Source organism: Paenibacillus sabuli, from assembly GCF_014705605.1.
GTDB lineage: Bacteria > Bacillota > Bacilli > Paenibacillales > Paenibacillaceae > Paenibacillus_D > Paenibacillus_D sabuli.
The window spans coordinates 53,643-111,313 of the sequence record NZ_JACXIZ010000013.1 but is presented as its reverse complement, the minus strand read 5'-3'; the positions used below and the strand labels follow the sequence as shown (position 1 = coordinate 111,313).

The 57,671-nt window shown below is 61.7% G+C and carries 49 protein-coding genes and 2 pseudogenes (2 of these 51 cut by a window edge); 40 read left to right on the top strand and 11 right to left on the bottom strand.

Translation table 11 applies throughout. The features are described 5' to 3' along the window. The 6 genes from IDH44_RS07335 to IDH44_RS07310 form a co-directional block, all read left to right on the top strand. Positions 1-760: the 3' end of a gluconokinase gene (locus IDH44_RS07335; protein ID WP_190916171.1), read on the top strand. It extends 800 nt beyond the left edge of the window; the window shows 760 of its 1,560 coding nt (coding positions 801-1,560); its start codon lies off the left edge, out of view; its stop codon occupies positions 758-760. A gap of 17 nt (positions 761-777) precedes the next feature. Further along, positions 778-1,593, top strand: coding sequence for an ATP-dependent sacrificial sulfur transferase LarE (gene larE, locus IDH44_RS07330; protein ID WP_190916169.1), 816 nt, complete (start codon positions 778-780; stop codon positions 1,591-1,593). Continuing rightward, positions 1,590-2,267, top strand: a complete 678-nt coding sequence (gene larB / locus IDH44_RS07325; RefSeq protein ID WP_190916168.1) for a nickel pincer cofactor biosynthesis protein LarB — start codon at positions 1,590-1,592, stop codon at positions 2,265-2,267. The genes larE and larB overlap by 4 nt, the downstream gene beginning before the upstream one ends. Further along, complete coding sequence (larC, locus tag IDH44_RS07320) at positions 2,267-3,892, top strand: nickel pincer cofactor biosynthesis protein LarC (protein ID WP_190916166.1); 1,626 nt, start codon at positions 2,267-2,269, stop codon at positions 3,890-3,892. The genes larB and larC overlap by 1 nt, the downstream gene beginning before the upstream one ends. A 49-nt stretch (positions 3,893-3,941) precedes the next feature. Next, on the top strand, positions 3,942-4,760 hold the full coding sequence (locus IDH44_RS07315; RefSeq protein WP_190916164.1) for an amidohydrolase family protein: 819 nt from the start codon (positions 3,942-3,944) through the stop codon (positions 4,758-4,760). A 277-nt stretch (positions 4,761-5,037) separates the two neighbouring features. After that, positions 5,038-5,292, top strand: coding sequence for a hypothetical protein (locus IDH44_RS07310; protein WP_190916163.1), 255 nt, complete (start codon positions 5,038-5,040; stop codon positions 5,290-5,292). Between the two features lie 136 nt (positions 5,293-5,428). Here IDH44_RS07310 and IDH44_RS07305 read toward each other — a convergent pair whose 3' ends face one another. Further along, entirely contained in the window at positions 5,429-5,629 is a 201-nt protein-coding gene (locus tag IDH44_RS07305) for a hypothetical protein (RefSeq protein WP_190916161.1), read from the bottom strand. 490 nt (positions 5,630-6,119) lie between these two features. Between IDH44_RS07305 and IDH44_RS26430 the strand changes: the two are divergent. The 4 genes and pseudogenes from IDH44_RS26430 to IDH44_RS07290 all read left to right on the top strand — a co-directional run. After that, positions 6,120-6,257 (top strand): annotated as a pseudogene (locus tag IDH44_RS26430) (hypothetical protein); the annotation flags it as partial. Positions 6,258-6,299: 42 nt separating this feature from the next. After that, positions 6,300-6,698 (top strand): annotated as a pseudogene (locus IDH44_RS07300) (IS3 family transposase); the annotation flags it as partial. Between the two features lie 261 nt (positions 6,699-6,959). Next, positions 6,960-7,919 (top strand): 2-hydroxyacid dehydrogenase, encoded by a 960-nt coding sequence (locus IDH44_RS07295; protein ID WP_190916158.1) that lies wholly within the window; start codon positions 6,960-6,962, stop codon positions 7,917-7,919. Between the two features lie 159 nt (positions 7,920-8,078). Then, on the top strand, positions 8,079-8,915 hold the full coding sequence (locus IDH44_RS07290) for a sugar phosphate isomerase/epimerase family protein (protein WP_190916157.1): 837 nt from the start codon (positions 8,079-8,081) through the stop codon (positions 8,913-8,915). A gap of 201 nt (positions 8,916-9,116) precedes the next feature. Here the strand turns inward: IDH44_RS07290 and IDH44_RS07285 are convergent, their stop codons facing one another. Continuing rightward, on the bottom strand, positions 9,117-10,022 hold the full coding sequence (locus IDH44_RS07285) for an aldo/keto reductase (protein ID WP_190916155.1): 906 nt from the start codon (positions 10,020-10,022) through the stop codon (positions 9,117-9,119). A 189-nt stretch (positions 10,023-10,211) separates the two neighbouring features. Between IDH44_RS07285 and IDH44_RS07280 the strand changes: the two genes are divergently transcribed. Both IDH44_RS07280 and IDH44_RS07275 read left to right on the top strand, forming a co-directional pair. Next, positions 10,212-10,757 carry a GNAT family N-acetyltransferase gene (locus IDH44_RS07280; RefSeq protein WP_190916154.1) on the top strand — a complete coding sequence of 182 codons (546 nt, stop codon included), beginning with the start codon at positions 10,212-10,214 and terminating at the stop codon, positions 10,755-10,757. A gap of 155 nt (positions 10,758-10,912) precedes the next feature. Beyond that, positions 10,913-11,149, top strand: coding sequence for a hypothetical protein (locus tag IDH44_RS07275; protein ID WP_190916152.1), 237 nt, complete (start codon positions 10,913-10,915; stop codon positions 11,147-11,149). A 134-nt stretch (positions 11,150-11,283) separates the two neighbouring features. On the opposite strand, the gene IDH44_RS07270 is transcribed toward IDH44_RS07275, so the two are convergent. The 6 genes from IDH44_RS07270 to IDH44_RS07245 form a co-directional block, all read right to left on the bottom strand. Then, positions 11,284-12,381 (bottom strand): GerAB/ArcD/ProY family transporter, encoded by a 1,098-nt coding sequence (locus IDH44_RS07270; protein ID WP_190916150.1) that lies wholly within the window; start codon positions 12,379-12,381, stop codon positions 11,284-11,286. Between the two features lie 12 nt (positions 12,382-12,393). Continuing rightward, positions 12,394-12,642: a hypothetical protein gene (locus IDH44_RS07265; protein ID WP_190916148.1), complete on the bottom strand. Its 249-nt coding sequence runs from the start codon at positions 12,640-12,642 to the stop codon at positions 12,394-12,396. Positions 12,643-12,655: 13 nt separating this feature from the next. Beyond that, positions 12,656-13,810: a Ger(x)C family spore germination protein gene (locus tag IDH44_RS07260; protein WP_190916147.1), complete on the bottom strand. Its 1,155-nt coding sequence runs from the start codon at positions 13,808-13,810 to the stop codon at positions 12,656-12,658. After that, entirely contained in the window at positions 13,807-15,300 is a 1,494-nt protein-coding gene (locus IDH44_RS07255) for a spore germination protein (protein ID WP_190916145.1), read from the bottom strand. The genes IDH44_RS07260 and IDH44_RS07255 overlap by 4 nt, the downstream gene beginning before the upstream one ends. A 228-nt stretch (positions 15,301-15,528) precedes the next feature. After that, on the bottom strand, positions 15,529-17,940 hold the full coding sequence (locus IDH44_RS07250; protein WP_190916143.1) for a beta-propeller domain-containing protein: 2,412 nt from the start codon (positions 17,938-17,940) through the stop codon (positions 15,529-15,531). Positions 17,941-18,160: 220 nt separating this feature from the next. Then, on the bottom strand, positions 18,161-18,769 hold the full coding sequence (locus IDH44_RS07245; protein WP_190916142.1) for an SRPBCC domain-containing protein: 609 nt from the start codon (positions 18,767-18,769) through the stop codon (positions 18,161-18,163). A 383-nt stretch (positions 18,770-19,152) separates the two neighbouring features. Here IDH44_RS07245 and IDH44_RS07240 point away from each other — a divergent pair, with 383 nt between their 5' ends. The 7 genes from IDH44_RS07240 to IDH44_RS07210 all read left to right on the top strand — a co-directional run bounded on the left by IDH44_RS07240 (position 19,153) and on the right by IDH44_RS07210 (position 25,965). Further along, positions 19,153-20,367: an MFS transporter gene (locus IDH44_RS07240; RefSeq protein WP_190916140.1), complete on the top strand. Its 1,215-nt coding sequence runs from the start codon at positions 19,153-19,155 to the stop codon at positions 20,365-20,367. Between the two features lie 317 nt (positions 20,368-20,684). Next, positions 20,685-22,040, top strand: coding sequence for an RCC1 domain-containing protein (locus IDH44_RS07235; protein ID WP_190916138.1), 1,356 nt, complete (start codon positions 20,685-20,687; stop codon positions 22,038-22,040). After that, positions 22,037-22,180 carry an RCC1-like domain-containing protein gene (locus IDH44_RS27350; protein ID WP_190916136.1) on the top strand — a complete coding sequence of 48 codons (144 nt, stop codon included), beginning with the start codon at positions 22,037-22,039 and terminating at the stop codon, positions 22,178-22,180. Before IDH44_RS07235 ends, IDH44_RS27350 begins: the two co-directional genes overlap by 4 nt. A 192-nt stretch (positions 22,181-22,372) precedes the next feature. Next, positions 22,373-22,669, top strand: coding sequence for a polymorphic toxin type 35 domain-containing protein (locus tag IDH44_RS27345; protein WP_223869465.1), 297 nt, complete (start codon positions 22,373-22,375; stop codon positions 22,667-22,669). After that, the gene (locus IDH44_RS07220; RefSeq protein ID WP_190916132.1) at positions 22,666-23,103 is read left to right on the top strand and encodes a hypothetical protein; all 438 of its coding nucleotides are present in this window, start codon (positions 22,666-22,668) and stop codon (positions 23,101-23,103) included. The genes IDH44_RS27345 and IDH44_RS07220 overlap by 4 nt, the downstream gene beginning before the upstream one ends. A 958-nt stretch (positions 23,104-24,061) precedes the next feature. Continuing rightward, positions 24,062-24,550: a DUF6323 family protein gene (locus IDH44_RS07215; protein WP_190916130.1), complete on the top strand. Its 489-nt coding sequence runs from the start codon at positions 24,062-24,064 to the stop codon at positions 24,548-24,550. Further along, complete coding sequence (locus IDH44_RS07210; protein WP_190916128.1) at positions 24,532-25,965, top strand: DUF6179 domain-containing protein; 1,434 nt, start codon at positions 24,532-24,534, stop codon at positions 25,963-25,965. Before IDH44_RS07215 ends, IDH44_RS07210 begins: the two co-directional genes overlap by 19 nt. 962 nt (positions 25,966-26,927) lie before the next feature. On the opposite strand, the gene IDH44_RS07205 is transcribed toward IDH44_RS07210, so the two are convergent. Next, positions 26,928-27,140 carry a helix-turn-helix domain-containing protein gene (locus tag IDH44_RS07205; RefSeq protein ID WP_127588942.1) on the bottom strand — a complete coding sequence of 71 codons (213 nt, stop codon included), beginning with the start codon at positions 27,138-27,140 and terminating at the stop codon, positions 26,928-26,930. Between the two features lie 164 nt (positions 27,141-27,304). On the opposite strand from IDH44_RS07205, the gene IDH44_RS07200 reads away from it, so the two are divergent. The 19 genes from IDH44_RS07200 (at position 27,305) to IDH44_RS07110 (ending at position 53,976) form a co-directional block, all read left to right on the top strand. After that, positions 27,305-27,484 carry an aspartyl-phosphate phosphatase Spo0E family protein gene (locus IDH44_RS07200; RefSeq protein WP_190916126.1) on the top strand — a complete coding sequence of 60 codons (180 nt, stop codon included), beginning with the start codon at positions 27,305-27,307 and terminating at the stop codon, positions 27,482-27,484. A 132-nt stretch (positions 27,485-27,616) separates the two neighbouring features. Then, a complete protein-coding gene (locus IDH44_RS07195) occupies positions 27,617-27,958 on the top strand; it encodes a DUF6075 family protein (protein ID WP_190916125.1) in 342 nt (113 codons plus the stop codon). Between the two features lie 37 nt (positions 27,959-27,995). Beyond that, entirely contained in the window at positions 27,996-28,181 is a 186-nt protein-coding gene (locus IDH44_RS07190) for a hypothetical protein (RefSeq protein ID WP_190916123.1), read from the top strand. Between the two features lie 119 nt (positions 28,182-28,300). Continuing rightward, a complete protein-coding gene (locus IDH44_RS07185) occupies positions 28,301-29,974 on the top strand; it encodes a recombinase family protein (RefSeq protein ID WP_190916121.1) in 1,674 nt (557 codons plus the stop codon). 24 nt (positions 29,975-29,998) lie between these two features. Then, complete coding sequence (locus IDH44_RS07180; protein ID WP_190916119.1) at positions 29,999-30,559, top strand: hypothetical protein; 561 nt, start codon at positions 29,999-30,001, stop codon at positions 30,557-30,559. Between the two features lie 105 nt (positions 30,560-30,664). Beyond that, the gene (locus IDH44_RS07175) at positions 30,665-31,924 is read left to right on the top strand and encodes a Mu transposase C-terminal domain-containing protein (RefSeq protein WP_190916117.1); all 1,260 of its coding nucleotides are present in this window, start codon (positions 30,665-30,667) and stop codon (positions 31,922-31,924) included. Beyond that, a complete protein-coding gene (locus IDH44_RS07170; RefSeq protein WP_190916115.1) occupies positions 31,917-32,717 on the top strand; it encodes an ExeA family protein in 801 nt (266 codons plus the stop codon). Before IDH44_RS07175 ends, IDH44_RS07170 begins: the two co-directional genes overlap by 8 nt. Before the next feature lie 9 nt (positions 32,718-32,726). Continuing rightward, complete coding sequence (locus IDH44_RS07165) at positions 32,727-32,963, top strand: DUF5348 domain-containing protein (RefSeq protein ID WP_190916114.1); 237 nt, start codon at positions 32,727-32,729, stop codon at positions 32,961-32,963. A 558-nt stretch (positions 32,964-33,521) separates the two neighbouring features. Beyond that, complete coding sequence (locus tag IDH44_RS07160; RefSeq protein WP_190916112.1) at positions 33,522-42,317, top strand: GH36-type glycosyl hydrolase domain-containing protein; 8,796 nt, start codon at positions 33,522-33,524, stop codon at positions 42,315-42,317. Positions 42,318-42,986: 669 nt separating this feature from the next. Beyond that, entirely contained in the window at positions 42,987-44,543 is a 1,557-nt protein-coding gene (gene pruA / locus IDH44_RS07155; RefSeq protein ID WP_190916110.1) for an L-glutamate gamma-semialdehyde dehydrogenase, read from the top strand. 374 nt (positions 44,544-44,917) lie between these two features. Beyond that, positions 44,918-46,090: an ornithine--oxo-acid transaminase gene (gene rocD / locus IDH44_RS07150; protein WP_190916354.1), complete on the top strand. Its 1,173-nt coding sequence runs from the start codon at positions 44,918-44,920 to the stop codon at positions 46,088-46,090. Between the two features lie 25 nt (positions 46,091-46,115). Next, a complete protein-coding gene (gene rocF / locus IDH44_RS07145) occupies positions 46,116-47,042 on the top strand; it encodes an arginase (protein WP_190916108.1) in 927 nt (308 codons plus the stop codon). 83 nt (positions 47,043-47,125) lie between these two features. Continuing rightward, complete coding sequence (locus tag IDH44_RS07140; RefSeq protein WP_190916106.1) at positions 47,126-48,040, top strand: proline dehydrogenase family protein; 915 nt, start codon at positions 47,126-47,128, stop codon at positions 48,038-48,040. Positions 48,041-48,214: 174 nt separating this feature from the next. Then, positions 48,215-49,294, top strand: coding sequence for an AbrB family transcriptional regulator (locus IDH44_RS07135; protein WP_223869463.1), 1,080 nt, complete (start codon positions 48,215-48,217; stop codon positions 49,292-49,294). A gap of 101 nt (positions 49,295-49,395) precedes the next feature. Further along, positions 49,396-49,767, top strand: a complete 372-nt coding sequence (locus IDH44_RS07130; protein WP_190916102.1) for a Na-translocating system protein MpsC family protein — start codon at positions 49,396-49,398, stop codon at positions 49,765-49,767. Positions 49,768-50,147: 380 nt separating this feature from the next. Beyond that, the gene (locus tag IDH44_RS07125) at positions 50,148-51,203 is read left to right on the top strand and encodes a Nif3-like dinuclear metal center hexameric protein (protein ID WP_317890132.1); all 1,056 of its coding nucleotides are present in this window, start codon (positions 50,148-50,150) and stop codon (positions 51,201-51,203) included. An 18-nt stretch (positions 51,204-51,221) separates the two neighbouring features. Continuing rightward, on the top strand, positions 51,222-52,334 hold the full coding sequence (locus tag IDH44_RS07120; RefSeq protein WP_190916100.1) for an ABC transporter substrate-binding protein: 1,113 nt from the start codon (positions 51,222-51,224) through the stop codon (positions 52,332-52,334). 15 nt (positions 52,335-52,349) lie between these two features. Continuing rightward, positions 52,350-53,126, top strand: a complete 777-nt coding sequence (locus IDH44_RS07115) for an ABC transporter ATP-binding protein (RefSeq protein ID WP_190916098.1) — start codon at positions 52,350-52,352, stop codon at positions 53,124-53,126. Continuing rightward, positions 53,107-53,976: an ABC transporter permease gene (locus tag IDH44_RS07110; protein WP_190916096.1), complete on the top strand. Its 870-nt coding sequence runs from the start codon at positions 53,107-53,109 to the stop codon at positions 53,974-53,976. Before IDH44_RS07115 ends, IDH44_RS07110 begins: the two co-directional genes overlap by 20 nt. 18 nt (positions 53,977-53,994) lie before the next feature. Here the strand turns inward: IDH44_RS07110 and IDH44_RS07105 are convergent, their stop codons facing one another. Continuing rightward, complete coding sequence (locus tag IDH44_RS07105; RefSeq protein ID WP_190916094.1) at positions 53,995-54,693, bottom strand: NAD(P)-binding domain-containing protein; 699 nt, start codon at positions 54,691-54,693, stop codon at positions 53,995-53,997. 449 nt (positions 54,694-55,142) lie between these two features. Between IDH44_RS07105 and IDH44_RS07100 the strand changes: the two genes are divergently transcribed. Then, on the top strand, positions 55,143-56,537 hold the full coding sequence (locus tag IDH44_RS07100) for a hypothetical protein (protein ID WP_317890131.1): 1,395 nt from the start codon (positions 55,143-55,145) through the stop codon (positions 56,535-56,537). A 14-nt stretch (positions 56,538-56,551) separates the two neighbouring features. Here IDH44_RS07100 and yyaC read toward each other — a convergent pair whose 3' ends face one another. Then, positions 56,552-57,151: a spore protease YyaC gene (gene yyaC, locus IDH44_RS07095; protein ID WP_190916090.1), complete on the bottom strand. Its 600-nt coding sequence runs from the start codon at positions 57,149-57,151 to the stop codon at positions 56,552-56,554. Between the two features lie 173 nt (positions 57,152-57,324). On the opposite strand from yyaC, the gene IDH44_RS07090 reads away from it, so the two are divergent. Continuing rightward, positions 57,325-57,671 carry the 5' end (the start) of a creatininase family protein gene (locus IDH44_RS07090; RefSeq protein ID WP_190916350.1) on the top strand. Its footprint extends 409 nt past the window's final position, so 347 of the gene's 756 nt are visible here — the first part of the coding sequence; the start codon lies at positions 57,325-57,327; its stop codon lies off the right edge, out of view.

Genomic DNA, 57,671 nt, shown 5'->3' with positions numbered 1-57,671 from the left:
GAGCAGCGCGGTGCGGACAGTCGTGCCCGAGCCGCTGCTCGACGAGCAGGGCAAGCTGTTCTGCTACGCCCTCACCAAGGGCAACTGGGTCGTCGGCGCGCCGTCCAACAACGGCGGCATCGTGCTGCGCTGGCTCGTCGAGCAGTTGTTCGCCGATGAGCTGGGCAGCGGCGAAGGCGATCCGTACGAGCGGCTGCTGGAGCTGGCGCAGCAGGCGCCGGCCGGCGCCAACGGCCTGATCTTCCTGCCGATGCTGACCGGCGAGCGCGCGCCCTACTGGAAGGCGGACACGCGGGCGATGTACTTCGGCCTGTCGCTGTCGCACGGCAAGGCGCACATGGTCCGCGCCGCCCTGGAGGGCGTCATGGCGCAGATCGCGTCTATTGTGCAGCTGCTCGAGGGGCTGCATGTGCAGCCGCGCGAGGTGTGGGCCTCCGGAGGCTTCACGCAGTCGGTATTCGGCTGTCAGCTGATGGCGGACATGCTCGGCCTGCCGGTCTGCGTGCCGCAGCTGATCGAGAGCTCCGGGCTCGGCGCGGCGATGCTCGGCTATGCGGCGATGGGCAAGCCGATGCAGGCGCCTTCGGCCGAGGCGGCGGCCTCGCAGACGCGCTATCTGCCCGATCCGGCCCGGCATGCGCATTATCGCAAGCTGCTGGAGCTGCATGCGCGCGTGTACGAGGGCATCAAGGACAGCTTCCACGACGTAATCGCCCTGCAGGCCGAGGATACGGCGAATCTGATGGGCGTGCTAAAATAACGAAGGTTGTGATGGGTGTGCTGCAACAAAAACACGACAAACTAAAAGCGCTGCTCGGGGAAATGGACAGTGTCGTGGTCGCCTTCTCGGGCGGTATCGACAGCACGCTGCTGCTCAAGGTGGCGCTCGATACGCTCGGCCCGGATCGCGTGCTGGCCGTGACGGCGGATTCGGAGACGTATCCGGCGCGCGAGCTGGAGGAGGCCAGGACGCTGGCGGCGCAGCTGCAGGCGCGTCACGAGGTTGTCTACACCTCGGAGCTGGAGATCCCCGGCTACAAGGAAAATACGCCGAACCGCTGTTACTTTTGCAAGCGCAATTTGTTCGAGGAGCTGCTGCCGCTGCTGGCGCGCGAGGGCTTCAGCAATGTCGCCTTCGGCCTGATCGCCGACGATATGGGCGAGCACCGGCCGGGCGTCAAGGCCGCGCGCGAGCTGAACGTGCGCGGCCCGCTGCAGGAGGCGGGCCTGGGCAAGGAGGAGATTCGCGCGCTGGCGCGCGAGCTCGGTCTGCCCAACTGGGACAAGCCGAGCTTCGCCTGCCTGTCCTCGCGGATTGCCTACGGCGAGGAGATCACCGTGCCGAAGCTGACGCGGGTCGACCGGGCCGAGCTGTATTTGCAGCGGCTCGGCTTTCGCCAAGTTAGAGTGCGGGTGCATGGCGAGATGGCGCGCATCGAAGTGGAGCCGGCGGAGATGGCGCGGTTGCTCGAGGTCAGTCATGCGGCAACCGAATATTTGCAGGGTCTCGGCTTTCAGTATGTCACGATGGACCTGACCGGCTACAAGAGCGGCAGCATGAACCGCGTCCTCGGGGCGGAGGCGCAGTCGTGAGCGGCTTCGAGGACCTCGGCTACGGCAAGGTCGACATCGACAGGGAGCAGCGCACCGGCTTCCCCGAGGTGATCTACGGCGCGGGCAAGACCGCTCCGCAGATCGCGGGCATCGCGGGACGCCTGCTGGCGCATCACGGCCGCGCGCTCGTCACGCGCGTCAGCCCGGAGCTGGCGGCCGAGCTGCGGCCGCTGCTGCCGGAGATGGTGTACCACGAGGTGCCGCGGCTGGTGAGCTGCGGCATCGTGCAGCGGCGCTTCCCCGGCACGGTCGCCGTGCTGTGCGCCGGCACGTCCGATCTGCCGGTCGCCGAGGAGGCGGCCGTGACGGCGGAGTGGCTCGGCTGCGAGGTCGACCGCATCTATGACGTCGGCGTTGCCGGCATCGACCGGCTGCTCGCGCATCGCGAGCGGATCGGCGAGGCCAATGTGGTCATCGTCGTCGCGGGCATGGAGGGCGCGCTGCCGAGCGTCGTCGGCGGTCTCGTGCGCCGCCCCGTCGTCGCCGTGCCGACCTCGGTCGGCTACGGCGCCAATCTGCAGGGCCTGACGCCGATGCTGACGATGATGACCTCGTGCGCGGCCGGCATCGCCGTCATGAATATTGACAACGGCTTCGGCGCGGGCTACTATGCCAGCACGATCCAACAGCTGGTCAAGGAGGCGTCGGACTGATGGGCAAGCGCTTGTATTTCGATTGCGTATCCGGCATTGCAGGCGATATGGCGCTGGCCGGCCTGATCCATGCCGGGGCGGACACGGATTATATCGTCCGGCATCTGCGCGAGCTGCCGTTCGACGACTTCACGCTGGACGTGCGTCCGGTCGAGCGGCGCGGCATCGCGGCGCGCCTGCTGGAGCTGAGCTTCGGCGAGCCGGGCGGGGGCGCGCAGGCAATCGGCCGCGATCATACGCATAGTCACAGCCACGACGCGGAGCACGGCAAGGGACATTCGCATACGCACAAGCACGATCACGATCACGGCGAGGCGCAAGGGCATGCGCACACACATCGTCACGACCATGCGCTTGAGCATGGGCTCGCCGATATGCCTCATGCACATGACCATTCGCATGAGCACGGCGATACACCTCATGCACACGATCATGCACATGAGCACGGCGATACGCCACACGCACACGATCATGCACATGACCATCCACATGTCCATCGTCGCGCCGCGGACATCATCGCCGGGATCGAGCAGGCGCGGCTGCCCGAGCGCGCCAAGCGCCGCAGCATCGCGGTGTTCCGGGCGATCGCGGAGGCCGAGGGCAAGATTCACGGCATGCCGCCGGAGCAGGTGCACTTCCATGAGGTCGGGGCGATGGATTCGATCATCGACATCGTCGGTGTCTGCCTCGCGCTCGAGAGTCTCGAGATCGAGGCGATCAGCGCCTCGCCGGTGCCGACCGGCAGCGGGCGGGTGCGCATGGCGCACGGGCTGTACCCGATCCCGGCGCCGGCGACCGCCGAGCTGCTGACGGGCATTCCGCTGGCGCCGCTCGATGTGCGCGGCGAATTGACGACCCCGACCGGAGCGGGCATTCTGAGGGCCCTGGCGGATGGATTCGGTCCGCTGCCGGCCGGCGTCATCGCGCACATCGGCTATGGAGCCGGACGCAAGGACTTTGACCATCCCAACGTGCTGCGCTGCATCGTGCTGCAAGAGTCGCCGGATCGCACGGCGACGCCAGACGGCGAAGCGGCCAGCACGGCGACGCCAGTTATGCTGTCGAGCAGCGCGGCGCTGCGCGGCGACCAAGCCGCCTTGCAGGCGGCGGGCGGTCGGGAGCGCATCGTCGTGCTGGAGGCGCAGATGGACGATTGCCCGGGCGAGCAGCTCGGCTACGCGATGGAGCGTTTGCTCGCGGCGGGCGCGTTGGACGTCTATTTCACCTCAATTCAGATGAAGAAGAACCGGCCGGGCGTCCTGCTGACCGTGCTCGCGCAGGAGCAGCAGGCCGAGCGCTGCGAACGATTGCTGCTGCAGGAGACGACGACGCTGGGCGTGCGCCGCAGCGAATGGACGCGGCGCATACTCGGGCGGCGCATGCTCACCGTGCAGACGCGCTACGGCCCGATCCGGCTCAAGCAGGCGCTGCTGGAGGGCGAGCTGCTCCGTCAGGCGCCGGAATTCGAGGACGCGGCGGCTGCTGCACGCATGCATGGCGTCCCGCTGCAGCGGGTGTACGCCGAAGCCTTGCGCGGGGCCGAGGATGATGCCTTGCCCTGGTCGCAGGACGCAGGCGCAGACCGGCAGCCTGCAGCGCCGCCGCACGAGCCGCCGAGCCGCTGAGCGGGCCGGTGGCTCGTGGCGTCCCGACAGACGAGAGGAGGTCATGGTCATGTATATCGATACCCATGTGCATCTATGGGAGCTGAGCCGAGGCGATTATGGCTGGATCAAGCCGGACAATAAGGTGCTGCACCAGAATTATACGGCGGAGCGGCTGCTGCCGGAGCTGGAGGCGAGCGGGACGGCTGGCGTCGTGCTCGTGCAGGCGGCGTCGACCGTCGAGGAGACGCGCTATATGCTCGGGCAGGCCGAGCGTCTGCCGCAGCTGCGCGGCGTGGTAGGCTGGCTGGATTGGGAAGCGGAGGATGCGCCGGCGCTGTACGAGAATCTCAGGCGGCACCGGCTGCTGCGCGGCTTCCGGCTATCGGGCCGGCAGCTGTGCGAGGCGGACGACCGGCTGCTGGCGCGCCTGCAGCGGGCGCAGGCGGACGGACTCGTGATCGACCTGCTCGTGCGGCGGACGGAGCTGGACGAGCTGCGCCGGCCGCTGGAAGCGCTCTCGGGTCAGTCCGTCGTCATCAATCACCTCGGCAATCCGCCGCTCCAGGACACGGACGAGGCGCTCGGCGCCTGGCAGGCGGGCATGTCCGAGCTGTCGCGCCTGCCTCATGTGGCCGTCAAGCTGTCGGGCATGATTACCCCGGCTGGCGGCTGCGCGCCCGAGCGGGTGCGGGGCCCGATCGACACGCTGCTGCGGGCATACGGAGCGGAGCGTCTGCTGTTCGGCAGCGATTGGCCGGTGGCATTGCAGGCGGGCAGCTACGAAGACGTCGTGCGACTGTTCGAGGAGGGCCTGCCGGAGCGCTTGTCCGAGACGGACAAGCAGGCGCTGCGCGCCGGCAATGCGACTCGCATTTATCGGCTGTAGTGCGCGACGGCGACCTTGCTCCAGGCAAGTTGGCAGCCTGGGCCAGGACGCGCGCGTTCCTGCCCTTTGCGACGTGGCCGGTACCGCGGCCGCGTCGGGTTGCTTGAATATATAGCATTTATAAGTTTCACGCTTATAAAAGGTCTCTATATTCTCGGAACGAAACTTGCGCCGCCATCAAAGGACGGCGTCAGCCGTTTCACCTTGGCCGCTTGTTTCAATTAGCGTCCGCTGCGATTAATAGAGCGTAAGTCGAATCACAGTGAGGTGACATCAGATGGAGCCCTGGGAGAAGACCGAGCGTTCGGATCGTGACGCGGACAAGGACAAGGACAAGCAGCGGGAGACGCGCAATCATCCCGAGCGATACCCCACGGACGAGGAGACGCTGCACGACCGTTACGTCACACAGCGGACTGTCGACCCGATACCGGTAGAGGAGCAAAAGCTCAATGCCGAAGACGAGCGCAAAAAGGAGCAGACCAAGCAAAGCTCCTCCAGCGATCGGATATACAAGCCGTACGACAATTGAGGCGGCGTGGCTGGGCAGACCGAAACGCCCCTACGACAGATCGGCGGGGCGTTGCCGGCCTGCTTGTCCGATGGTCCGGCTGCAGCAGCGGTCCGGCTCGGGCGGCGTCAGGCCTATGTAATGCGGGTTGAAAAGGTCAGTTCCTTTTCAGTCCGCATTTTTTGGCGAGTGCCGGCCAGGCATCGATTAGCATCCGCTCCCACTTGGCGTCGGGCAGCCGCTCAACCCACAGGGCAATCTGGTCCAGCTCCATCATGCGCAGTCGTTCTGCGACGGCGGCTTTGTCCGGAGAAGGCGCAGCTGCGGGCTCCACGGTTTCGAGCATGGCGATTATCATGTCATTCACCTCGGTTTACAGTTGATCAAACAGAATATATATATGCAAAAGCGGTGCGAAAAGTACCGCGATGCCGAATTATTTTCAAAACGCCCGGTCCCGGCGCTGATGCTTTCAGCGGCCGAGAGCGGGCGTTTGGCGTGAATGGGCGCGCAAGCGGACGCGGGGCGCGGGACACCGGCGGCGTTTCGCTGCACGGGAGCTCTAACGGACACCAGCGACGCTTAGCGGTCATTTCAGCCACCCGCATGGCCAATAATTCTTGCTAAGCGTCTCCCATGTCTCCCATGTCCGTTGCGCGCCTAGCAAAGCTAGGCCTAGCTAACTGATGGAAGTTCAGTCGGGGTAAAGACCAAGCTGCCCTGTAGCTAGTAGGCAACTCACGGCGAAATCCGTGGGTTGAAGCCTTATGAAAAACAAGCCGGATGGTGCTAGACTAAGTAGTAGACACAGAATAAACTGATGAAACAAAGAAGAATCGGAGGTCGCCCGCGAGCTCAAGATCAAGGATAACACGTTGTACGGCTGGATGAAAAAGTTTGGCGATGAGCCGGAAGTCGTTGCCGCACAAGCGTTTAAGTCTAAAGACCATCGACTCAGGGAAATGCAAAAGCAAGTCCGCGAACTGCAAGAAGAGAATGAAATCTTAAAAAAGGCGATGCACTTCTTTGGCTGGCACACGAGTGAACGTATGACGAAAGAATTGGTGTTGCAGGCGCTGAAGCAGGCTCACGGCCGCCAGCGCCCCGCGGGAGAGGTCTTACATCATTCCGACCGCGGCAGCCAGTATGCCTCACACGAGTACCAGAAGCAGCTCAAGGTCTATTCCATGATCGGTAGCATGAGCCGTAAAGGCAACGGCTACGACAATGCGTGCATTGAATCCTTTCACAGCCTCATCAAGAAAGAACTGATATATTTGAACAAGTACGAGACGCGTGCGCAAGCCGAGAAAAGCATCTTCGAGTACATCGAAGTGTTTTACAATAATGAGCGCATTCATTCATCAATCGGCTACGCTACTCCCAGCCAATTTGAACGACAGTACGACTTTAACACTGTGCATTGATAAATTTGTGTCTACTCTCTTGACAGAGGTCCAGGCGTAGAGCCGCCGATCTGGACGAGTGGAAATGCTTCCGGCGGCGACGAAGCGAACGGCCGTCATCTGAATCGCTTCAAGGACAGGGTCAAGCTGCTCTGATCGCGGGACGGACCGGAGGGGAGATTGATTCTGCAACCGTTTACGTATAAAATACAGATCGTACAAGCATGTTGCGGATCGCGCCGGCAGGTTGCGATTGCAGCTACGGAAACGGGGAGGAACGCGATGAAACCGAAGGTGGTCGTTTACCGAAAGGTGTATGACGAGGTGCTGGAGCGTCTGGCCGAGGCCTGCGAGGTCGTCTATCGGCCGCAGCCGCGCGAGGCGGACGGCTCCGCACTGTATGAGGCGCTGGGGGAGGCGCAGGGGCTGCTCGGATCGGGCCTGCGCATCGACGAGGCGCTGCTGGAGCGGTCGCCGCAGCTGCGGGCGGTCGCCAATTTTTCGGCGGGCTATGAGAATCTGGATCTGGAAGCGCTGCAGCGGCGCGGCGTCACGGCGACCAATACGCCCGGCGTGCTCAATGACACGGTCGCCGATTGCGTCATGGCGCTGATGCTCGCTGCGGGGCGGCGCGTCTCCGAGCTGGACCGGGCGATGCGGGCCGGCCAGTGGACGACGAGCATCGACGAGGAATGGTTCGGCGTGGACGTGCATCACCGCACGCTCGGCATCATCGGCATGGGCGAGATCGGCCAGGCCGTCGCGAAGCGGGCGCGGCTCGGCTTCGACATGCGGATCGTCTACCACAATCGCTCGCGCAACGAGACCGCCGAGCAGCGCTACGAGGCGCAATGGCTCTCGCTCGAGGCGCTGCTGGAGCAGTCGGATTACGTCTGCATGCTGACGCCGCTCACGCCGCAGACCGAGCGGATGATCGGCGCCGCCGAGCTGGCGTGCATGAAGCCGACCGGCATCTTCCTCAATGCTTCGCGCGGCCGCACCGTCGACGAGGCCGCATTGATCGAAGCGCTGCGCGAGCGGCGTATCCTCGCTGCGGGACTCGATGTGTTCGAGCAGGAGCCGCTCCCGGCGGACAGTCCGCTGCTGCAGCTGGACAACGTCGTCTGCGTGCCGCATATCGGCTCGGCGACGCACGAGACCCGGCTGGCGATGCAACTGCTCAGCGTGCGCAATCTGCTGGACGCGCTGCGCGGCGAGACGCCGCCCAATCGGCTCGTCTGATGCGTGCCCGCGTGCGCGGGCTTGGCCAGGGAGACGTAGGCGCCTGCTCCCTTCCGAGCCTGTCATGGCGAGTCTGTCTTGTCCCAGGCGGTGTCTGGTTCAGGGCTCGGCCAGACGTGTAATAGGGGGTAGTTCGTTCTAAGCAAGGAGGAGTTACGCATGAATGTTGCCGTTAACAGCTGGTCGCTGGAGAAGGAGCTCGGTGCGCTGCGCATGATGGAATGGAGCGACGTCGTCGCAGACCGGGTGATGCACGAGGAGGAGCAGCCGGAGGCGATGACGCTGACCGAGCTGTGCGCCAGGCTGGGCCAATCCGGCTATCGCGGATTGGAGCTGACCTATGCCCAGATCAAGGATATGTCGGACGATGCGATGCTCGACCTGCGCGGCGCCGCCAAGGTGTCGAACGTGGAGCTGAGCTCGCTGCTGCTGGACTACGGAGATCTGTCCTCGGACGACGAGGTGCGGCGGCAGGCGGACCTGAAGTGGTACAAGGAGTGGATCGACGCCGCATCCAAGGCCGGCTTTACCCGGGTGCGCGTGCCGGGCGGCGACAGCGCGCCTGACGATGCCGCAGCCCTGAGCCGGGCGGCGGACGGGCTGAGCGAGCTGGCCGCCTACAGCGAGCGCTATGGCGTGCTGGTCGTGACGGAGAACCTCGGCGAGCTGCTCTCGACGTCGGCGAATTGTCAGCAGCTGCTGGAGCAGTGCAAGGGGCGAGTTGGCTTTACTGCGGATTTCGGCAATTTTCGGACCGACAAGTACAAGCAGTTGGCGGAGGTGCTCCCTTACGCCGAGACGGTACATGCCAAGGCGGAGACGGACAGCGCCGGGGCGCTCGACGAAGCCGATTTCAAGCGCTGCATCGCGCTTTGTGTCGAGGCCGGCTTTTCCGGCTCCTACGCGTTGACGTACCTGGGCCAAGGGGACGCATGGGAGCGGCTGACGCAGATGCGCAGTCTTGCCGAGGAGGCGCTCGCTGCGACGCAGGCCTGAACGGCGAGCGTTCTTTTCTTTGCTCAGACAAGCCTCCCGCGCTGCTCGTAGCGGCTGGGGAGGCTTGTGTCGCGAATAGGGAAGGGCAACGTGCGCCGCCGGTACGACCGGCGGCGCACGTTTTGGCGCGGATGCAATTGTGGCACGCTGTCTTTCCCGAGCTCCGGCAGGGCCTTATCGGACCTGCGATCAGCCCGCGCGTCAGGAGAGCCCGCCCCAGGCGGGCTCGGCGATCTCGCGCCATCTGCGGCGAATGAGACCCATCAGCTCGTCGTCGAGCGGGCCGCGCGCGGCGTAGCCGACGTGATCGAGCAGCTGCTGGGTGCTCCCGATCCGCAGCAGCGCCGTGTCGATCTGCGGCAGCGACAGCGAGAAGCGCAGCGCGATCTCGGTGAGCCGCTGCGGCGGATCGTCCAGGAACGGGTAGGCCAGCTGTTCCAGCCGCCGCTCGTACGTCTCGGGGGCACGCGTGGCCTCGCTGCTCCGGGTCCAGACGAGGTTGGCGACCGGACGCTTGACGATGATGCCCATCCCGCGCTCCTCCGCCGGCGCGAGCGTGAGCGATACGGCTTCCTGATCGGCGAGATTGATCGACGTCTCCAGCGCGTCGAATTCGCCGGTCTCGATGGCGTACAGGGCATCCGTGCTGTCGCCGCTATAGCCGATATAGCGGGTGAGCCCTTCCTCCTTCAGCCGCTTCATCGCCTCGATCAGTTCGCCCTGCGCGAGCACCTCCCTCGTGCAGTTGTCCAGTATCGCCAGGTCGAGATAGGCTGTACGCAGCCGGCGCAGACTCCGTTCCACGCCCATGCGGATGTTGCGCGGATCCCAGTCCGGATAGGGCAGGTCGACCGCCCGTCCTTCCCCGTATTTGCCGAACAGGTAGAAGTGCCTGCGGCGGTGGGAGAGGCTCTCCCCGATTGTGGCTTCGATTTGACTGTTGTCCGAGGCGGTATCGATCACATTCAAGCCGAGGTCAAGCCCGTTGTTTAGCAGCTTGCTCGTATCTTCCCCGCTGTGCGTCTTGTTGTTCATCCCGATTTCGGTACCGCCGAATCCCAGTACGGACACATGCATATCGGTTTTGCCGAATTTTCGCTGTTCCATCTGTGATTCACCTCCGTCCTTACGGATTCTTCCATTATTACCCGCTCTTGCGCTCGCAAAAACGCCCGGCTGCCCGTTTTGCCGTCACGACTTCAAGAATTGGCAACGCGACTTCGCCTCGGGTATACTGAATAGTAGATCCGACGAGCGTATGCGGACAAGATACGTACACGGAGAGGAAGGATCATTATGATTTCCATTCATCACAACGGGTATCAGATTCGGCTGATCGACGCAGGCCCGGAGGACAAGCTGGTGTTTCGTAATTTGATCCAGCTCTACCAGTACGATATGAGCGAATTCAAGGGCGCCGATCCCGACCGGCACGGTCTGTTCGACTACAGCGATCTGGATCACTATTGGACCAGGCACGGTCGCGAGGCGGAGGGGCGGCAGGCGATCCTGATCAAGATCGACGAAGCGGTCGCAGGCTTCGCTTTTCTCAACAATCTCGCGCTGAGTGTGCCTCGGGACGACACTACACGGCATCTGGCCGAATTTTTTATTATGCGTCGCTGGCGGAGGCGGCATCTGGGCAAGGTGATCGTCAAGGAGCTGTTCGACACCTACCCGGGAGTCTGGGAGGTGCGGGAGGAACGCGAGAATCGCAACGCCCAGCTGTTCTGGCGCAACGTGATTCAGGAATACACCGGCGGCGGCTTCAAGGAGCAGGAATTCGACGAGCACGCATGGAAAGGACCGGTCCAGTCCTTCGACAACAGAGGCCGCCTGTGAGGCGGAGCTAGGCGCTGCGACGCGAGGAGGGAGACCCTGCCGTCTGGACGACCGCCCGTTTCGCACAGGGGCGGGGGCAGATGTACAGGTCATCCTGTCATGCCGGGCATATAGTGGTAACGTAAATCAAATCCGAAACGAAAGGTGAGGACACGATGAGCTACCAATCGCCTTGCAACCAGTCGCCCTGCCCGCAGGCGAGCCCGATCACGACGGCGCCGACGCAAGTATACAACAACATCTATCACCCGCAGGCCCAGCCGATTATTCATCCGATCGAGGTGATCAACCAGCACCACTGCGTGCCGGTGCCGCAGCATTATTACACGTGCAGCGTCAAGGATGTCATGGTCTCGACGGATCGTCGCAGCATGCGCGGCAAAAGACGCTAGGCATTCGCACCAAGCGTCGTACGAATCAATCAAGCCAATTTCGGCAAATTTTTTTGGAGAGGGAGCGCTTGCGCTCCCTCTTTTCAACGTTCCATAGCATGAATTCCGGCTAGCGCCGCCGATGCGGGGCGTCTTCAGCCGGAGCGCGCGGGCGGCCGGCGGAATGCGCTCAGCACGGCGGCCGCGAGCAGCGGGAGGACGCAGGTGCTCGTAATCATCGGCCAGAGACTGGTCCAGTATTCCTGCGCCTTGGTCCCCGACTTGAACATGGTGAGCGAGATGAACAAGATCGCGAGCGACAGCGGCAGGATGAGCGCGCGCGATTGCTTGAGCTGAAAAAAACGGGCCATGCAGCGGTGCAGGGCGATGAAGGCGATCGTCGCCTTGATGTACGAGCCTGCGATGAGCACGATGCCTGCGATCGATTCGATGCGCTCCACGGTGCCGGTCAGCTCGATCATGCGTGCGAGCTCATACAGCACGTAGCTGCGCTGCCCGCTGAGCGGGCCGAAGGTCATGCCGGCGCAAAGGACAATTCCCGCGAACAGGACGATGTTGCTCAGCAGCGCCCCGACCAGAGCCCGCCCGACCGCCACCCGCTGCCGCAGCCGCACATGCTCGAGCAGCAGTCCGAACACGAACACTTCAGAGTAAGGAAAGCCGTACAATACATAGGCCCCGTGCAGCACCGGCAGAGTGCTCGGCGCGTACTGCGGGAGCAGCAGCTGTGGCTGGTAGTTGGGAAGATTGACAGCGAGGATGACGATGATCATCAGCACGATCACATTGAGAAAAAGCATAAACAGCCGAGCGGCGACCTCGATACCCGCGCGTGCCGTACAAGCGGCTGCGAGCAGCACCGGTGCGTGAAGATAAAAAAGAGGCGTATCGACCATCATCGTGCTCGTGAAAAAGTTGCCCATGCCGACCACGATATTCGCAATCATCAGCACCAGCACCAGCATGAGCCACAGCAGCAGCGGGGCGGCGAGCCAGCGGCCGAACACCTCGCGGTAGTAAGCGACGAGGGAGCGGCCGCGATGCCGGCGATGCAAATAAAGCACGCAGCCGAGCAGACCCAGTCCGACGCTGCCCGATACCAGCACGGACAGCCAGGTAAGGGTACCCGCCGCCGCAAGCGCAGGGCTCGGGATAAACATGACGGAAGAACCGAGGGTAAAGGCTAGCAGCAGCACGGCGGCCTGTGTCGGTCCGATTCGATCGTTTGGCATGGGGTATCCTCCCTATTGGTCCGCGGCGGATTGCAACAAGCGGGTCACGTCGCGAGCCGCCCAGCCCAGCGACCACTCCATGACATCATTGAGATTCGCCCAGTTGCCCGACACGATATAATCGAGCCCGAAAAAAGCGGCGGCTGCAAGCAGCAACGCATACAGCAGGCGCGTCGAGGCGGGGGCGGAGCGCAGCGTGGAGCGGGCCGAGCCGATCAGCCATCCGAGCGGCAGGGCGATCTCGACAATATGCGGCAACAACGGCTTCGCCTCCTTAATGGGTGTCCTCGCCAAAAACGGCAGTGCCGCCTTCCAAACCAAGATTGACAACGTGGACCTGCACGTCAATGCGGGGCCGTATGCGCGGCAGTCGCTTGTCCCAGTCCGGCTTCCAGCTCGTCCATACCCGCGGGTAGCGGCGATGCACGGCATCGCCGAGCGCGAGGACGTCCAGGCCCTGCTCCATGAAGCCGCGGGAGAACCGGTCCAGTTGCTCCTCGAGGTAGCGGTCGATTCGGGCGGTGTAGCGCTCGGCGTCCTGCTCCGTCCGCAGCGCCGTGCAGCTCAGTTCACGTGCAATGGCGCTTATTTGCAGGCTGTATTGCACCTGCAGCTCCTCGCCTTGGGGGTGCAGCTTCACGCGGCGCTGCAGGGCCAGGATCTCCAGCGACTCGGAGCTGCCCCCGTCTGAACAAGGCATACCCAGAAAGCCCGAACTGTAGTCGCCCTTCAGCATGAGATAGTAGGGCATCTGCTTCGCATTCAATCGCGCGACCATGCGGCCATTGCGCATAATCGCTCCTCCCTTGTAATAAATCCGGGTCTCCCGGTTGCCGGTGTCGTCGGCGTAGGGAAGCACGGCGATCCCGGACTCGCTGTGCAGGTCGAGGGCCAGCTGCAGCATATTGCGTTCGGTCGTCTTCCCGGAAAATTTTTTAGAGATATGCTGGATATTGCGAGCTTGGCGGCTGACCGATTTTTCAATATAAGCATGGTGCTCCAGATAGGGGCCGGCCTCGCCCTTGACGACGGTGAGCCGGAGCGTCAGCCGGGGCTCGTCGTCCCGATAAAAGAAATCAAGCGCCTCGCGAAAGCGGGGCGAGCGGGCCAGCTGCTCCCCGATGAGCAGCATCTGCGTGTGCCCCCACTGCGCCTTGCGGCCAAGATGCAGGGTGATGTCGCGCACGCCCTCACCGATCGAAGCCCCGTGCGAGACAATATTGATCACGTTGCCGGTAGCGGGGTTGTCGGAGCGCTCTTGGCCTGAGCTGTAGAGCTGTGTCGTCACCCGGTACTGCTGGTGTTCGTCGAGATCCAGGGCGATACCGAGCACGAAGGCGCGCTCGTTGAGCTCCATACCGCCGCAGCTCGTCAGCCCGCCTGTAGCGGACAGGAGCAGGATGAGCAGGAGCGCGGCCCGGCCCTTCATGGCCGGACTCCGCCGCGCTGACGTCGCGCAGCGCGCAGGCGCAGGCGCAGCGGCGCGCGCAGCAGCACGTCGAGCAGCAGGCGCGGATGCAGCGGGGCGAGCGGAGACAGGTAGGGCCGTCCGAGGACGCGCAGCGTCGTCAGATGAAGGAACATGAAGATGTAGCCGATCATCAGACCGTAGCCGCCGAGCGCATACGCCAGGAGCATCATCGGGAATACGAGTATGCGCAGCGCCGTCGCCAGCTCATACTGCGGGATCGAGAAGGAGGCGATGCCGGTCAGAGCAATGACGACGGTCATGATCGGCGAGGCGACGCCGGCGCGAATCGAAGCCTCTCCGATGATCAGCGCGCCGACGATGCTGACCGCTGCCCCGATCGGCCGCGGCAGGCGGATGCCCGCCTCGCGCAGCAGCTCGAAAAAAAATTGCATCATCAGCGCCTCCAGCAAGGCCGGAAAGGGAATGCCCTCCCGCGAGTCCAACACCGTCAGCAGCAGATTGGTCGGAATCAGCTCCGGATGGAAATCGGAGAGCGCAATATACAGCGCGGGCAGCGTCAAAGCGATGAAAAATGCACCGATTCGCAAAAAACGGACGAGCGTGGCAATGACGGTGCGCTGGTAGTAATCCTCCGCCGATTGGAACAGATCGGTAAACAAAGTCGGACAAATCAGAATCGTCCCGGTCCCCTCGGCCATGACGATGATCTTGCCCTCCATTACGGCGCTGACCGCCACGTCCGGCCGCTCGGTGACCCGGTATTGGGGAAACGGTGAATACAGGTTGTCCTCGATCAGCTCACGGAGCGCGGTCGTATCGAGCAACTCGATCTTGTCCGCCCGCTTCAGCCGCCGCTTCAGCTCGGCCAGCGCCGGCTCGTCGACGCTGCCGGCTACGTATCCGATCAGCGTGCGTGCCTTGGTCAGCTCGCCGACCGTATGGAATTCGAGCTTGAAGCGAGGCGTCTTCAATCGGGCCCGCAGAAGGGCGATATTCTGATCGAGATCCTCGACCATGCCTTCGCGGGGACCATTGATAATTGCTTCCGTCGCGGGCTCCTCGATCTGCCGATGCGCGATGTGGCGCGATTCGAAGCCCGCCGCCCTGGGCCATCCTTGGAGCAGCAGCACCGTACGCCCGGCCAGTACGGCATCGGCGATGGCCGGGAGCGTCTCCAGCAGGTCGTATTGTCGCTGCGCCGGTCCGCGGGCGTCAAAAAAAGCGATGAGCGCCGGGCGCCGCTCGCCGGGCGCGCGGGCCTCCGCTTGGGGCAGCAGGCTGTCGATGGCAGTGCGCATCAGATTGTGATCCAGACCTTGCGTCAGCGGCGGGCAGGAGAGCAGCAGGGCTTCTTCCGGACCGTCCGGCGCGAACCGGAACGTGGTCATTTCGATATCGTCGCATCCGGCAAAAAGCTGCTCCAGTTGGGTGCGCACAGTCGGCCAGTCCGGTGCCAGGCGCTCGGAGTCTGAAGGAGAAGTGACCATAAAGGCGGCTTCCTTTCATTGGCATTGTTTTTGATATCGCCTAGTATCCTTCATTTGGCAGGGAACTATACGGCCGGGAAAGGGAACAAGGAAAGGAAGCAGGGGAGGAGACGGTGCGAGAGCGGACCATGGGGAACCGCGCGGCCGGATGGGGGCGAAAAAAAACAGAGCGGCGTATGTCTTCGCCGCTCTGACAGTGCAAGGCTCGGGGATGCGGTGACGCTCGGCTCAGGATGCCTCTGGCACCGCCAGCGGCACCGGGAGGCTTGGCCGAGCAGGCTGACCGCCGCCCGCCTGCTCGGAGCCGGGATACAGCAGCTCGCCCTGTGTCTCCAGCGTATCGATTGCGGACCCGCGCAGCATCCGCTCCGAGAGGGTGTAGAGGGTGTCGCCGGCATACAGGATGCGCTGGACATAGGCGCGGTAATCGGCGCCGTATGTGGCGCTCTGCTTCAGCTCGTCCTCGTCCAGATGGGTGATGCGGCCCCGCAGCCGGAAGCCCGCCTTCTCGTCGATCGCGTATACATAAGCGCCTTGATAAGCGAACTCGCCGTAAGCGGGCATGCCTTCTTGCGCTTCGCGCCCCTCGGGCGTCTCCATCACTTGCACGGGGAAGGCCAGCAGGCCGCGCGCCTTGTCGAAGAGCAGCGCCTTGTGATTGCGGAGCAGCTCCGAATCGGTGCCGCGGTCGCCGATCACGGTCTTGAATTTCTCCTTCGGCGCGTTGACGTCGGTCACGTCGAACAGCGCCAGCTTCAGCCCTTGGGCATAGGCGACGACGTCGTCCGGACCGGCGCCCTTGACCGGCACCGTCACGGTCTCCTTGCCGAAGCCGATGAGATGGTGCTCGTCGTACGGATGCAGGTAGTCGCTGTAGCCCGGAATCTTGAGCTGGCCGAGCACCGCCGGCTGTGCCGGGTCGCGCAGATCGATTGCGAACAGCGGATCGACGTTGCGGAAGGTGACCATGTAGGCGCGCCCGCCCATGAAGCGGACGGAATAGATGCGTTCGCCGGGGGCCAGCCCCTCGAGCGCGCCGATCGTCTGGAGCCGCTCGTCGAGCACGTACAGATTGTTGGCCGCATCCTCGCCGCCCCAACCGGTGCCGGAGGTGGTCGCGATGCGGAAGTAGCCCTGGTGCTCATCCATGGCGAACTGATTGAGCGGCGTGCCCTTCACGCGTCCTTCGCCGATGTACACGACGCGTCCCTGATCGAGCCGGAACTTGTGCACGCGGGTATAGCTTCCGTCCTGACCGTCGTAGCCGGGGATCGCGACATACAGATGGCGGGACGAGGCATAGATGGTCTGACCGGCGCCGAGATAGGCGGATACCTCCATCTGCTGCTGCGGACGATCGAGGTCGAGCGCGCCGATCGTCAGCATGCCGCCGCCCGTCGGTTCGGGAAAATAGCGGATCGCATCGAGTCCGAGCGCATGCTGCGCCTCGTCCGCCGCGCTGTCGGCGTAGGCAACCCGTCCCGTCTCCGGGTTGTCCGCGCCGCCGCGCAGCAGCGGGTAGGCGTAATCATACTTGCTGGCGACGAGGTAGAGCGCGCTGCCGATCATGCGCGAAGAGACGTAGCCGCCCTCGAGCTCGACCGTTCGCGCGAGCGCGGGTTCGCCCTGAGCGTCGAGCGTGTAATGCATGGCCCGCACGGCGCTGTGCATCGGCATCGGCAGGATGCCGATGCGCGCATCCGTCGCAGCGCGCTCCGGCTCGTCGACCGGCGCCGCGGCGGAAGGGGCGGGGACCGCCGTATCCTCGGCGTCATCCGGACGCTGCTGCGGCCACGCCATCGGCAGGCTGCTCTGGCCGATGACTACGAGCTGGCCCTCGCGCACGTACAGCTCCAGCGGCTGGAACGCGTCCTCCACAGGATAGTCGATGGCCGCAGCCAGGCTTGGCGTTTGCGGATCGGAGATGTCGCTGATCAGCACGCGTTGCCCGCTGATCTGGTAGATGTAACGGCCGTCGGTTTTGGCCGTGTCGGCTTCGTCGACGCCTTCGACCTGTACATTGGTCTCGGCGTGACGGTCGGCTCCGGCGGCCAGGCCTGACGCGCTCTCGCTCTCTGCAGCAGGCGCGGCCGTCGCTTCGTCGGCGCTCTGGGCCAGTTCCGGACGCTCGCCGCCGGCTGCGGCGAGCAGCTCCTGGAGTCTGTCGTGCGAGCCGATCACAGGCAGCTCGGCCGGATCGTCGATGTAGACGGCGCGAGTCCGGCCGTCCCATGCGACGACGGCGCCGAGCGCTTCGGAGATCGCGCGCAGCGGCACGAGCGTCGTGTCGCCCTCCAGCCGCGGCGCCGTCGGCAAGGCCAGCTCCAGTCCGTTGGCCGTCATTGTGCGAGTGCCGATCGTCAGTAGCGCCTCGCGCGCGCCGGCGCGGATGCGGACGCTGCCGTGGTCTTCGCGGCCTTGCCATTCCACCCGAGCGCCGAGCGCCTCCGCGATTTGGCGCAGCGGGACGAGCGCGGTCCCCCCTTCGAGTCTGACCGGTGTGTCGGTGGCGAGCGTGTCGCCGCGCAGCACGATTCGGACGTCAGCCTGTTGGCCGATCGCCGCATCCACCCGCTGTCCGGCGCTCGCGGGTGTGAGCACAATCGCCGCGGCGAGCACCAGGCTTGCCCATCGTTTCATAGTGTAGAACCCCTCCCTGTTGGATTGTGGCTTACACGCTTATGGACGCGCGCCCGACATGGAAGGTTGCACCAGCTCAGCCGCTGCGCAGGTTCGAGCGGGCAGAGCGGCGCGCGTCCAGTCCACGTGCAGCCGTATGGCGGACTGAAGGCGCTGATGCGCCTGGAGGAACTGGCCTCTGTGCCTGACGAACTGGCCGTGCAGGTATGCTTGGCGAAAATTAGTCGCACAGGGCCTGCAGCTCGTCCAGGGCGGTCTCCCAGCGGCGTCGCATCGTCTCGCGCATGTAGAGATCCGTCAGTTTCTCCTGATGGTAGCTGACCGTCGTGCGTGCTTCGCCGGAGGCAAGCAGCTGCAGTTGCAGCGTCGAGGGCTTGTCCCAGCCGGGCATCTGCCAAGCCATGCGGAGCTTGTCCGGGGGCTTGACGATGCGCAGGGTGCCGACGTTGCCTTCCTTGGTCACGAAGCGAGCGCCGGCCTGCAGCTGCAGCTCGCTCATCTCGCCGAGCCAGAGGCGCAGGCCGGAGGGGGAGACGAGCGTGTCCCACACCTCGAGCTTGGGGCGGCGCACCGTGCGCCGGACGCCGATCTGGTAGCCGACCGCGGCGGTCAGCCCGACCGGCTTGCGTCCTTGGCGATGCTCGTTGGTGCCGGCGAGGATCGTGACCCACCTGTCATCCAGGCCGTGGACTTCGGCCAGATAGGCCGCTGCTTCGTCGTATCCGCCGTCCGGGGCGCAATCGGCATCGAGGAGGGCGGTCCATTCTGCCCATGATTTGCCTGTCTCCCGCTTGACCGCGGTACGAAATTCATTTCCAATGATGTCCATTCTATCGTGCCTCCTGCTATCCGCTTCATTTGCATTCTAGTATACCCCACTCCTGAACGGGTTTGAAGTTCGTGCTATACTAGAGGATAAAGGAAGGGAGATGTGGAGCAATGGCCAAGGATGACGGGGAATCGGGCTCAGGCGATTTATACTGGCCGAAGAAACGGAATTCGCGAGATTTCCACTGGATTGAATACGGTTGCAGGCTGCGGCGCCAGCGTTACGGGTAGCGGCGGTCGCAAGGCGACGAGAGAAGACGGGAGCATGCATCCGTCGCCGCCAGAGGACGACAGTAGCGGTTTCGCCTTGCTATGTCATCTGACCGTGCAACGCCAAATTCAATCCAATGGATGTGAGAACATTTGGAGCAGTGGAAACGAACGATGTGGATCTTATGGGCCGGCGTGCTGCTGTGCAGCGCGAGCTATACGATGGCGGTGCCTTTCTTGCCGCTTTTTTTGCTGGAGCTGGGGGTCGGAGACGATGCGGTCAACCTGTGGGCGGGCGCGGTGCATGCCTCCGCTTTTTTGGTCGGCGCGCTGATGGCGCCGCTCTGGGGCTCGCTGGCCGATAAGTACGGCAAGCGCAAGATGGTCATTCGCGCCGGTCTTAGCCTGGCGATCATCTACGGCCTGATTGCCTTTGTGCACAATCCGTGGGAGCTGATCGGGGTGCGCATGCTGCACGGTCTGGTCGGCGGCTTCGTGCCGGCGTCGATGGCGATCGTCGCCTCCATCGCGCCGAAGGAGCAGATCGGTTGGAGCCTCGGCATGATGCAGGCCGGCACGATGACCGGCGGCATCATGGGACCGCTGTTCGGGGGGCTGCTGGCCAATGCCTTCGGTCAGCGACTCTCGTTCATCATTGCGGCGGCCTGCATCTTGATCGCGACGCTCGCCGTCATCGGGTGGGTCAAGGAAGGGGTACAGCGCTCGCCCGCCAAGCGCAGCCGCATCATCGAGGATGTGCGCGTCGTGCTGCAGAGCGGCGCGCTGACGCGTCTGCTTCTGCTTCTGCTCCTATTCCAGCTGGCGATCAACATGATCCAGCCGCTGCTGACGCTGCACATCGCCCACCTGCAAGGCGACGTGAAGGGCGCGGTGCTCTCCTCCGGCTTCGTCTTCGCGCTGATCGGCGTCGCCGGCATCATCGCCTCCCCGACCTGGGGGCGGATCGGGGCGCGGCGCGGATACATGCCGATTCTGGCGGCCTGCTTCGCGGCGGCGGGCGCGACCGTCAGCCTGCAGTTTTTCGTGCAGGAGCTCTGGCTGTTTACGGTGGTGCAGTTCGTATTCGGCTTGTTCATGGCCGGCATCGTGCCGAATATTAACACCTTGGTCGTGCAGCACACGGACGAGGCCTTCCGGGGGCGCTCCTTCGGCCTGACGACGAGCGCCAATCAGCTCGGCGCGATGATCGGACCGCTGATCGGCGGCGCGCTTGGCTATTTCCTTAGCATCGGCTGGATTTTTGTCACCACGGGCCTGTTGCTGCTGGCCGGCGGGCTCGCGGTCTGGACCAATCTGAGGCCTGTCGTGGCTCAAGGCGATACGGCGAGTCCGTCTTTAAAGGCCGAGTCCATTTCGTTCCGAGAATAGATAGAGCTGTTTATAAAGAGCGGTGCTGCGGCCCCGGCTCGGCTGATGCGGGGATAACGGATGGCAGCGAGCTAGTGTTACAAAAGAACCTTCAAGTTTGCATTGCGCGGACTTGAAGGTTCTTTTTGTAGTGAGAACAGGCGGGAACGCGCACGCAGTATGCGAGTAATAAAAAGTAATCTTGTGTTCATACGCCGTTCATTTAAATATGGAAAATAAATCAATAGAAGGTGGAATGAAACACTTCTTGAATTGGGGCGGGCTTAGGGAGGACAACTCTCCAATTTGTAAAACTAAAGAAGATAAGGGGTAATGGCATGCATTGGAGAAAAATTGGGTTGTTTTTAATGGGGTTACTATTGGTAACAGGCACGTTTCCTGCCTATGCACGCGACCATGCTGTAACGTCGCAAGGCTGGGCTTCATCAGTAAAAGGACCGCGCTTGATCGCTTCGTATCCAAGTCCGAGAGAGACGAGTGTTCCTCGAGATACCGACATCATCATTACGTTTGACTCTTCGATTAAATTAGGAAATTATGCACCTTTCATTTCGCTTCTTTCGCAAGAAGACCTGAATAATCAAGTCCCTGTGGAAGTAACGATAGTCAAAAACGAGCTGATCCTTTCACCGACGCAACAATTGGAAAAAGGGACAGGCTACGTGTTGTTTATCCCAGTTGATGCCGTGCAATCTCTCTCTGGCAGCAAATTGCGTTCCGATTATGGAATGGAATTCAGCACCCAATTGAATAAAACTTTAAAAAGCGACCCGTTGTGGTTATTGCCCGCTCCGCCGTCGTCCGGTACGGCTCTGGAGACAGTCGAAGCGAAGAGCACTTTGACGTCAGCCACATTAAGCACTGCTTCAATGCCGGGCCAGCCTGTTATGCAGATTTTTGCAGGAGCTTCGCATAGCGGAGCGTTGCGAAATCCGCAACAAATGAGCTTGTGGGGAAAGAACACATCCATGCAGCTCGGCTACGCTTCCCCTGTTGAGAGCACCGTGCCGTTGGATAAACAGACCGGAAGTCCATATGTGAAAGTGGAGGCCGGCTATGTAAATACGTTTGCTTTGCTTGCAGATGGTACTGTACAGGGCTGGGGAAGTAACTTTTTTGGCATACTTGGCGCTGGGCCAGGCGGTAGCACCACTGCCGTGCAATCCGATCCGGTAACAATCGCATTATATGACCATGTTCAAGATATCTCGATAAGCGGAGTACATACATTGGCGCTGCTTGCAGATGGGACAGTCTGGGGCTGGGGAATGAACATGAACGGAGAATTAGGCGTTGGCGATCCAGGGGAACATGTCGAGTATTATCCGAGGCCGGTGCTTGAGTATGGTTACGATGATTTGATAAATGTTGAAAGCATTTCTGCTGGTGTCACACACAGCGTCGCGGTCAAGACGGATGGATCGGTGTGGAGCTGGGGGTCCAACCAGTACGGGCAGCTTGGAGACGGAACGCTGACCGGACAATGGACAGCCGTCGAGACATTTGCCAATTCAACCACGACTTTTTCGCAAGTGCAAACGGTCAGTGCGGGTTATGATTTTACGGTTGCATTAAAAGAAGACGGCAGCGTATGGAGCTGGGGCAGAAACGACCTGGGCCAGTTGGGCGACGGCGGTACCACGAATAGAAAATATCCGGTCCGAGTTATTTGAACGACGTCGTAGCCATCAGCAGCGGCGACAGCCATGTGCTCGCTCTGAAATCGGACGGCAGTGTATGGAGCTGGGGAAGCAACAGCGACGGACAGTTAGGGAGCCATCTAAGCTCGCCGACGCCTTACGGCTCCCTATGACACGGAGCTTCCCGGAACAACAGGGACAAGGGATAATTTCCGTACTCCTAACAAAAAACGCCCAATCCGGGCTCCTTTTCAACAAGTGCATAATCTGATAGAATGATCACAGGTTAGATTTTTGGGGATGTCTCTTGTGTGCTGCTCGCAACAGTTCACAAAAAAGAGGCATCCTTTTCCTTTTCCGAGTTTATGGACATTATATTCGTCAATTCTCGGACAGGCAAGACCGTCAATTGTTGGACGTTTCCGGCTGGTAGAAACAACATACTCCAAGAACATCACTTGTGGGGAAGAGTAGTTAGTGACCCTAGCGACTGGAGTCAAGTTTCTACAGTAATGTCGAGGACTATGGTGCAGGGGGGCGAGGGGGCGTATAAGAGTGTATTTATGAAAACTTTACGTGTCGGGGATGAAACTGTAGTTGTAACTTATACAAGGTTACCAAACGGTACTATAAAAATTTCGGATGGATGGGTAGCAAAATGATAAAATCACAATTACAGAAACATATTCTACAAGGTGATTTCGAACAAGCGAGCCAACTCGTTACAGGCACTAGTATGTTTGAACTGGAGGGAATCCTACTAGAAATCGCATATGATTCGGAGAGCGTCTCAGTTTACAACTTTTTATGTCACTTGATTGAAAAACATGAAACTGGTGCTTTGCATAGCATCGCATCGACTCTTATGAGTAATCCTCTTTGTTTTATTAGCGGTGCATATGCAAAAGGGTTTTATCATGCTAAAAGAGCAATAGAGCTTGAACCAGAGGATGTTACTCTTAAGGAGCTAATCTTGTTTTACTCTTTGCTTCCGGACCAGTTAGTAACGAAAGATGAAGCAAACGAGTATGCCAAGCAAATCTTACTTACTGCTCCCAAAAATAAAACGGCACTTGATTTCTTGAATAATAAATAATTTCTTGTTTACCACAATGCGACTGAATATTTCGGTGAAATATCCGGTAATGTGTGAGCCAGGTCTCCGGAGAAAATGAGCCAAGTCTCCGGTGATGGGAGCCATGCCCAAAGTGAGCAAGTCAAGGCCGCGAAGCGTTCATTTTAGCCTTGACTTGCGACGCCCCACATCTTCACATTTTTAATCCTCCAGCAGATACTGCTGGAGCTGCCGCACGGCGCAGGGGGCGGGCTCCCTGCGTATCCCCTTCGGGGACGGAAGGGGATTTCTTTAACTGGCTCACCCTCCGGACAGGTGGCTCAAAAACGCCGGAGACGTGGCTCTCTCTCACCGGAACGATGGCTCAATTTGCTCCGGAGTATTCATGCGACTAACCCTCGCGTTGTGGTTTTTTGCAGATATGTGCTATTTTTGTCATCGGCGTTCTAATTCCTGAATACGCGCGTTCAGGGTGTTCACCTGCTCGGTGAGTTGACGGTTCTGCTCCATCAGCGCGGGGATGAACGTAGCCAACTCCTGAGGGGGAATTGAACAATCCGCTGAGTCAGAATTTGTATACGTATGTGAGCAACAATCCGGTGGTTTGTTTTTTACGAGGTAGATTTGAAAACATGGGAATCAGCAATAAATCGGCATGAAAGGCCACCTTCGAAAACAAACGGAGGTGGCCTTTCATATTACATCGCATTATGCCAATTTGACCTTGCAGGAATGCCCTGAACCTCTGCTGGTTGCCAGATTTAAAAAAACAAGTGGCATAAAAGGCACAACGAAATATCCGATCCGATTGACATGGATGGAAGCTTAGTATAAAATATCCTTGTAAAATTTATTTAATTATTATATCACAAATTACGATAAAAGTCAATGTTTTTTTTGGGTGGTTCAATGGATTTAAATTCCTCTTGCTAAGTGATTTTGAGCTTGGTTTGTAAAATAAGGAGAAGGTGAGAACTACATGTATTTGCCCCGCATTTTTCATTCTTTGAATTTATCCACGGAGGAACGATACAGAGCCGAGCTGCTGGAACTAAACGAAAAGACTAAGGATTTTGGTCTTGTGTTGACCCCGCAGGATATTGAATTGATGATGGCTGCAAGAACACAGGTTTTGAACAGTTACGGACGGGTGGAATTGAATATTGAGGTTACGAAAGGGATCATTGAGTTATTTTCCTCCTCTTCTTTTATTGAGCAAGAAAGCTATGCAGACACATTGAATGAACTGTACGAGATTTTCCATTATTTTAAAAATGAGACTGAGGACAGGGTTAGCGATAGGCAACTTCTGCACAAAATGAAGGAACTGTTCGAAGAGGACTGTGAGGGAGCTTTGGAACTGCTAAAGAGTAGGTTGGAGGAATACGTGGAGAATTTTCGGAGTGAATTAACCCAAAACGAGTCCTTGGATGAAGGAGAAGATGATCAATGGAATCTCAAAATATGAATGAAGGGCGCGAATTGGTTGCTCGGAGCAGCATGGATAAGTCCCGGCTGAACCGCAATAATTATGTAATTTCCTTGATGAATGAGGGCCAGCGGGCAGGACTGCTGAAAGGCGAAGAATTGATCCGTATTCAGAATGATTTCATGCAGATACTACAGGCATTAATCCAGCGCTATACGCAATGGGAAAGCACTTCTGTCGCCACGGAAACTGCGGAAAGCATTATGTCTTCAATTATATATGCCACGGACGCCTATTTATTCAGTTTGGAACAGCCTGAGAAGGCAATTCTAATCCTGAAAACGATTGACGTCCGCAAAATTTATGAAAAAGGTGTAGAGACAGTTAGTCAATGCTTTGAGGAGACGAAAAAATTATATAAGGAAATCAGTAGCAACAAGCTGGAGGTACCAGTCGATGCCTATAACACAACCATTGATGAATCCCTGCCTGTGTTTCTCCGGAAATACGAAATTATTTTCGAAGCCCATAATACAATGGCTAGTATTGATTATCCCTTGGCCATAGATGATATGAAACTGCAAGGTGTGTTCTATATTAAACAGTATATGGAGCGATTGAAACTGGAAAATGCTTTTTGCTCTATGTTTGATCGGCAAGCGATTTTGGGTGTGCTAACCCATTATGGAAGGGTGTGTCGTTTTGACTACCGAATCGAATTGTTTAATATTTTTGAATTGCTCCTGAACCAAGCGGTTTTTTCCATTTTGGCTGGTGGAGAGGCAAAACATATCAGGATTTCCGAAGGACAGTACCAGCGGTTGGCCCAGCAATTTATTAGCCTCACTAAATCAGGGATTCGCTCTGCTGTCTTTCATGCAGTTGAGAGGATTCAAAAAGATTTTGGAATTGGATTGCAACTTAAGACGTATATAGATGGATCCAAGGAGAACCTCGTTCAAAGAGTGACCAACGCAGCTAGGCACAACAGTCTGCGAAGCATAATTGTTACGGACAGGGAAGAGACTGTAAAAACCATTGTCATTTCCTTTAACGAAGAAGATACGATGAGCGATGTTCAATTAAGGTTGCTTCTAAATAAAATTATGAGTTGCGAACGAAAGGAAGAAAAAGTTGGTATTATCTTGGAACATTTTCATTCTTTCCGTGACTACCTCGATCTCTTGGAATCAGGATGCTTGTACGGAGAAGAGTACGGAGCTCTCTTTCAAGTATTCGGTGATATGGAGTTGGCTATTTTGGCGAAAGTTGTATTTTATGAAGGGCTGCGTACGGGAGTGAATTTGCCAAATATTTTGGAACTTAAGAATGATTACTCCATGGAGTGGGAGAGGCAATTCGTCGTCTTCTTGCGTGGAAGAGACAAGAACTGGCTGCGCGATATTGACGATTTACTGCAAGAAGTTGATTATGAACAGATAAACTTTCGTTGAGGGACATGTTTTGAGTACGGGGATTTAACAGAAACAAGAAGCTTCAACTGTGGCTCCTATAGTTAGAAGGGGCGCGATTGACTAACAAAATTATGATGCTGTAGCTTTTCTCGGAACGCAACGTTGCAGTTCATATCATGAAGTTCGACGACTGGGCAGTGAAGGCTGTTCCAGCGTAGGAATATCCCCGCGGGAACGAAATCGGCAATTAAAGAAGCCGCGAATCGGCTAATCCCCGCTTTTCCGCAGCATTACAAGAGGGAATCCTTTCGCACTATGATATAGGCTGTGCAATAGTATATGGAACTGATGTACAGAATAATTGGAAATTACCTGCTACCTAATCTGACACTGCCCGCACCAATCCGAATCGGAAAGTATGGCATGTTGAAAGACGTTTCTGAAGAATGAAAGAAAGGGCTCCGCGGAGGAATTGGTTTTGAGTGAACTCGTCTACAACTAAATGAGCATGGACGGAAACAGAAGGCCACGATCTTCCGCTTTCTCATGATCGAAACCGTAATGCTTTTTTGTTCTTACCCGCCTTTGCGATGCTCCGGTGCAGGCAGAAGAGCCGCAGGTATGGACTGTCCTTCTTTTTCCCGGCAGATGCCTTGAAAGTAACTCAGGACGCTGTCCGAAGCCGCAGCGAAGCCGCAGCAAGCACTGAATTTGGCTGGCCGCGAAATTCGCTTGTTAGGGGTGAGGCCCCTAATCCCCCTCTCACTAGCCGCGACTCATCGCTTCATTTATTCATCGCTGTCTGACTCTATTCAAAACCATCCCTATACCAACCATACGGTAAGATTCGATAACGTCACATCGTACATCGCCGGGGGCTTGGGGGCGCAGCCCTCAACAAGCGAATTTGGGAGACCAAATTCAGTGCTTGCTGCAATTTAGGACAGCGCCTAAATTGTCCAAAGAACACTTGCCGAGAACAATAGGAAGGGCTGCCGGAGTCAAGATCGTTTTTTCGCGCGGGGCGGGTAAGGCGTTTTTTGATCGGTGCGGCCAAGTAAATAATCGACACTGGTTTGATGGAAGTCGGCTAATGCGATTAAAAGCGCTGTCGGAATATCGAGCTTTCCTCGTTCGTAATCACTGTACGTCCGCTGTTTGCAATTCAGATGTGCGCATAGCTGCTCCTGTGATAAATCCTTATCTTCACGCATGTTTCGTATTCGTTCGTAGACCACAAGCACTCACCTCAGGATGAGTATAGTTCAGTGGATAATCCGCTATTTACTTTCAGTGTGTTATACACTAGAATTTTCTATACACGCCTTTACTCATGCCGGGGCGAGCCAGAACGATGTGGTCGGCGAAGGGGGACATCATGGTGAAAGGAGTCGAAGAACTGCTGGCGCGTATCGAAAGCGTTCGCCGGGAACTGAATGAGCAAGCCCTTCATGACAGTCTTCCAAGCCCGACGGTGCTTGAAAAATCCAGGGAACTCGATCGTCTGTTGAATGTGTATCAAGCGGTCAAAACGGGAGCGCGGCTCACGCAAGGCTGAGATCCCTGCTTTTTTTAAGGTAATCGGCACAGAGGTGTCCGATTTAGGCGCAAAAATGAAACGGTTAGTAGAGGGCTTTGTTTGAGGAAGCCCTCCGACTAACCGTTTTATTTTGGAGAGGAGAGCGAGAACATGAAGTCTCCCGTCTTTCGTGACGACCGGCATGAAGCTTTTTACTACCGGATGTTAGCCGAACGTCGTTGTACCGACAGCTACCATCGCGCTTTGTTTTACACGCTGGGACTGTCGAAGGACACCCGCGCCCATATTCAGGTATTGTTCGACTTTTCCGATGGCGGCATCAATCTTTGGAACGGCTGGAGCCAAGCGGGCGAGGAACGATATTCAACTCCGTATGAGCTGTTTGATTGCGAAGCTGCTCCCTACTTTTTTGAAGCGATACGGCTGCGTTATCCGGAATATGCTCACCAACTGACACCCGCCATCAAGCCTCACGTTGAACGCACGAGGTGAGCTGTGTTTGGGGGATTTACGGAAGGGAGAGATGCGGATGAACGAAGAGAAGCTTCCTTTGCCATCGGCTCAGGCAGACCGCGACCGCGATCCGATACACGAGATGCAGTTGGGGAAAAGCTTGTATATCGTGCAAGGTCACTTTATCGGCAATGAAACGCTCGGTGATAAAATTGAACGGCTTGTTTTGCGAACGTGGGAGGAAGAAGCGTTCAGAAGGTGATGAATCCGGAAGGGAATCCTCGCGATTCCCTTTTCTCATAGACGCGGGACACCCTACCTCAACCTTCCAAAATCCGGTATACTGAAATCAGCCGATTTGTTGCTGGGAAAGGACGGAGAATGAAGAAACAACAGCAAACCCGAACCGCGATTTACTGCCGTTTGAGCCGGGACGATGAACAGAGTGGCGAAAGCATGAGCATTGAAAATCAACGAATTTTGCTCCGGCGTTACGCGAAGGAGCAGGGCTTTGAAGTAGTTGAGGTGTACACGGACGATGGCTGGAGCGGCACCAATTTTGATCGCCCCGACTTCCAGCGAATGAAGCGGGATATTGAAAACGGCGGCATTAATATTGTGCTGGTGAAGGATTTGAGCCGTTTGGGCCGCAACCAGATCGAAACGAGCTTGTGCATTCAGGTGTTTTTCCCGGAGCATCAGGTACGCTTTATTGCCGTCAGCGAGAACATTGATACCGCAAAAGGCGAAGACGATTTCATGGAGCTGCGGAATCTGTTCAATGAATGGTTCGTTCGCGATACGAGCCGGAAGGTCAAGAGCGGTTATCGCCAGCGGGCGTTAAATGGCGATTACACGGGAGCCTTTGCCCCCTACGGCTATCGCAAGGACGAGCAGAACAAGCATAAGCTGGTTCCCGACGAACATACGGCCACGGTTGTGCAACGTATTTTCCGTTTGGCGGTGGAGGGTCACAGTCCCTTTAAAATCGGTAGACTGCTGCGGGCAGATTGTGTTCTCACTCCTCGCGCTTACTTGGCAGAGCAGCATCAGCGTTACCTGAAGGTCGTCAATACCCGGCATCCATATGATTGGGGCGCAACGACCGTCAAGGCCATTCTCCAGAACAAGGCGCATCTGGGGCACATGGTGAGCCATAAGGCAACCAAGCTCTCCTTCAAGAAAAAGCGGGTGGTCGCCGTGCCCGAGGAGGAATGGATTGAGGTTCAGAATACGCATGAGCCGCTGATTGACGAGGAAACCTTTGCTTTGGCGCAGAAGGTCATTCGGGTGAGGAAGCGACCGACCAAAGAGGGCGAGCATCAAATCTTCGCGGGATTGCTAAAATGCTCGACCTGCGGCCAAGGCTTGTCCTTCGCTCGCGGCGGCAGTAGCAAGAACAGCGGCGGTAAAGGCGGACGCGGAAGCTTCGCCTGCAATCAGTCGCGGACACGCGGCAAAGCGTATTGCAGCTTCCATTACATCAGCTATGTGGACATCTATGAGATTATATTGGCGGACATCCGACGACATGCGCAGACGGCCAGGGAGAAGGAACGCGCCTTTGCCGAAAAGCTTGCTACGGTGAGTCAGAACCAGCAGAAAAAGCAATGGAGCGCCGCTGTGAAAGAACGCCTCCGGTTAAACAGCCGGGAAAGCGAGTTGCAGACCATTCAGCGGAAACTGTATGAGGACAATGCTTTAGGGAGAATTACAGACGAGCAGTATGCGGCGTTGTCGCGAGATTTTACAGCAGAGCAAGCTCAATTGAAGGAGCGGCTCAAACTGCTGGATGATCAGCTTAACCAGGCTGAGAGCAAGCAGGAAAACACGACTCGATTTTTGGAACTGGTACGCGAGTACACGGATATGAAGGAATTAACAAAACCGATTTTGAATGAACTGATTGACAAGGTTGTTGTGTATGATGCTGAGAAGGTGGGCGGCAAACGCGTTGTGAATGGGCACATTGTTTCCGCAGGAAACAAGTGCGCATTTGCAGATTGGAATGGATTCCCGCTATTTTTCTCCCGGTGTAATTTGCTAAGCTTTTAGCAAATTACACCGGGAGAAAAGCGGATGATTTACTACCATCATTTTCTAACCGATTGTTCTGGTTATGCGGCGAGAGGGAGAAACAACGACTTCCCGGAGCTCCAATGCTGCCCCAACTGCCGGGCACGAAACCGTATGTTGCGTCACGGCTTCTATGAACGAAATGCGATTGACGCAGAAGCGACCTATCGCATCTCCATCTGCAGATTGCTATGCCCCGCCTACCACAAGAGCGTTTCCATCTTGCCGACCTTTCTGCTGCCTTACTTTCAGCACACATGGCGTACGATCCTGAACATGCTGCTCGCCTGGTGGATTTCTTGCCTGTGCGTTTGCAGCCGCCAGTTACGACGGTTTTACGAAAAACGAGGGTGGAAGAAACAAAACGAAATCGCCTTGTTCTTCCGTTCGGAAGGGGTGGAGGCGATTTTTCCGGAGAAGAAGGCGGAAAAAGCCATCTGCCTGTTTCAAATGATACAGGCGATGGAGGAGGCGACCTTCGTCCGCAGGTGGTGGCATCATCGGATAAACAGCTTTATGGCCGCAGTCAACTACCGTGGCGCTCGTGTGGCGCCAACGTTTTGACGGTTCCACAAACCTTTTTCCTCGCTTGTCCCGTGGACTTCGGTTATCCTGTCCCTAGCGGTTAGCCGGCTGGCCTGCCTATACCATTAGGAGGCGATGAACCCCATGGATGAAGTTTTGCGAGAAAAGATTGCCTTGTTTCGTTACGGCCTGATTGCGCCGCTGTTAAACGGACAAGTGGATCGTGTCACCTATTTGGCGGAGACGTCCGCCAAGCGACACCAGGTACCTGTTTATGGCGAGAAAACCTACGCTGCCAAAACGATTCTGGAATGGCTGCTGTTCTACCGACGTGAAGGCTTTGACGGCTTGAAGCCCGGAACACGCTCGGACCGAGGGAAATCCCGCACGCTGAGCGCAGAGATGCAGGATCACGTGCTGGCTTTGCGTAAGCAGTATGGCGGGATGCCGGTCACGGTCTTCTACGATTATTTGATTGGTCAGGGGCATCTCCTGCCCGGACAGATTTCGTACGCCACCCTTCATCGCTTCCTGCGCCTGCACGGCCTGCTTCAGGGCGAACGTGCACCGGAGGCGGAGCGCAAACGCTTTGCTCACGATACGGTCAACAGGCTCTGGCAAACAGACGCGAGCGAAGGGCCCCGGCTAAAGATCGACGGCAAAACGGTTCGCACACATTTAATTGCGTTTATTGACGACTGCTCTCGGCTTGTCCCCTTTGCCCAATTCGTGCTCACGGAGAAGTTTGAAGGCCTGCGCCTCGTGATGAAGGAAGCGCTGCTCCGGCGAGGGATTCCGACTTTACTGTATACGGACAATGGAAAGATCTTTCGTTCGGACAGCCTGCAGTTTGCCTGCGCTTCGCTCGGGATTCAGCTCCTGCATACCCGTCATTTCGATCCGCGTGCGAAAGGCAAAATTGAACGTTATTTTCTGACCTGCAAAACCCGCTTTTATACGCTGCTGGAAGCAGAGCCCGCCACCTCCCTTGCGGAGCTCAACGAACGCTTCTGGCGGTGGCTGGAGGCCGATTACCATCGGAAGCCGCATGCTGCGCTGGACGGCAAAATGCCGCTGGAGGTCTATCTGTCCCAGATCGATCAGGTGCGTACCGTTACCGACCCCAAGCTGCTCGATACCCTCTTTCTGCGGAGAGCCACGCGCACCGTCAAGCAGGACGCCACCTTCTCGCTGGAGAACCGGCTCTATGAGTTGCCCGAAGCCTATGCCGGACGAAAGATCGAGATTCGCTTTGACGAGCATCGCGTGCATGTGTACGAGGAAGGCAAGGCGGTCGCGGAGGCGAAGCTCGTGCGCTTCGCGGATAACGCCTATGTCAAACGCAACCGGCCGCCGCTGTCGTTTAAAGAGCTGCAAGCGCAAGGCGGTGATTCGGATGTATAAAGCCTTCTACTCATTGGCCGCTACGCCTTTTGCCAAAGAAGTGACGTCCGAGCAGGCGTATGCGTCGAGCGCCTTTCAAGAGACGAGCGCCGCGCTGGCCTACTTGAAGCAAACCCGGGGGATGGGCATGGTGGTGGGCGAACCCGGCGCAGGCAAGACCTATGCCTTGCGGGTGTTTAGCGACGGGTTGAACAAAGCGCTCTACAAGGTCGTCTATTTCCCGCTTTCAACCGGCTCGGTCAATGACTTTTACCGTGGTCTGGCCTTTGGATTGGGGGAAGAACCCAAGACGCGCAAGGTGGATCTGTTCCGTCAAATTCAGCAGGCGGTCACCGCGTCGTTTCATGAACGCAAGGTGACCCCGGTTTTTATTCTCGATGAAATGCAAATGGCCAAGGATGTGTTCCTCAGCGATTTGAACGTGCTTTTCAATTTTGTGATGGACTCGTCCAATCCTTATGTCTTGCTGCTTTGCGGGTTGCCTTATTTGCGCGACAGACTCACGCTTAACCATAACCGCCCCTTGGCACAGCGCCTTCTGCTGTGCCACCAGGTTGACGCCTTGAGCAAGGAAGAAGTAAAGGGCTATGTGGAGCACCACATGGGGCTGGCCGGTGCGAAGCACCCGGTCTTCGGGGAAGCGGCCATGGAAGCGCTGGCCGTCTGCAGCAAGGGCTATCCCCGTTTAATTAACAAACTGGCGGTTCGCGCCCTTCTGCTCGGCTTTCAGCGCAAAGCCGAGCAGATTGACGCCGACATCATCCGGGCCGTCACGCTTGAACACGGGTTTTGAGGTCTGACCATGACGAACCCCTACCGTGAAGGCTGGTTGTTGTTCAATTCCGCCAGTGAACGCTGGGAAATTCGGGAGGCTTACGACCATCCACAATCCGTCCATTGCGGAGAATCTTTCGACTTGCAGATAGGCACCGTCTTTCTAACCTGCCGAGTCGAAATGGACGCGGAGTGGTACGTGATAGTCCAGAACACCAGCTTCTACCTGCATCCGGGTTTCCGCTACCGGATTCGGGTGAGATGAATGGAGTATACCTCGGTCTTGTCTATCCGACAAGCCCCTTTGGCAGCCAGCTAACCGCTGGCTGCATTTTTATGGAAGCAGCAGGGTGGGAAAACAGCCGCTAGAATGTGAAAATATGGCCCCTTGGCTGCCGGATTATGCTGCTTATCTCTGCCAAATCCCCTTGTTTTTTTGCCCCTTTAATTTGCTAAAACGCTGCCGGGATAATGTGCAAATTCACAGGAGGGGCTGGTGCTACCAGTCCTTTACTCTACAGAGCTGCCGCCCGGATTGACACCACCTGCGCCTGCCGCTCCGCCCGGCTTCCGGCCCCCCTGATCTTTCCGCACCCGCACCCGCCCGCTTCGTCTGGAATTGCGTCGCAATCTAGGCTACTTCATCTACCAATAGGATCGAGGGCTATCCACGTCGAGCCCTGTAAGTTCAACGTTGTTTTCCCGCAGGCTCATAATTTGAAGCAAATATGGACATGTTTAAATTGTTACCCTTTTCCAAGTCTGCGCATAAGCGCACGGGAGCAACAGCATGTACCTACTTCAAATTATACGGGAGAATCGAATGATCCTAAATCAAGAACAACTCAAAGAAGAAGCTCGCAAACTGGCATTAACGCACGACCCCTATATGCGTCGCCGCCCTTCGACGCGGCTGTGGCGCGCCATCGAAGCGGATATCGACGAGCTCCGCGCCTTCGTGGAGGAGCTGCGCAGCGAGAGCGTGCCGTGCACGCAGCCGGCCGAGGAATGGCTGCTGGACCATTCGGAATTCCTGGAAGAGCAGGCGCTGATCGTGCTCGACCCCGACACGCGCCGCGCGCTGAAGGCGCTGCCGCAGCTGCGCGGCAGCGGCGAGGCGCGCGTGCTGGCGTTGTGCGGCCACTTCCTGAAGGAGAATGACGGTACGCTGGACGAGGAGATGCTGCAGGCGCTGCTCGGCGCGTACCAAGAGGTATCGCTGCTGACCCTGGCCGAAGCGTGGGCGGTGCCGCAGGTGCTGCGGCTGGCGATTATCCGTCAGCTCGCCGAAGCGATGCGGCTGCTGCGCGAGCGCCGCGACATCTGTCGGCGCGTCGAGCGCGCGCTGACCGCCGCCAAGCCGGCCGAGCTCGCGCCGGAAGCGATGGAGTGGATGCTCGCCGAGGCCGGTCTCGAGCTGCCGCTGTCCGGGCCAGTCGTCGTGCATCTCATCAAGCATCTGCGGGAATGGTCCGGCGAATCGGCGGCGGTCCGCGAATGGCTGAAAAACAAGCTGGAGAACGGACAAGACAGCCTCGACAAAATTATCACTTACGAATATCAGCTGCAGGCGGACTACCAGGTGCGCACCGGCAATCTGATCGGCAGTCTGCGCAAGCTGAGCCGCCTGTCGTGGCTGGAAGCATTCGAACGCATCAGTCTCGTCGAGCGGACGCTGCGGCGCGAGCGTACGGGCGACTACGCCAAGCTCGATCTGGCCAGTCGCAATACGCTGCGCGCGCGGGTAGAGCGGCTCTCGCGGCGGCTGCGCGTGCCGGAGAGTCTGGTCGCACGAGCGGCGGTCGAGCTGGCCGACCAGGCTGGCGAAGAGACAGCGGCCCGACTCGGGGCGGCACAGCCTGCGTCGCTCGGGGCGCCGGCCGGCGCCGCCGACCGCTCAGGAGCAGAGACCGGAAGCGCCGCGCACCCCGGCGCAGACGAGCAGACCGCTCATACGCCCGGCTCGGCAGCGCAAGCGGTCCAGGCCTCGGGCGTACCCACTTCGGGCGCGCCTTCCGCTCAGGTCTCGGCCGTAGCGCGCCAGTCGGACCAAGAAGCCGTGTTGCCGCCGCGCCGAGCTTTTTTTGCCTATTATCTGCTGGAAGGAGACGGGCTTCGCGCGCTGCAGCGCAAGCTGCGGGCCTACAGCCATCCGCGCGCGCTCCCGGAGAGCGTCGTCAAGCGCCGCGCCGGGAGCATGTACGCCCGCCTGCTGGCGGTGCTGAGCGCCGCGGCGCTTGTGCTGCTGGCGCTGCTCGTCGGCAGCGGGGGCGGTCTGGGCTGGCCGCAATGGATCGGCATCGGCGCACTGCTGCTCCTGCCTGCGCTGGAGTGGGCGGTCACGGGCGCGCATCTGCTGATCCGCGGCGTCACGACGCCGCAGCCGCTGCTGCGCTACGACTTCTCCGCGGCGGTGCCGCCGGAGGCGACGACGCTGGTCGTCGTCCCGGTCATCTGGTCCACGGCGCGGGAGGTGCAGGAGCTGACCGAGCGTCTGGAGCTGCATTATCTGGCGACGCGCGACCCGCAGGTGCACTTCGCGCTGCTGGGCGATTATGCGGACGCCGATCATGCGCGCATGACCTCCGACGAGGTGCTGATGGACGAGGCGCGCCTCGGCATCGAGCGGCTCAATGCACGCTATCCCGGCCGGCCGTTTCACCTGCTGCAGCGGCGCCGCGAATGGAACGAGGCGGAGGGTGTGTGGATGGGCTGGGAGCGCAAGCGGGGCAAGCTGGTGGAGCTGGCGGAGCTGCTGCAGGGCGGGAGCGCTACGACGTTCGAGACGATCGTGGGCGAGCGCTCGCTCTATCCGCAGGTCCGCTATGTGCTGACGCTCGATGCGGACACGGCGCTGCCGCTGGGCAGCGCGCAGCGGATGATCGGCACGATCCATCTGCCTTACAATCGGCCGCGGCTCAATGCCGCCGGAACTCGGGTCGTCGAGGGCTACGGCGTCCTGCAGCCGCGCATCGGGATGAGTTACGAGTCGGTGATGCGATCCCGCCTGGCCTGGCTCGTCTCCAGCGCGCCGGGCATCGATCCGTATGCGTTCGCGGTATCCGATCCGTATCAGGACGGCCTGGGGGAGGGCATCTTTACCGGCAAGGGCATTTTCGAAGCGACGAGCTTTCACCGCGTGCTCGGCGAGCGCATACCGGACAATCGCGTGCTCAGCCACGACCTGCTCGAGGGCGGCTTCCTGCGGGCCGGACTGCTGTCGGATATCGAGCTGATCGACGGCCAGCCCGCGACCTTCTACGCGACGCAGCAGCGCCAGCACCGCTGGGTGCGCGGCGACTGGCAGCTGCTGCCGTGGCTGCTCCCGGCGGTCCGCGACCGCCGCGGCCAGCGCAGCGCGGTCGATCTGTCGGCGCTGACGCGCTGGCAGATCGTGGACAACCTGCGGCGCAGTCTGATGGCGCCGCTCTATGCGGCGCTGCTGCTGCTCGCCTACGCCGGGTTGCCCGGTCGGCCGGGTCTGTGGCTGGCCGCCGTGCTGGCGACGCTCGGCCTGCCGGTGCTGCTGCAGCTGCTGCATCCGCGCGGCTGGCGCCAGCAGGCCAAGGGACTGCGCACGGCAGCCGGTCAGACGGCGGTGACGCTGGCGGCGCTGCCGTACCAGACCTTTATGCTGCTTGACGCGATCGGCCGCACGCTTTACCGGTTGCTCGTCTCGCGGCGCCATCTGCTGGAGTGGGTCAGCTCGGCCGAGCAGGAGCGCCGCCAGCAGTCCGGCGCCAAGCCGGTCTTTTGGGGTCTGGCCGGCGGCTGGCTCTTCATCGCGGCCTTCGTCATCGCCGTGGCGGCGAGTGGTGCGGCGCCGGGCGAGTTCGCCGCAGGATTGGCTCTGGCTGCCTTGTGGGCGGCTGCCCCTCTGCTCGTTCGGGCGTTGGAGCGCCCGGTCGCCGCTGCGTCCACGCCGGCGGAGGACGGGCCGCTGCACGGCCTGGCGCGGGAGATTTGGGCGTTTTTCGACGACTTCGTGACCGCGCGCGAGCACTGGCTGCCGCCGGACAACGTGCAGTTCGATCCGCCGGTCGGCATCGCGCACCGCACCTCGCCGACGAATATCGGGCTCTATCTGACCGCGGTCGTGGCGGCCCGCGACTTTGACTTCATCGATACGACGGCGATGATCGAGCGGCTGGAGCGGACGCTCGACACGCTTGATCGGCTGGACAAGTGGGAGGGCCACCTGTACAACTGGTACGATACGACGACGCTGCGCCCGCTGCAGCCGATCTACGTCTCGACCGTCGATTCCGGCAATCTCGTTGGCGCGCTCGTTGCCGCCAAGGAAGGCGTGGCGGAATGGATCGGCCGCGATCTGAACGCGCCGCTTCGGCCGCAGGGCGGGCCGTATACGCAGGAGGAGCTGAATGTTGCTTTTGCCGAGGAGCTGGCGCCGGACCGGGGCGCGCTGGCGGGCGCGTCCGCGCCTGCCGAGCGGCGCGGCGGAGCGGGCTGGGACAAGCGCGGCCAGCGGCTCGTGCAGCGCATGGAGCGCCTGATCGAAGCGACGGACTTCCGTCCGCTCTACGACGCCGATGCCAAGCTGCTCGCGCTCGGCTACCATGTGCAGCGGCATGAGCGCGACCAAGTGCTCTACGATCTGATGGCCTCGGAGGCGCGTCAGGCCAGCTTCGTCGCCATCGCGCTCGGTCAGGTGTCGGTCTCGCACTGGAATGTGCTGGGGCGCACGATGACGCGCGCCGCCGGGCGGCCGGCGCTGCTGTCGTGGTCGGGCACGATGTTCGAATACTTGATGCCGTCCCTGCTGATGCGCACCTATCGCAGCAGCGTGTGGGACAGCACCAACCGTGCGGTCGTCGAGCGGCAGCTCGAGTATGCGCGCCAGTGCGGGGTGCCGCTCGGCGTATCGGAGTCGGGCTATTACGCCTTCGACCATCAGATGAATTATCAGTATCAGGCGTTCGGCGTGCCGGGGCTGGGCTTCAAGCGCGGCCTCGAGCGCGATCTCGTCGTCTCGCCGTATGCCACCATCCTCGCCCTGCCGTATGCGCGGCGAGCGGCGGAGCAGGCGCTCGAGGAGCTGCAGCGCCTTGGCGCGCGCGGCAAGTACGGCTTCTACGAAGCGGTGGACTATACGCCGGAGCGCCTGCCCGGCAGCCAGCGCTACGCCGTGGTGCAGAGCTTCATGGCCCATCACCAGGGCATGAGCCTGCTGACACTGGCCAATCTGCTGGGAGGCGACGTCATGATCGAGCGATTCCATCGCGACAAGCGGGTGCGCGCCGCCGAGCTGCTGCTCCAAGAGCGGCTGCCGGAGCGGCCGAAGCTGATTCGTCATCCGGCGATGACGCGGACGCACGGCATCCCGGCCCGGCCGGAGCACGCCGACGGGGCGCGCACGTTCATCGGCGGCGTGCCGCGCCTGCCCGAGGTGGCGCTGCTCTCGGGCGGCAGTCTGACGGCGGGCGTCACCGCGACGGGCGGCGGCTTCCTGCGGCTCGGCACGGCTTCGGTCACGCGCTGGCGCGCCGACGCGGCCACTGAAGCATGGGGCAGCTGTCTCTACATCCGCGATGTCTCGGCCGACGCCGTCTGGTCGCCGACCCCCTATCCGTGCGGCGCCGCGTCTGCAGAGCTGGAGGTGCGGTTCACGCAGGATCAGGCGGTGTTCACGGATCGCCGCGAGGCGACCGAGACGGAGCTGGCCGTCGTCGTCTCGCCGGAGGCCAGCGCCGAGGTGCGGCGGTTGACGCTGACCAATACGAGCGGCGTAGCCAAAATTTACGAGGTGACGACGTACGTGGAGCCGGCGCTGGCCGAGGCGATGGCCGACGATGCGCATCCGGCGTTCAGCAAGCTGTTCATCAAGACGTCTTACGACGAGCAGGCGCAGTGTCTGCTGGCGCACCGACGGCCGCGTCAGAGCGGGGACGAGGTGATGAGCGCGGCCCATGCGCTGCTGCTGCCGGAGGACCCCGGCGCGGCGCTCGAATTCGAGACCGATCGCGCCGCCTTCATCGGCCGCGGCCGCACGCTCGCCGAGCCGCAAGCGCTGCGCGCGCCGCTGCAGGGCCGGACCGGCTCGGTCGCCGACCCGGCGCTCGTCGTCCGCCGGCGCTTCAGCATCGAGCCGGGGCAGCGCGCCGTGCTGTACGCCGTGACGGCCGCGAGCTACGACGTCGCCGAGCCGGCGGCGATCATTCGCCGATTGAGCGGCGCGGCGGCTCTGGGACGCGTATTCGAGCTCGCCTGGAATCGGGGCCAGATCGAGCTCCGTCATTTGGGCGTGACCGCGCGCGACGCGGCGATGTTCCAGACGCTCGGCGCCCAGGTGCTGTATGCGCCGCCGCTGTCCGAGGCGCGGATCGAAGCGATTCGCCGCAATACGCTTGGCCAGAGCGCGCTCTGGCCGCACGGTCTGTCCGGCGACCGGCCGATCGTGCTCGTTCGCGTCGCCGGACGCGGCGGGCTGCCGCTGGTCGCCAAGCTGCTCGTCGGACACGAATATTTGCGGCGCATGGGGGTGCCTTTTGATCTCGTGCTGCTCAATGAATCCAGGGAAGGCTACCAGCAGGCGATGCAGGAAACGCTGCAGCGCGCCGTCGATCACGAGGTCGACCGCTACGGCGCCGCGCCGGAGGGTGTCCGCGTACTGGCGGCTCAGGCGCTGTCGGAGGAAGAGCGCACCCTGCTGACGGCTGTCGCCTGCCTCGTGCTGCGGGCCGGCGCGTCGAGCCTGCGCGCCCAGCTGCGCTGGCACGGAACCGATAATACGAGCCTGCCCGAGCCGCTCGGGCCGAGCAGGCAGCCGTCGCCGCCGCGGGCACCGGGGACAACAGAGGCAACCGAGGCAACAAGGGCAGCAGCGGTTGCAGAGTCAGAGACAACAGATGCATCAGAGGCGCTAGAGACACCAAATGCCGCAAGAGCTGCGGAGCCAGCCGCTCATCGTCCCGCAATGTCAAGTCCCGCCGCGCCCGCGGCTGCGCCGAATCAGGCGGACGAGGCCCGCGCAGCGCGGCCGGAGTCTGCTGCAGCGCCGCGCTCGGCGGCGGAGGAGCTGCTGTATGACAACGGCTGGGGCGGCTTCACCAGGGACGGACGCGCTTATCGGATGACGATCGAGCACGGCCGCGAGCTGCCTGCTCCGTGGAGCAATGTGATGGCCAATCCGGCGTTTGGCACGCTCGTCACCGAGCTCGGCACCGGGTATACGTGGTGGCGCAACAGCCGCGAGTGCAAGCTCACTTCCTGGTCCAATGACCCGGTGCTCGATCCGCCGTCGGAGAAATGCTACCTGCGCGACGAGCGGGACGGAGTCGTCTGGGATACGGCGGCGACATCGGGGGCAGGCGAAGCGGTGCAGGTGACACACGGACGCGGCTATTCCGGCTTCGTCCGCGATTACGCCGGCATTCGCTCGGAGCAGACGGTGTTCGTGCCTTGGCGCGACCCGGTCAAGCTCGTGCGGCTCAAGCTGACCAACACGGGCCGCACGCGCCGTGAGCTGTCCGTCACCTACTATGCCGAATGGGTGCTCGGCGTCAGTCGCTACGGCAACGGTCCGCTAATCGAGACCGACTGGGACGGACAGGCGGGGCTACTGCTCGCCGTCAACCGCTACCAGGAGACGTTCCGCGAGGCGCATGCGTTCCTCGGCATCTTCGCGGACGCGGAGGAAGGGGCCGGGGCGGCGCGATCATCGGCGTCGGCGACGGAGCGGACGGAGCCAGGCGGCACGGCATCTGAGACGCCGGTCGGGGCATCGGCAGCGTCATCGAATTCGTCGCCCGATTCGAGCGACTCGTCGGAGCACGCCGAATTGACATGGACCGGCGACCGCGTCGAATTCATCGGGCGCGGCGGTACGGTGCATCGTCCGGCGGCGCTGCAGCGCACGGCGCTGTCGGGCCGCACCGGCGTCTACGGCGACGCCTGCGGCGCGGTGCAGCGCCGGATCGTCCTGGAGCCGGGTGAGACACGCACGGTGAACATCCTGCTCGGCTGCGCCGCCGACCGGGCGCAGGCGGCCGAGCTGGCCGGCCGGTACCGGAGCGCGGCAGCGGCGCAAGCCGCGCTGGCAGAGGTGCGAGCGGAATGGGAGGCGCTGCTCGGTCAGGTCGTCGTCGAGACGCCGGCCAAGGAGATGGATCTGCTCATGAACGGCTGGCTGCTGTATCAGTCGCTGGCCTGCCGCATGTGGGCCCGCACCGCCTTCTACCAGGCGGGCGGCGCCTATGGTTATCGCGATCAGCTGCAGGATGCGCAGTCGATGCTGCACGCATACCCCGAGCTGACGCGTCGCCAGATCCTGCTGCACGCGGCGCATCAATACGTGGAGGGCGATGTGCAGCACTGGTGGCACGAGGAGACGGCGCGCGGCATCCGCACGCAATTTTCCGATGATCTGCTGTGGCTGCCCTATACCGTCTCGCGGTATGTGGAGCACACCGGCGACGCCGGCGTGCTGGACGAGTCGGCGCCGTATCTGACGAGTGCGCCGCTGGCGGCGGGCGAGCACGAGCGCTACGAGGCGACGGTGCAGGCGGATGAGCGCGGGACGGTGTATGCGCACTGTCTGCGCGCGATCGATCTGGCGCTGTCGCGGATCGGCGAGCATGGCCTGCCGCTGATCGGCATCGGCGACTGGAACGACGGCATGAACCATGTCGGCTCCGAGGGCCGGGGCGAGAGCGTCTGGCTAGGCTGGTTCCTCAGCGATGTGCTGACGCGCTTCGAGCCGATCTGCCGCGCGCAGGGCGAGTCCGAGCGCGCCGCGCGCTACGAAGCGGCACGCGGCGCGCTGGCCGAGGCGCTCGACGCGCACGGCTGGGACGGCCACTGGTACCGGCGCGCCTTCACGGACGCGGGCGATTGGCTGGGCACGATGGCGGGCGAGGAATGCCGCATCGACGCGATCGCGCAGTCCTGGTCGGTCCTCTCCGGAGCCGGCGCGCCGGATAAGACGATGCGCGCGATGGAGGCGTTCGACCGCGAGCTCGTCGACCGCGAGCTCTCCATTGCGCGGCTGCTGACGCCGCCGTTCGAGCATTCCGAGCCGAGTCCCGGCTATATCCAGGGCTATCCGCCGGGCATTCGCGAGAACGGAGCCCAGTACACGCACGGCGTTCTCTGGGGCATCGCCGCCTGGGCCAAGCTCGGGCGCGGGGACAAAGCCTTCGAGCTGCTGCGCCTCCTCAGCCCGATCACGCATACCCGTACGCCCGGCGAGGTGCGGCGCTACGTCGGCGAGCCGTACGTGATGGCCGCCGACGTCTATACCGCGCCGCCGCACAAGGGGCATGCCGGGTGGACGTGGTACACCGGCGCGGCCGGCTGGATGTACCAGGTCGGCCTGGAGTCGGTGCTCGGCATCCGCCGCCGCGGCGATCGGCTGCTCGTGCAGCCCTGCATTCCGGCGGATTGGCCGGGCTATACCGTGACGTATCGATACGGCCGGACACGGTACCGCATCGAGGCAGCCAATGGGTCCGGCACCGGCGTCGGCGTCAGCCGCATCCTGCTGGACGGTCGGGAGCTGCCTGCGGCGGAGCCCGACCTGCACGTCCACAGCGCGGCTCCGATTGCCGCCATTCCGCTGGTCGACGACGGCGGGGCGCATATCGTAGAGCTGACGATCTGAGCAGCTGTGGATGGCGTCGCGTCGCTTGGGGCGGCGCAGCGGTCCCGCGACTGCGAGCTTCGGGATGGAAGTTGCGCGCGAAAAACGATGCGCAGGCCGAGCCCCCCATTCCGAGACACCACCGAAGGCAAGCCGCAGATCGTCCAGAGCACCGCGCGCAGCATGTTGGCGCGCGGTGCTCTGGCGTATGGGGCGGGGCTGGATAGCAAGTAGCACGAAAAGCGGTCGGCTGCATGCACATCACGCAGTATAATATGCAGTCGTCTGAAGCACATCCCGTATCCAGTTGCTTGTTCGAGAGACGGGAGCAGCCATGGTGAGCAGCTCTAACGGACACCAGCGATCTCCCATGTCCGTTAGAGCGGGCCGGTCGCAGGCCGTACTGTCGCGAAGCATCCTTCGCTTGACCGGCCCATTCAATCGTCGCGCTTCGAGACACAGTGTCGGGTTTTCATTCGAATTCATTGGCAACCTCTGTCCCGGACGCCGGACCCCCGGACGCCAAACGCCTGACCCCCGGACGCCGGACCATGCCTCCTGCAGCCCCCCGGCGGGCGGAGTCTCGCTGGATTGCGGCGGTCGGTCGAGCGCAGGCTATGAGCGGCGAAGTCGCAGGCATGCCGGGAATTTGTCCCGGAATAGGATAGGGTATGAGGAGGAGGATGGGGGATGGGGATCGGAATAAGACCGTATACGCACGAACCGTTCAGCGACTTTGGGGAGAGCAGGACGCGGCGCGCCTTCGCCGAGGCGCTGCAGCGCGAGACGGCGCGGCTGGGCCGGCATTGCCCGCTCGTCATCGGCGGCGAGCGTATCGATACGAGCGGCCGCCTCGTCTCTGCGAATCCGGCCCGGCGGGAGCAGGTCGTCGGCACGGCGGCCAAGGCGGACGCGGCGTTGGCGGATCGGGCGGTCGAGGCCGCCGCGTCGGCGTACGCGCAGTGGCGGCACGCGCCGGCGGAGCAGCGCGCCGATCTGCTGTTCAAGGCGGCGGCGCTGACCCGCCGCAGGCGGCACGAGTTCTCCGCGCTGCTGGTGCTGGAGACGGGCAAGCCGTGGCGCGAGGCCGACGCAGATACCGCGGAGGCGATCGATTTTATGGAATATTATGGCCGCGAGGCGCTGCGTCTGGCGGACGGGGCGCCGGTGCTGAGCCGGCCCGGCGAGATCAACCGTTACCGCTATCTGCCACTGGGGGTCGGCATTGTTTTGCCGCCGTGGAATTTTGCAATGGCGATCATGGCAGGCATGACGATGGCAGCCGTCGGCGCGGGCAATACGGTCGTGCTCAAGCCGGCGAGCAACGCGCCGGTCATCGCCGCCCGCTTCGTCGAGCTGCTGGAGGAGGCGGGGCTGCCCCCGGGGGTGGTCAATTATGTGCCGGGCAGCGGCGCCGAGGTCGGGGATCGGCTCGTGGACGATCCGCGCACCCGCTTCGTCAGCTTCACCGGCTCCCGCGAGGTCGGGCTGCGCATCTTCGAGCGCGCCGCCAAGGTCCAGCCCGGTCAGCTCTGGCTCAAGCGGGTCCTCGCCGAGCTGGGCGGCAAGGACGCAATCGTCGTCGACCGCAGTGCCGACCTGGAGCTGGCGGCTCAGGCGATTGTCGCCTCCGCATTCGGCTATGCCGGGCAGAAGTGCTCGGCCTGCTCGCGCGCGATTGTCGTCGCCGATGTGTATGACGAGGTGCTCGCCAGGACGGTCAAGCTGGCGCAGCAACTGACAGTCGGCGATCCGGCGCAGCTCGGCTGCGAGATGGGACCGCTGATCGATCGGGCCGCCTACGACAAGGTGATGGATTATGTGGCGCTCGGTCACCGCGAGGGTCGTCTGGCGACCGGCGGCGAGGGCGATGAGACGATTGGCTGGTACGCGCAGCCGACGATTTTTGCAGACGTTCAGCCGCAGGCGCGCTTGATGCAGGAGGAAATCTTCGGACCGGTGCTGGCGTTGTGCCGGGCCCCGGACTTCGACGAGGCGCTCGCCATCGCCAACGATACGGCCTACGGACTCACGGGCGCGGTCATCTCGCGCGACCGGGACCGGCTGGAGCAGGCGCGCCGCGAATTCCACGTCGGCAACTTGTATCTCAATCGCGGCTGCACCGGGGCGATCGTCGGCTACCAGCCGTTCGGCGGCTTCAACATGTCGGGCACGGACGCCAAGGCGGGCGGGCCGGATTACTTGGCGCTGTTCATGCAGGCGCAGTGCGTCACGGAGCAGCTGTGAAGCGGCGGGCCGGCAAAAGCGAGCCGCGGCGACGCGCAAGCGGTACCGCAAGGAAGGCGTCGGCGCGGCGCGTCGCCAAGCGCCCTGGCTCTGCAGCAGACGGGCAAGCCGAGCTAGAGGCGACAGAAGCCAAGCAAGGGACGGCGCAAGCCGAAAGGCAAGCGGCGCAGCCGGACGCGCCAGCGTCCGCCGGGGCGGTACGCGAGGCCTTCGCGCCGGATTGCGCTGCCGGAACGGACGCGTGCTTGCCGCCGGCCGAGCTCGCGCCGGATCCGGTCGCTGCGGTTCCTGACCCAGCGGACCTGGCGAACCCTGCCGCCCCCCCCGATCCGGCAACAGCCGCTCCGGAAGCGGAAGCGCGGGCTGCGGCGGCGATTCGCCAGGCGGAGCTGCACGGGGCGCGCAATTATCGCCCGCTGCCGGTGGTGATCGCGCGTGCCGAAGGGGTGTGGATGTACGATCTGGCCGGACGGCGCTATCTCGATATGCTGAGCGCCTATTCCGCGCTCAATCAGGGCCATCGTCACCCGCGCATCCTGGCCGCGCTGCGGGAGCAGGCGGAGCGGTTGACGCTCGCCTCGCGCGCCTTCCACACCGATGTGTACGGGGCGTGGTGCGCGCGCGTCGCAGCGCTTGCCGGACTGCCGGTCGTGCTGCCGATGAACACCGGCGCGGAGGCGGTGGAGACGGCGCTCAAGGCGGCGCGGCGCTGGGCGTACGACGTCAAGGGCGTGCCCCCGGGACAGGCGGAGATCATCGTCTGCAGCGGCAATTTTCACGGGCGGACGCTGGGGGCAATCTCGCTGTCCGACGAGCCGGACTACCGGCGCGGCTTCGAGCCGCTGTTGACGGGCGTGCGGATCGTGCCTTACGGCGACGCGGAGGCGCTGCAGCGGGCGATCACGCCGGCGACGGCGGCCTTCCTGTGCGAGCCGATCCAGGGCGAGGCCGGGGTGGTCGTGCCGCCGGACGGTTATCTGCGACAGGTGCGCGAGCTGTGCGATCGCAGCCGGGTGCTGTGGATCGCCGACGAGATTCAGACCGGCCTCGGCCGCACCGGCCGGCGCTTCGCCTGCGACTGGGAGGAGGTGCGCCCCGATTTATACGTGCTGGGCAAGGCGCTGGGCGGCGGCGTGCTGCCGATCTCCTGCGTCGTCGGCGGCCATGAGGTGATGGACGTCTTCGAACCGGGCTCGCACGGCTCGACTTTCGGCGGCAATCCGCTTGCCTGCGCAGTCTCGCTGGCCGCGCTGGAGGTGCTCGAGGACGAAGGGCTGGCGGCGCGCGCAGCGGAGCTGGGCGAGCGGGCGCTGGAGCGGCTGCGGCGGCTGCGCGCGCCGCTCGTCAAGCAGGTGCGCGGCCGGGGGCTGCTGCTCGGCGTCGAGCTGCATGCCGCCGCCCGTCCGTATTGCGAGCGGCTGCTGGAGCTGGGCGTGCTGTGCAAGGAGACGCGCGAGACGGTCATCCGGCTGGCGCCGCCGCTTGTCATCGCGCCGGCCGAGCTGGATTGGGCGCTGGATAAGGTTGAGCGCGTATTGGCGCAATGAGTGAATACAGAAAGGATGAGCGATCATGGCAACGCGGGGGGTTCATATCATCAATGTGCCGTTCGGTCTGGGGGCGGGCACGCCGGGCACCGAGCACGGGCCGGAGGCGATCTGGCGCGCCGGCCTGGAGGCGCGGCTCGCCGGACTCGGCCTGCAGGTGACCAAGGCGGAGACGGTCCGTCTGCAGGAGGACGGCGCGGAAGCAGATCGGCAGGACGGGCCGCAGGACGGCGCGGAGACGCGCGCGCGCAATCGGGCGGCGGTGGAGCGGCTCGGCGCGCTGCTCGCGCCGCGCGTGCGCGCCGCCGCTGCGGGAGGAGACTTCCCGCTCGTGCTGGGCGGCGATCACAGCATTGCCACCGGCACGCTGGCCGGGCTGACCGCGCATTATCCGCGCCTGGGCGTCATCTGGTTCGACGCGCATTCCGATCTTAATACGGAGGCGACGACGCCCTCGGGCAACATGCACGGCATGTCGCTCGCCGCCGCGCTCGGCCGGACGATCCACAAGCTGACGGATATTCCCGGCGCCGGTCCGCTCGTGCGGCCGGAGCGCGTCGTGCTCGTCGGCGCGCGCGATCTCGACGCCGGCGAGCGCGAGCTGATCCGGCGGGAGGGCATCGCTTGCTTCTCCATGCATGAGATCGACAAGCTCGGCATCGCACGGGTGATGGAGGAGGCGGTCGCGATTGCCGGCCGCGATGCGGACGGCGTGCATCTGAGCTTCGACATCGACAGCGTCGATCCGCGCGAGGCGCCGGGCGCGGGGACACCGGTCGCGGGCGGCGTCAGCTACCGCGAGGCGCATTTCGCCCTGGAGCTGCTGGCCGAGTCGGGCAAGGTGACGTCGATGGAGATGGTCGAGGTTAATCCGCGGCTCGATCCGGAGGGGCGCACCGCCGCGCTGGCGGCGGAGCTGATCGGCTCGCTGCTGGGCGAGCGCATCCTTTAGCCGAGGCGGATCGCGTTGGACGCGGCGGCCGCGCATCGGGCATGCCGAGGGTGCGGCTCCCGGGGGGAGGGGAGGGCGAGGAGATGGACAATGTGATGCGCGCCGCGCTGCAGCGGCTTGGCCGCAGCCGATCCGCCACGAGACTGGCTCGGCGCTACGGCCTGCGGCTCGGGGCGAGCCGCTTCGTAGCCGGCGTGCGCCTCGAGGAGGCGCTGGACGCGGTCGGGCGGCTCAATGCGGCAGGCAAGGCGGCGACGCTCGATTACCTCGGCGAATTCGCCGGCAGCGAGCCCGAGGCAGATCGTGCCGCGGCGATGTGCGTCCGCATCCTGGAGGGAATCGCCGCACGCGGCGCGGATGCGAACCTGTCGCTCAAGCTGAGCAGTCTCGGGCTCGATCTGGATCGCGGCCGCTGCGTCGCGCGGCTGCGCGGCATCCTGCAGGAGGCTTGGCGGCTGCGCAGCTTCGTGCGCCTCGACATGGAGGATTCGCCGCGCTGCGAAGCGACCATCGGCATCTATCGCGAGCTGCGGCGCAGCTGCGATCATGTCGGCGTCGCGGTGCAGGCCTATCTGTATCGCTCGATGGCCGATATTCGCACGCTCGCCGCCGCAGGCTCCAATGTGCGGCTCGTCAAGGGCGCCTACAAGGAGCCGGAGGAGGTCGCCTTCCCGCATAAGGCGGACGTGGACGCGCAGTTCGCCGAGATGATCGAGCACCATCTCGCGTATGGGCGCTATACGGCAATCGCCACGCACGACCGCGCGATTGTCGAGCGGGCCAAGGCCTGGATCGCTGCGCACGGGACGCCGCGCACCCGCTTCGAATTCCAGATGCTGTACGGCATCGGCGAAGCGCTGCAGGATGAGCTCGTGCGCGAAGGCTACAAGGTGCGGGTCTATGTGCCGTTCGGCGAGGATTGGTACGGCTACTTCATGCGCCGGCTCGCCGAGCGGCCGGCCAATGTATGGTTCGTGCTGCGCAATCTGCGGCGGTAGCAAGGTCCGGGGGAAACGCTCGCTCCCGGCGCAATCCGGCCGCGGAGGAACCCGGCCGTGCAGGGTGCGGACCGCTCTTGGACAATGCCCGTTCCCGGATGACAAGCCGTCGCCCTTCTGGTAAAGTGGGGAGCAAGACACAAACGGCAAGGAGACATCGGGACTGTGGGATGGATGCGTATTCTCGCTTCGGCTGCGGTGGGCGGCGCGGGCGGCGCGTTGTTCTGGCTCGGCGGACTGCCGCTGCCGTGGATACTCGGCTCGGCGCTCGCCGTCATGGTGGCCGGCGCGGTCAAGCCCGGCTCGATCGTCTGGCCGCGCTGGCTCGGCGAAGCCGGCATCGTCGTCGTCGCCTACCTGCTCGGCCGCTCGATGACGCGGCAGACGGCAATCACCATCGCGCATGACCTGCCGTGGATGATCCTGGCGGCGCTCTTGTGGGTGGGCGTCTGTCTTGTCGTCGGACGCCTGTTCGCCAAGGGAGCGCGGATCGGCGAAGGCACGGCGATGCTCGGCTGCGTGCCCGGCGGTCTGACGCAGATGGTCGTGATCGCCGACCACTTCAAGGGCACAGACCCCGGCGCGGTCGCGATTATTCAGACGGCGCGGCTGATCATCGTCCTGTACACGGTGCCGGTGCTGGCGACGTGGATCGCCCTGTCGCCGGATGCCGCGATGCAGACGGCGGCGACAGCGACTGCGCCGTTATCAGCTGCGTCGCCGTCGGACATGCCCGCCTACGCCGCTTGGCTGCTGCTGCCGCTCGTGCCTGCAGCGGCCTGGCTGCTGCGCCGCTGGCGCTTGCCAGCGGGCGAATTCATCGGTCCGATGCTGGTCGTCGGCGGCCTGTCGATCGCAGGATGCCCGTGGCCGGCGCTTCCAGGCCCGCTATTGGCGGCGGCGCAGGTGTCGATCGGGCTGTATATCGGCAATCGCGTGCAGCTGCGGATGATGTGGACGAACAAGCGGCTCGGGCCGCTGGCGCTGCTGACGGCGTGCTTGCTCGTCGCCGCGACAGCCGCTGCGGCCTGGCTGCTGGCGCAGCTTACCGGCGGCTCGGTCGTCACCTGGTTCCTCGCGCTCGCGCCCGGCGGCCTGGGCGAGGTCGCGGTGACGGCGCTTGTCGTAGGCGCGGATGTGTCGCAGGTGACGGCCTTTCAGCTGTCGCGGCTGTTCATTGTCCTGCTGGCGGCACCGCCGATCCTGCGGCTGCTGCTGGCGCGGCGCGGTGCGGCGGAGAGCGGCCCGATATAGCTGGCCCTGCACTGTGCAATCGGCAGCGTGGGACGAATACGGCCGCCCGAGCCAGGGGCGCAGGGGCGGCCGCGATTTCGATCAGGTGGGAGGGAACAGGCATGCGCGTATTCGATTCGATCGGCGAGCTGAAGCAAGAAGTCATCAAAATCTATAATTCGATCAACCAGGAAATTTTCGGGATCGGCATTCGGTCGCAAAAAATCGAGGTCTTTGGCGACAAGGTGACCGTCTTTGCCACGCACAAGCGCATCCCGGCGCTCAAAATTCTCGACGAGACGAATCGCAGCCTGACGGCCAGCGTCGATATGCTGGTCATGGAGGCGAACAAGCGCATGCTCAAGGAGCAGCTCGAGGACAAGCTCGGACTTCCGGTCAAGCTGGTGATGAAGGACTACGATCCGGTGACCGAGCTGTCGGGCACCGTTATCGTTTTCGAGCGCGAAATCGACTTTTTTATACGCAAAACCTAACATAAATAGTTATATAAATGAAAGGTGTTCGCCGTTTTGCAAAAATAATATTGCTTGTATGTTTCTGTTGTGTTATATTACTTAACAACAAAGAGCGTTGGCCTAACCGACAGGTCTCGACGCTTCGAGCTTTACTTTCTCCGGCGCGGCGGCCGGTGGTCCTCTGGTCAGCTCCAATCTGGCTTCGAGAGACAGTGGCCCGCCGCGAACGAGGAAGCAACCAAAACCACTTGGCAGGTGTCAACCACCTCCTTACGGAGAGTGTTACAACCGCTAATTGTGATCAATTCGGGTCGATGGGGCCCGTATGTTCATGATGGCGGTTTTTTGTGTTGTCGCCGACTGACCAGAGGAAGCTGCAGAAAGAAGGAGTGAAGCGTGTGGCGAGCGAACGAATGCGCGAAGAGGGACAAGTACGCGTACGGGATGTCGTAGAGGCGCTAGACCGCATCTCCGGCGGGCGCATGGTCAAAGATTGGAACGAGGTCACTTCCGGCGCCAACCCCTATGTCGTCACCAAGACCTCGCATATTCCCGGCAAAAGCGTCATCGAAATTCCGGGACTGGTCTTCGGCGACCGGGACAAGCCCGTGCGGCGGATCGGCGTCGGGATGACGCTGACGGAGTCGATGATCGAGCTGGCCTCCGGCATGGAGCTGGATCTGATCGTCGTGCACCATCCGGTGGCCGAGGCGGCGAATTCGGGCGGCGTGCCGTTCGCGGATTACCTGCCGCTCTACAAGCTGGCGCTGATCGAGATGCACGAGGCGTTCCACGGGCTGCATCCGGGGCTGACGCTGCTGCACGGACATCGCAAGCAGAAGACGGATATCGCCTTCGGCGGGTTGCCCGGCAACATTCTGCACAAGGGTGTGACGCTGGAAGGCATCGCGACCGCCGGCGCGCTGCTCGCGCGCATCCGCGAGTGGATGGGACACGGGATCGACCGCGAGCTGCTCGCCGCCGAGCGCGTCATCCGCGGCGAACCGACGCTGCAGGAGGCGACGCTGGCCAATCCGGCGCTGCTGCTCGCCGGGCGACCGGAGCAGCCGGCGCGGGAGGTGCTTCACTTTTTTCCGCATACGGGCTTCTCGATGGCGCATCTGGAGCAGGCGCTAGCGCTGTATCCCGAGACGGATACGCTGATCGCCAGCATCAGCCGTGTCCGGCCCGATCATCCGTTCGTCGCGTTCGCGCGGGAGCGGGGGCTTAACTTCATCGTCGGCAATCCGCATTCGGTGGAGATCCTGGAGAATGGACTGCCGCTCGCCTATGCGCTGGAGGAGCTGCTGCCGCAGACGGACATCTTCCTGCTGCGCGAACGCATGACCGCGGTGGGCGTCGGCGAGATCGGACATCGGCGCATGGTGGAATATGGCCGGGAGATGGCGCGCGAGCATCTGCTCGCTGCCTCGCCTCGCGCCGTTCACGTATAAAAGGAGGATGGGGAGAAGATGAAAAAAGCAAGCGAAGCGGTTGTTAAGTTGGCGGGGATGCTGTGTATTCTGGCAATGCTTGCGGCGTGCGGATCGTCGCCGGCGGAGACATCGAACGCAAACGCCGATCCGGCTGCTGCAGCCGGGAACCAAGCCGGCGGGGCCGGAGCGAATGCGGGGAATGACGCCGAGGACGGCGCGGCGGGCGGGAGGGCGTCAGAGCAGCCGGTGAAGGTGCGCTTCTCGGAGGTCATTCGCTCGATCTTCTATGCGCCGCATTATGCGGCGATGGACCAGGGCTTTTTTGCGGAACAGGGACTGGAGATCGACATGAATACGGCGCAGGGCTCGGACAAGGGGGCGGCCGCGCTGATTGCAGGTACGGCGGATATTTCGCTGGTCGGGCCGGAGACGGCGATCTACATTTACAATCAGGAAGGCGACGACAAGATCAAAATTTTTTATCAACTGACGACGAAGGACGGCTCGTTCCTGCTCTCGCGCGAGCCGGTGGAGAACTTCGCGTGGTCCGATCTCGCCGGGCGTACGGTGATCGGCTGGCGTCCGGGCAGCGCGCCGCAGATGGTCATGAGCGCGCAGCTGGCCAAGGAAGGCGTGGAAGGGGTCGAGGTCGTCACCAATCTGGCGGCACCGGCAATGGCCGGCGCCTTCACCAGCGGACAAGGCGACTTCATTCAGCTCTTCGAGCCGGTCGCTTCCACGCTGGTGCAGGAAGGAGCTGCGCATTATGTAACGTCGATGGGCGAGGCGTTCGGCGACTTCCCGGAGACCTCGTATGTCGCCACCGCCGATTACATCGCAGCGCATCCCGACGTCATCCAGCGCTTCGTCCAGGCGGTCGCGATGGGCACGAAGTGGCTGGAGACGGCCTCGGACGACGAAATTGTCGCCGCGTTGTCCCCGTTTTTCGAGGGGACCTCGGATGAGCTGATCCTGCAGTCGATTGCGCGCTACCAGGAGCAGGGTACCTGGGCCGACCCACAGCTGACCGAGTCGCAGTTCGCGACGCTGCAGGATGTGCTGGTGGGCAGCGGCGTGCTGGAGGACGCGCAGCGCGTCGACGCGCTGGAGCAGGTGGCGGATATGCAATTTGTCGAGAAGATCGAGTGAAGGGAGGGAGCGTCAATGGCGCAGATCGAATTACATGACGTCGGACTGAGCTACTTCACGCCGAAGCAGGAAACCGAGGCGCTGCGGGGCATTCAGGCTACGATCGAACAGGGCGAGTTCATCAGCATCGTCGGGCCGAGCGGCTGCGGCAAGAGCACGCTGCTCTCGCTCGTCTCGGGGATGGTGCGTCCGACCAGCGGCCAGGTGCTGATCGACGGCGAACCGGTCGCAGGCACCTCGCCCAAGGTCGGCTATATGCTGCAGCACGACCATCTGTTCGAATGGCGGGATGTGCTCAGCAATCTGCTGCTGGGCGCCCAGGTGCGCAAGATGGATCTTGCCCGTGCCGAGCGCAAGGCGCTGGAGCTGCTCGAGCGTTACGGTCTGGGCGGCTTCGCGCATCATCATCCGGCCCAGCTCTCGGGCGGCATGCGGCAGCGGGTGGCGCTCATCCGCACGCTGGTCACGGAGCCGGATATTCTTTTGCTCGACGAGCCGTTCTCCGCACTCGATTATCAGACGCGGCTGACGCTGGCCGACGAGATTCATTCGATTATCAAGGATCAGCACAAGACCGCGATCCTGGTCACGCACGATATCTCCGAGGCGATCTGCATGGCCGACCGGGTGATGGTGATGTCGCGCCGGCCGAGCACGATCTCGTCCATCTACCCGATGCGCTTCGGCGGCGACGAGCTCACGCCGTGGCGCAAGCGGGAAGCGTCGTCCTACAACACGTATTTCAACACAATATGGAGGGAGCTGGAGGGTCATGTCGTCTCTGCCGGTTAGAGAATCTGCTTCCGCTCAGCGGGCCGAACACGCACGTGACGGGAGTGCGGCGCCCCCGTCGCCGCAGTACGCGCGCTATCTGCGCGGACTGCGCCGCAAACGCTGGACCGTGCATCTCTCGCGCCTCGGGCTGCTGGCCGTCTTCCTCGGGCTGTGGGAGCTGGCTGCGGCCGGCGGCTGGGTCAACCCGATGCTGACGAGCCGGCCGTCGCGGATTTACCTCTCGTTTGTCGAGCTGGCCTTTGGCGGAGAGCTGCTCCGCCATACCGGCGTCACCGCGCTGGAGACGGTGATCGGCATCGTCGTGTCGATGGCGCTCGGCCTGATCGTCGCGGTGCTCTTCTGGTGGTCGACCTTTGCCTCCAAGGTGCTGGAGCCGTATGTCGTCGTGCTCAATGCGCTGCCCAAGGTCGCGCTCGGCCCGATCTTCTACATCTGGCTGGGCGACCGCTATTCGATCTACGGCATGGCGGTGGCGATCTCGGTCATCGTGACGATCATCATGATCGAGAGCGGGTTCCGGGAGATCAGCCGCACCAAGCTCAAGCTGATGGAGTCGCTCGGAGCGACACGCGCGCAAATGCTGACAATGGTGCTGCTGCCGGCGAGCGTGCCGAATCTGATCGCCGCCCTCAAGGTCAATGTCGGACTGACGCTTGTCGGCGTCATCATGGGCGAGTTCCTCTCCTCCAAGGCCGGACTCGGCTATCTCATCACTTATGGCGGTCAGGTGTTCCAGATGAATCTGGTCATGGTCAGTATCATGATGCTGGCGCTGCTGTCGGTCGTGCTGTACGGACTGGTCAATCTGCTCGGCCGCTGGGCGCTGCGCCGTCAGCATCACGATTGAGCCGATTGTCGGCCGACCCTACCGGCGCTCCCGCAGGACCTGCGCCAGGATATCCCGGGCAAAATGACCAAGCGTGCCGTCGGCATAGGATTGGATGACGCCCCGCGCCACCATCGTCTGCGCCGTATAAGCGAAGCTGTCGGGCAGGCCGAGCGCGCGAATGCCATCGGCGATGCGCAATGCGGCCTCAAGCGCTGCGCATGTGGCGATCGTGTTGCAGTCTCGCACCCAATGTTCCTCGCCTGTCGTCACTGGACCGAGCGGCGTCAGGAGCGGTTCGAGCCTTAGCCGGGCCTGCTCGCTGTCGGTGACGACCAGGCCGGTGCCGCCATCAGCGAGCGCCTTGACGCTGCCGAGCAGCTTGCAGGCGGTCCATTCATGGCTGCCGGCCGCCCGGGCCTCGTCCGTGTCCAGCATCGTGGCGGGGTTGAGCAGCAGGACATCCGGACGCAGCTGCGGTGCCAGCTCCCGATATGCGGCGATCAGTGCATGCGCCGGCAGGGCCAGACACACAATATGCGCTTCGCGCAGCTGTCCCGCCGTAGCGGCCTCGGCTCTCGGTATCTCGGCCGCGAGTGTGCGGGCGTGCTCCGGGCGGCCGCTGATCAGCAGCAGCCTCGGGACACGCACCCGCCGGGCGAGCAACTCGCCGAGCTGGCCGAGTCCGACGATCGCGGCTGTGGTCCCGTGTTCGTGGTGATGGTCCGATGGCAGCATGGCTGTCCTCCTTGGCAGATCAATTTTAGTGGAATAGGGACATTATACTATCAAATTGCATACCATGTGCAACAAAACATTATTGGGGTTAAAAACAGACAAAAGTCAGCGGCGGAAAGACATAACGAAAATCTCAGCTGCATTTATGTTAGATAATATAACGCATTAATGAGATGAAATTTTTGGCGTTTCCGAACGAAAACCGAACAATTTCGGTCGTATTCAACCAAAATAAAGTTAAATTCAAGAAGATGAACCAAAAATAACGCATTCATTTTGTCAGACTGTAAAATAAAATTGTATACCAAACACCAAAAGTCTATTCAGTATCCCGATTGTGTGCTAAAATCGATTTCGAAAGCTAATCCAGCAGAAGAATCGAGGGGAAGAAAATGATCACTTTGTCTCATGCCTTGTATGGTTTAGTTACATTAAGTGTTATTTTAGTGATGCTTTTTCGGAGAGGGGTTGTCATTCCGACCTTACTGGGGACCTTTCTGATCGGCTGGATGTACAAGGGGGACGTGATTAGTGGCTTCAAGGCGGTCTACAATGCCAATCTGACTGCGGCGCGCGAGTTGTTTACCATTTTTCTGATTATTACGTTCATGGTGGCGCTGTTGGCCTCGCTGCGCGATCTCGGAGCGGACCGGCGCATGATTCAGCCGGTTCAGCGCTTCTTTGTGAACGGGCATTTGGCGTTTTTTATTCTTGCGGCGGTTACGTTCGTGATCTCGCTCTTCTTCTGGCCTACGCCGGCGGTGCCGCTGCTCGGCGCGCTGCTGATCCCGGCCGCGGTCCGCGTCGGACTGCCTCCGATCGCGGCGGGGATGGCAATCGCCTTGGCCGGCCAAGGCATGGCGCTGTCCTCGGACTATATCATGCAGGTGGCGCCGATGCTCAGCGCCACCGGGGCAGGCGCTGCTACCGGTGCGGTCGCGGACAAGGCGCTCGTGCTCTCGCTGATCACCGGGGTGGTGGCGATCGGAGGGGCGTATCTGATGAATCGCAAGTCCATCGGGATCGGCGGCGCCGGCTCGCTCGGCGACCAAGGCAAGGTGGCGAAGCTGGAGGCGCCCGTAGAGCCGGAGTACGCGGAAGCCGCGGCGGCGGTGGAGACGCTCGATCCGAAAATGCAAAAATGGGCGAAGCTATTCGCGCTGCTCGTCCCGCTGTCGATGCTCGGCGTCATGATTGTCATGATTCTCAGCAAGTTCGGCGGCGGGTGGGGGAGCTTTGAGGGTGGGGACGGCGCCGCTTTTATCGGCGGCGTGGCAATTATTCTGCTCATACTGGCGAGCGTCGCGTTTAGCAAGGTGCATGCGCTCGACAAGATTAGCGAGCATGTGGTGGAGGGGTTCGTATTCGCCTTTAAAGCGATGGGACCTGTCATCCCGATCGCCGGCTTTTTCTTCCTCGGCAACAGCGATTTTTCCGGCAGCATCCTTTCGATCGGCGAGGGCGAGACGGCCCCGGCCTTCCTGTTCGATCTGGTGTCCTCGGTTCAGAACATGATACCGTCCAGCGGGGTGCTGACGGCCTTCGGCATTCTGATCGTCGGCATCGTCACCGGCCTCGACGGATCGGGCTTTTCGGGCTTGCCGCTCACCGGCTCGCTCTCGGGCGCGCTCGGACCGACGGTAGGCGTAGATCCCTCGACGCTGGCGGCGATCGGCCAGATGGGCGCGATCTGGGCTGGCGGCGGGACAATCATCGCCTGGTCGTCGCTTGTTGCGGTGGCGGGCTTCGCCAATGTATCGGCGCTGGAGCTGGCGCGCAAAAACTTCCTTCCCGTCATCATCGGTCTGGCGGTTGCAACGCTCGTCGCCGTCCTGATCTGGTGAGGCCTGTGCGAACGCTAGGCACCCGAAGTGCGGTCGCTCTTATGCGGCCGGGGCTCGGCTAGCTCCAGCGCGGGCAAGCAGGCGGTCAGTGAACGAATCAGGATGCGGGAGATGACAGCGGCCATCTCGTGCACGAAGGTCAGGCTCGTGTGCTCGAGCACTTTGTGATTGAGCGGACCGTGGTTGTTCACGATGCCTTTGAGGTGCACGTGTCCGACCGGGGGCAGCTGCTTGCCCAGACTGATGCCGGGTGAGAGCGGCTCTTCCACGAGCTGGATCGTGCCAATTTTATAGTAGACGCCCAGGCAGGCGTCGACGGCGACAATATAGGCGTCGGGGTGCTTTTTGGAAATATAGATCAGCGTCTTTTTGAGATTTAATGCGTGTACAGGGCGTTCACGCGTGCCAAAAATCCGAACGCGGTCGTCTCGCCGAAAGCTCCCGGCCAGCAAGCTGCCGACTGCCGGACCCAGCGTGTCGCCGTTCCAACGACTGGTGCCGACGCAAATCACGACGATCTCGGCGCAGCTCCGATGCTGATCAAAATGGCGATTCAGCGCATCTGCGAGCACCTGGACCGCGGATTTGTCCAAGTAATGAATGTGATGCATCATGACGCAATCAGCTTCTTTCCAATGTGATCGAGGCGGCTGCCGTCCAACGCGGAGGCGCCTACAGTAAATATAACCGATCAGGCACAAAAAACAACCGTGAAGCGGCGTGTAAATTTGATTTTTTTGTGATGGTATACAATAAACCTTAATGTATAGGAAAGCTGGTGGTGCTGATGGGGCAAGGCTATGTGCTGACCGAAATGACCTGGCCCGAAGTAAAAGAGGCGCTGGAGACCGTGCGGCTCGCGGTCATTCCGCTGGGCGCGCACGAGCAGCACGGGCCGCACATGACAGAGAGCTGCGACGCCGTCCTCGCCGAACGGATGGGGCGTCTGCTCGTGGCCGAGCTGCATCCGCTGGCGCTGCTGACCCCGACTGTGTCGATGGGGGTGTCTTCGCATCATCTCCATTTTCCCGGCACGATCTCGCTTGAGCCGGACACGTTGATCGCGGTGCTGCGCGATATGCTGCGTTCGCTGCAAGGACACGGCATTTCCAAATTTCTCGTGCTCAACGCGCA

What these genes read in the sequence shown, in the direction of transcription:
- IDH44_RS07160 (WP_190916112.1), top strand. Translation starts at nt 33,522, where the DNA reads ATGATCCTAAATCAAGAACAACTCAAAGAAGAAGCTCGCAAACTGGCA.
- yyaC (WP_190916090.1), bottom strand. Translation starts at nt 57,151, where the DNA reads ATGATGCATCACATTCATTACTTGGACAAATCCGCGGTCCAGGTGCTC.
- IDH44_RS07140 (WP_190916106.1), top strand. Translation starts at nt 47,126, where the DNA reads ATGGACAATGTGATGCGCGCCGCGCTGCAGCGGCTTGGCCGCAGCCGA.
- IDH44_RS07285 (WP_190916155.1), bottom strand. Translation starts at nt 10,022, where the DNA reads ATGGAACAGCGAAAATTCGGCAAAACCGATATGCATGTGTCCGTACTG.
- larC (WP_190916166.1), top strand. Translation starts at nt 2,267, where the DNA reads ATGGGCAAGCGCTTGTATTTCGATTGCGTATCCGGCATTGCAGGCGAT.
- IDH44_RS07105 (WP_190916094.1), bottom strand. Translation starts at nt 54,693, where the DNA reads ATGCTGCCATCGGACCATCACCACGAACACGGGACCACAGCCGCGATC.
- IDH44_RS07305 (WP_190916161.1), bottom strand. Translation starts at nt 5,629, where the DNA reads ATGATAATCGCCATGCTCGAAACCGTGGAGCCCGCAGCTGCGCCTTCT.
- IDH44_RS07270 (WP_190916150.1), bottom strand. Translation starts at nt 12,381, where the DNA reads ATGCCAAACGATCGAATCGGACCGACACAGGCCGCCGTGCTGCTGCTA.
- IDH44_RS07180 (WP_190916119.1), top strand. Translation starts at nt 29,999, where the DNA reads ATGATTTACTACCATCATTTTCTAACCGATTGTTCTGGTTATGCGGCG.
- IDH44_RS07170 (WP_190916115.1), top strand. Translation starts at nt 31,917, where the DNA reads ATGTATAAAGCCTTCTACTCATTGGCCGCTACGCCTTTTGCCAAAGAA.
- IDH44_RS07120 (WP_190916100.1), top strand. Translation starts at nt 51,222, where the DNA reads ATGAAAAAAGCAAGCGAAGCGGTTGTTAAGTTGGCGGGGATGCTGTGT.
- IDH44_RS07115 (WP_190916098.1), top strand. Translation starts at nt 52,350, where the DNA reads ATGGCGCAGATCGAATTACATGACGTCGGACTGAGCTACTTCACGCCG.
- IDH44_RS07195 (WP_190916125.1), top strand. Translation starts at nt 27,617, where the DNA reads ATGAAGTCTCCCGTCTTTCGTGACGACCGGCATGAAGCTTTTTACTAC.
- IDH44_RS07210 (WP_190916128.1), top strand. Translation starts at nt 24,532, where the DNA reads ATGGAATCTCAAAATATGAATGAAGGGCGCGAATTGGTTGCTCGGAGC.
- IDH44_RS07165 (WP_190916114.1), top strand. Translation starts at nt 32,727, where the DNA reads ATGACGAACCCCTACCGTGAAGGCTGGTTGTTGTTCAATTCCGCCAGT.
- rocF (WP_190916108.1), top strand. Translation starts at nt 46,116, where the DNA reads ATGGCAACGCGGGGGGTTCATATCATCAATGTGCCGTTCGGTCTGGGG.
- IDH44_RS07275 (WP_190916152.1), top strand. Translation starts at nt 10,913, where the DNA reads ATGAGCTACCAATCGCCTTGCAACCAGTCGCCCTGCCCGCAGGCGAGC.
- IDH44_RS07280 (WP_190916154.1), top strand. Translation starts at nt 10,212, where the DNA reads ATGATTTCCATTCATCACAACGGGTATCAGATTCGGCTGATCGACGCA.
- IDH44_RS07240 (WP_190916140.1), top strand. Translation starts at nt 19,153, where the DNA reads ATGTGGATCTTATGGGCCGGCGTGCTGCTGTGCAGCGCGAGCTATACG.
- IDH44_RS07190 (WP_190916123.1), top strand. Translation starts at nt 27,996, where the DNA reads ATGAACGAAGAGAAGCTTCCTTTGCCATCGGCTCAGGCAGACCGCGAC.
- IDH44_RS27345 (WP_223869465.1), top strand. Translation starts at nt 22,373, where the DNA reads ATGGACATTATATTCGTCAATTCTCGGACAGGCAAGACCGTCAATTGT.
- IDH44_RS07100 (WP_317890131.1), top strand. Translation starts at nt 55,143, where the DNA reads ATGCTTTTTCGGAGAGGGGTTGTCATTCCGACCTTACTGGGGACCTTT.
- pruA (WP_190916110.1), top strand. Translation starts at nt 42,987, where the DNA reads ATGGGGATCGGAATAAGACCGTATACGCACGAACCGTTCAGCGACTTT.
- IDH44_RS07135 (WP_223869463.1), top strand. Translation starts at nt 48,215, where the DNA reads ATGCGTATTCTCGCTTCGGCTGCGGTGGGCGGCGCGGGCGGCGCGTTG.
- IDH44_RS07315 (WP_190916164.1), top strand. Translation starts at nt 3,942, where the DNA reads ATGTATATCGATACCCATGTGCATCTATGGGAGCTGAGCCGAGGCGAT.
- IDH44_RS07245 (WP_190916142.1), bottom strand. Translation starts at nt 18,769, where the DNA reads ATGGACATCATTGGAAATGAATTTCGTACCGCGGTCAAGCGGGAGACA.
- IDH44_RS07175 (WP_190916117.1), top strand. Translation starts at nt 30,665, where the DNA reads ATGGATGAAGTTTTGCGAGAAAAGATTGCCTTGTTTCGTTACGGCCTG.
- IDH44_RS07235 (WP_190916138.1), top strand. Translation starts at nt 20,685, where the DNA reads ATGCATTGGAGAAAAATTGGGTTGTTTTTAATGGGGTTACTATTGGTA.
- IDH44_RS07295 (WP_190916158.1), top strand. Translation starts at nt 6,960, where the DNA reads ATGAAACCGAAGGTGGTCGTTTACCGAAAGGTGTATGACGAGGTGCTG.
- IDH44_RS07250 (WP_190916143.1), bottom strand. Translation starts at nt 17,940, where the DNA reads ATGAAACGATGGGCAAGCCTGGTGCTCGCCGCGGCGATTGTGCTCACA.
- IDH44_RS07310 (WP_190916163.1), top strand. Translation starts at nt 5,038, where the DNA reads ATGGAGCCCTGGGAGAAGACCGAGCGTTCGGATCGTGACGCGGACAAG.
- IDH44_RS07260 (WP_190916147.1), bottom strand. Translation starts at nt 13,810, where the DNA reads ATGAAGGGCCGGGCCGCGCTCCTGCTCATCCTGCTCCTGTCCGCTACA.
- IDH44_RS07290 (WP_190916157.1), top strand. Translation starts at nt 8,079, where the DNA reads ATGAATGTTGCCGTTAACAGCTGGTCGCTGGAGAAGGAGCTCGGTGCG.
- IDH44_RS07255 (WP_190916145.1), bottom strand. Translation starts at nt 15,300, where the DNA reads ATGGTCACTTCTCCTTCAGACTCCGAGCGCCTGGCACCGGACTGGCCG.
- IDH44_RS07215 (WP_190916130.1), top strand. Translation starts at nt 24,062, where the DNA reads ATGTATTTGCCCCGCATTTTTCATTCTTTGAATTTATCCACGGAGGAA.
- IDH44_RS07110 (WP_190916096.1), top strand. Translation starts at nt 53,107, where the DNA reads ATGTCGTCTCTGCCGGTTAGAGAATCTGCTTCCGCTCAGCGGGCCGAA.
- IDH44_RS07220 (WP_190916132.1), top strand. Translation starts at nt 22,666, where the DNA reads ATGATAAAATCACAATTACAGAAACATATTCTACAAGGTGATTTCGAA.
- IDH44_RS07130 (WP_190916102.1), top strand. Translation starts at nt 49,396, where the DNA reads ATGCGCGTATTCGATTCGATCGGCGAGCTGAAGCAAGAAGTCATCAAA.
- IDH44_RS07205 (WP_127588942.1), bottom strand. Translation starts at nt 27,140, where the DNA reads ATGCGTGAAGATAAGGATTTATCACAGGAGCAGCTATGCGCACATCTG.
- IDH44_RS07185 (WP_190916121.1), top strand. Translation starts at nt 28,301, where the DNA reads ATGAAGAAACAACAGCAAACCCGAACCGCGATTTACTGCCGTTTGAGC.
- IDH44_RS07200 (WP_190916126.1), top strand. Translation starts at nt 27,305, where the DNA reads ATGGTGAAAGGAGTCGAAGAACTGCTGGCGCGTATCGAAAGCGTTCGC.